At 40.8% G+C, this 55,556-nt stretch carries 47 protein-coding genes; 36 read left to right on the plus strand and 11 right to left on the minus strand.

Annotation, left to right across the window (positions count from 1 at the left end; all coding sequences use genetic code 11):
- Positions 1-268 precede the first annotated feature (268 nt).
- Both nrdE and AC4HAL_RS04830 read right to left on the minus strand, forming a co-directional pair.
- Positions 269-2,428 (minus strand): class 1b ribonucleoside-diphosphate reductase subunit alpha, encoded by a 2,160-nt coding sequence (gene nrdE, locus AC4HAL_RS04825; protein WP_491093226.1) that lies wholly within the window; start codon positions 2,426-2,428, stop codon positions 269-271.
- Between the two features lie 102 nt (positions 2,429-2,530).
- Complete coding sequence (locus AC4HAL_RS04830; RefSeq protein WP_491093227.1) at positions 2,531-2,755, minus strand: redoxin NrdH; 225 nt, start codon at positions 2,753-2,755, stop codon at positions 2,531-2,533.
- 705 nt (positions 2,756-3,460) lie between these two features.
- On the opposite strand from AC4HAL_RS04830, the gene icd reads away from it, so the two are divergent.
- The 4 genes from icd (at position 3,461) to AC4HAL_RS04850 (ending at position 8,507) form a co-directional block, all read left to right on the plus strand.
- Positions 3,461-4,645 (plus strand): NADP-dependent isocitrate dehydrogenase, encoded by a 1,185-nt coding sequence (gene icd / locus AC4HAL_RS04835; RefSeq protein WP_491093228.1) that lies wholly within the window; start codon positions 3,461-3,463, stop codon positions 4,643-4,645.
- Positions 4,646-4,818: 173 nt separating this feature from the next.
- Entirely contained in the window at positions 4,819-5,082 is a 264-nt protein-coding gene (locus tag AC4HAL_RS04840; protein WP_447451988.1) for a phosphocarrier protein HPr, read from the plus strand.
- A gap of 4 nt (positions 5,083-5,086) precedes the next feature.
- On the plus strand, positions 5,087-6,820 hold the full coding sequence (gene ptsP, locus AC4HAL_RS04845; protein ID WP_491093229.1) for a phosphoenolpyruvate--protein phosphotransferase: 1,734 nt from the start codon (positions 5,087-5,089) through the stop codon (positions 6,818-6,820).
- 256 nt (positions 6,821-7,076) lie between these two features.
- Positions 7,077-8,507 (plus strand): NADP-dependent glyceraldehyde-3-phosphate dehydrogenase, encoded by a 1,431-nt coding sequence (locus AC4HAL_RS04850; protein ID WP_491093230.1) that lies wholly within the window; start codon positions 7,077-7,079, stop codon positions 8,505-8,507.
- Between the two features lie 268 nt (positions 8,508-8,775).
- On the opposite strand, the gene AC4HAL_RS04855 is transcribed toward AC4HAL_RS04850, so the two are convergent.
- Positions 8,776-9,528, minus strand: coding sequence for a glucosaminidase domain-containing protein (locus tag AC4HAL_RS04855; RefSeq protein ID WP_491093231.1), 753 nt, complete (start codon positions 9,526-9,528; stop codon positions 8,776-8,778).
- 361 nt (positions 9,529-9,889) lie between these two features.
- Between AC4HAL_RS04855 and AC4HAL_RS04860 the strand changes: the two genes are divergently transcribed.
- Complete coding sequence (locus AC4HAL_RS04860) at positions 9,890-10,624, plus strand: PHP domain-containing protein (protein ID WP_491093232.1); 735 nt, start codon at positions 9,890-9,892, stop codon at positions 10,622-10,624.
- 111 nt (positions 10,625-10,735) lie between these two features.
- Entirely contained in the window at positions 10,736-11,494 is a 759-nt protein-coding gene (tpiA, locus tag AC4HAL_RS04865; protein ID WP_491093233.1) for a triose-phosphate isomerase, read from the plus strand.
- A gap of 70 nt (positions 11,495-11,564) precedes the next feature.
- Here the strand turns inward: tpiA and AC4HAL_RS04870 are convergent, their stop codons facing one another.
- From AC4HAL_RS04870 to AC4HAL_RS04885, 4 genes are all read right to left on the minus strand, one after another.
- The gene (locus tag AC4HAL_RS04870; protein WP_447451995.1) at positions 11,565-12,797 is read right to left on the minus strand and encodes an aminoacyltransferase; all 1,233 of its coding nucleotides are present in this window, start codon (positions 12,795-12,797) and stop codon (positions 11,565-11,567) included.
- Positions 12,797-14,008 (minus strand): aminoacyltransferase, encoded by a 1,212-nt coding sequence (locus AC4HAL_RS04875; RefSeq protein ID WP_447451996.1) that lies wholly within the window; start codon positions 14,006-14,008, stop codon positions 12,797-12,799. The genes AC4HAL_RS04870 and AC4HAL_RS04875 overlap by 1 nt, the downstream gene beginning before the upstream one ends.
- Positions 14,008-14,817, minus strand: a complete 810-nt coding sequence (gene yidA, locus AC4HAL_RS04880) for a sugar-phosphatase (RefSeq protein WP_447451997.1) — start codon at positions 14,815-14,817, stop codon at positions 14,008-14,010. Before yidA ends, AC4HAL_RS04875 begins: the two co-directional genes overlap by 1 nt.
- A 277-nt stretch (positions 14,818-15,094) precedes the next feature.
- Complete coding sequence (locus tag AC4HAL_RS04885) at positions 15,095-16,387, minus strand: HD domain-containing protein (protein WP_491093234.1); 1,293 nt, start codon at positions 16,385-16,387, stop codon at positions 15,095-15,097.
- Between the two features lie 76 nt (positions 16,388-16,463).
- On the opposite strand from AC4HAL_RS04885, the gene AC4HAL_RS04890 reads away from it, so the two are divergent.
- From AC4HAL_RS04890 to AC4HAL_RS04900, 3 genes are all read left to right on the plus strand, one after another.
- Complete coding sequence (locus AC4HAL_RS04890) at positions 16,464-16,859, plus strand: YwiB family protein (RefSeq protein WP_491093235.1); 396 nt, start codon at positions 16,464-16,466, stop codon at positions 16,857-16,859.
- Between the two features lie 99 nt (positions 16,860-16,958).
- Positions 16,959-17,243: a PTS transporter subunit EIIB gene (locus AC4HAL_RS04895; RefSeq protein WP_491093236.1), complete on the plus strand. Its 285-nt coding sequence runs from the start codon at positions 16,959-16,961 to the stop codon at positions 17,241-17,243.
- Positions 17,244-17,574: 331 nt separating this feature from the next.
- Positions 17,575-18,852: an SLC13 family permease gene (locus AC4HAL_RS04900; RefSeq protein WP_491093237.1), complete on the plus strand. Its 1,278-nt coding sequence runs from the start codon at positions 17,575-17,577 to the stop codon at positions 18,850-18,852.
- A 587-nt stretch (positions 18,853-19,439) separates the two neighbouring features.
- Here AC4HAL_RS04900 and AC4HAL_RS04905 read toward each other — a convergent pair.
- Positions 19,440-21,215 carry a PrpR N-terminal domain-containing protein gene (locus AC4HAL_RS04905; RefSeq protein ID WP_491093238.1) on the minus strand — a complete coding sequence of 592 codons (1,776 nt, stop codon included), beginning with the start codon at positions 21,213-21,215 and terminating at the stop codon, positions 19,440-19,442.
- 338 nt (positions 21,216-21,553) lie between these two features.
- Between AC4HAL_RS04905 and AC4HAL_RS04910 the strand changes: the two genes are divergently transcribed.
- The 8 genes from AC4HAL_RS04910 to AC4HAL_RS04945 all read left to right on the plus strand — a co-directional run bounded on the left by AC4HAL_RS04910 (position 21,554) and on the right by AC4HAL_RS04945 (position 31,199).
- Complete coding sequence (locus AC4HAL_RS04910; protein ID WP_491093239.1) at positions 21,554-22,834, plus strand: four-carbon acid sugar kinase family protein; 1,281 nt, start codon at positions 21,554-21,556, stop codon at positions 22,832-22,834.
- On the plus strand, positions 22,818-23,975 hold the full coding sequence (locus AC4HAL_RS04915; protein WP_491093240.1) for an iron-containing alcohol dehydrogenase: 1,158 nt from the start codon (positions 22,818-22,820) through the stop codon (positions 23,973-23,975). The genes AC4HAL_RS04910 and AC4HAL_RS04915 overlap by 17 nt, the downstream gene beginning before the upstream one ends.
- A gap of 100 nt (positions 23,976-24,075) precedes the next feature.
- Complete coding sequence (gene dapA, locus AC4HAL_RS04920) at positions 24,076-24,972, plus strand: 4-hydroxy-tetrahydrodipicolinate synthase (protein WP_491093241.1); 897 nt, start codon at positions 24,076-24,078, stop codon at positions 24,970-24,972.
- 280 nt (positions 24,973-25,252) lie between these two features.
- Positions 25,253-26,281 carry a 4-hydroxythreonine-4-phosphate dehydrogenase PdxA gene (gene pdxA, locus AC4HAL_RS04925; protein ID WP_491093242.1) on the plus strand — a complete coding sequence of 343 codons (1,029 nt, stop codon included), beginning with the start codon at positions 25,253-25,255 and terminating at the stop codon, positions 26,279-26,281.
- A 15-nt stretch (positions 26,282-26,296) separates the two neighbouring features.
- Entirely contained in the window at positions 26,297-26,752 is a 456-nt protein-coding gene (locus AC4HAL_RS04930; RefSeq protein ID WP_491093243.1) for a NanQ anomerase/TabA/YiaL family protein, read from the plus strand.
- A gap of 16 nt (positions 26,753-26,768) precedes the next feature.
- Positions 26,769-27,941 (plus strand): sialidase family protein, encoded by a 1,173-nt coding sequence (locus tag AC4HAL_RS04935; protein ID WP_491093244.1) that lies wholly within the window; start codon positions 26,769-26,771, stop codon positions 27,939-27,941.
- 201 nt (positions 27,942-28,142) lie between these two features.
- Complete coding sequence (locus tag AC4HAL_RS04940; protein ID WP_491093245.1) at positions 28,143-30,827, plus strand: cation-translocating P-type ATPase; 2,685 nt, start codon at positions 28,143-28,145, stop codon at positions 30,825-30,827.
- 243 nt (positions 30,828-31,070) lie between these two features.
- Complete coding sequence (locus AC4HAL_RS04945) at positions 31,071-31,199, plus strand: hypothetical protein (RefSeq protein ID WP_491093263.1); 129 nt, start codon at positions 31,071-31,073, stop codon at positions 31,197-31,199.
- A 141-nt stretch (positions 31,200-31,340) separates the two neighbouring features.
- Here AC4HAL_RS04945 and AC4HAL_RS04950 read toward each other — a convergent pair whose 3' ends face one another.
- Entirely contained in the window at positions 31,341-31,979 is a 639-nt protein-coding gene (locus tag AC4HAL_RS04950) for an MBL fold metallo-hydrolase (protein WP_491093246.1), read from the minus strand.
- A 409-nt stretch (positions 31,980-32,388) separates the two neighbouring features.
- Here AC4HAL_RS04950 and AC4HAL_RS04955 point away from each other — a divergent pair, with 409 nt between their 5' ends.
- Positions 32,389-33,570 (plus strand): ATP-grasp domain-containing protein, encoded by a 1,182-nt coding sequence (locus AC4HAL_RS04955; RefSeq protein WP_491093247.1) that lies wholly within the window; start codon positions 32,389-32,391, stop codon positions 33,568-33,570.
- A gap of 213 nt (positions 33,571-33,783) precedes the next feature.
- Positions 33,784-34,536 (plus strand): esterase family protein, encoded by a 753-nt coding sequence (locus tag AC4HAL_RS04960; protein WP_491093248.1) that lies wholly within the window; start codon positions 33,784-33,786, stop codon positions 34,534-34,536.
- 131 nt (positions 34,537-34,667) lie between these two features.
- On the opposite strand, the gene AC4HAL_RS04965 is transcribed toward AC4HAL_RS04960, so the two are convergent.
- Positions 34,668-35,498, minus strand: a complete 831-nt coding sequence (locus tag AC4HAL_RS04965; RefSeq protein ID WP_447452009.1) for an alpha/beta hydrolase — start codon at positions 35,496-35,498, stop codon at positions 34,668-34,670.
- 178 nt (positions 35,499-35,676) lie between these two features.
- Here AC4HAL_RS04965 and AC4HAL_RS04970 point away from each other — a divergent pair, with 178 nt between their 5' ends.
- From AC4HAL_RS04970 to asnS, 6 genes are all read left to right on the plus strand, one after another.
- Entirely contained in the window at positions 35,677-36,441 is a 765-nt protein-coding gene (locus tag AC4HAL_RS04970; RefSeq protein ID WP_447452010.1) for a (S)-acetoin forming diacetyl reductase, read from the plus strand.
- A gap of 617 nt (positions 36,442-37,058) precedes the next feature.
- Positions 37,059-37,346, plus strand: a complete 288-nt coding sequence (locus tag AC4HAL_RS04975) for a rhodanese-like domain-containing protein (RefSeq protein WP_491093249.1) — start codon at positions 37,059-37,061, stop codon at positions 37,344-37,346.
- Between the two features lie 208 nt (positions 37,347-37,554).
- The gene (locus AC4HAL_RS04980; RefSeq protein ID WP_491093250.1) at positions 37,555-40,026 is read left to right on the plus strand and encodes a bifunctional DnaQ family exonuclease/ATP-dependent helicase; all 2,472 of its coding nucleotides are present in this window, start codon (positions 37,555-37,557) and stop codon (positions 40,024-40,026) included.
- A 38-nt stretch (positions 40,027-40,064) separates the two neighbouring features.
- Positions 40,065-40,544, plus strand: coding sequence for a cell wall elongation regulator TseB-like domain-containing protein (locus AC4HAL_RS04985; protein ID WP_491093251.1), 480 nt, complete (start codon positions 40,065-40,067; stop codon positions 40,542-40,544).
- Positions 40,541-41,722 (plus strand): pyridoxal phosphate-dependent aminotransferase, encoded by a 1,182-nt coding sequence (locus AC4HAL_RS04990; RefSeq protein WP_491093252.1) that lies wholly within the window; start codon positions 40,541-40,543, stop codon positions 41,720-41,722. Before AC4HAL_RS04985 ends, AC4HAL_RS04990 begins: the two co-directional genes overlap by 4 nt.
- 170 nt (positions 41,723-41,892) lie before the next feature.
- Positions 41,893-43,239, plus strand: a complete 1,347-nt coding sequence (gene asnS / locus AC4HAL_RS04995; RefSeq protein ID WP_447452014.1) for an asparagine--tRNA ligase — start codon at positions 41,893-41,895, stop codon at positions 43,237-43,239.
- A gap of 384 nt (positions 43,240-43,623) precedes the next feature.
- Here the strand turns inward: asnS and AC4HAL_RS05000 are convergent, their stop codons facing one another.
- A complete protein-coding gene (locus AC4HAL_RS05000) occupies positions 43,624-44,163 on the minus strand; it encodes a TetR/AcrR family transcriptional regulator (protein ID WP_491093253.1) in 540 nt (179 codons plus the stop codon).
- Between the two features lie 178 nt (positions 44,164-44,341).
- Here AC4HAL_RS05000 and AC4HAL_RS05005 point away from each other — a divergent pair, with 178 nt between their 5' ends.
- The 11 genes from AC4HAL_RS05005 to AC4HAL_RS05055 all read left to right on the plus strand — a co-directional run bounded on the left by AC4HAL_RS05005 (position 44,342) and on the right by AC4HAL_RS05055 (position 55,409).
- Positions 44,342-46,117: a DHA2 family efflux MFS transporter permease subunit gene (locus tag AC4HAL_RS05005; protein WP_491093254.1), complete on the plus strand. Its 1,776-nt coding sequence runs from the start codon at positions 44,342-44,344 to the stop codon at positions 46,115-46,117.
- 277 nt (positions 46,118-46,394) lie between these two features.
- Entirely contained in the window at positions 46,395-47,495 is a 1,101-nt protein-coding gene (locus tag AC4HAL_RS05010; protein ID WP_491093255.1) for an iron-containing alcohol dehydrogenase family protein, read from the plus strand.
- A gap of 131 nt (positions 47,496-47,626) precedes the next feature.
- Positions 47,627-48,004 (plus strand): RidA family protein, encoded by a 378-nt coding sequence (locus AC4HAL_RS05015; protein ID WP_447452026.1) that lies wholly within the window; start codon positions 47,627-47,629, stop codon positions 48,002-48,004.
- A 359-nt stretch (positions 48,005-48,363) separates the two neighbouring features.
- Complete coding sequence (locus tag AC4HAL_RS05020; protein WP_491093256.1) at positions 48,364-49,134, plus strand: DUF1003 domain-containing protein; 771 nt, start codon at positions 48,364-48,366, stop codon at positions 49,132-49,134.
- Complete coding sequence (gene rapZ, locus AC4HAL_RS05025) at positions 49,118-50,005, plus strand: RNase adapter RapZ (RefSeq protein WP_491093262.1); 888 nt, start codon at positions 49,118-49,120, stop codon at positions 50,003-50,005. The genes AC4HAL_RS05020 and rapZ overlap by 17 nt, the downstream gene beginning before the upstream one ends.
- Positions 50,002-50,979 carry a YvcK family protein gene (locus AC4HAL_RS05030; RefSeq protein WP_491093257.1) on the plus strand — a complete coding sequence of 326 codons (978 nt, stop codon included), beginning with the start codon at positions 50,002-50,004 and terminating at the stop codon, positions 50,977-50,979. The genes rapZ and AC4HAL_RS05030 overlap by 4 nt, the downstream gene beginning before the upstream one ends.
- Positions 50,976-51,887 carry a DNA-binding protein WhiA gene (whiA, locus tag AC4HAL_RS05035; RefSeq protein ID WP_491093258.1) on the plus strand — a complete coding sequence of 304 codons (912 nt, stop codon included), beginning with the start codon at positions 50,976-50,978 and terminating at the stop codon, positions 51,885-51,887. Before AC4HAL_RS05030 ends, whiA begins: the two co-directional genes overlap by 4 nt.
- A gap of 218 nt (positions 51,888-52,105) precedes the next feature.
- Positions 52,106-53,632 (plus strand): zinc ABC transporter substrate-binding protein AdcA, encoded by a 1,527-nt coding sequence (locus AC4HAL_RS05040; protein WP_491093259.1) that lies wholly within the window; start codon positions 52,106-52,108, stop codon positions 53,630-53,632.
- A gap of 732 nt (positions 53,633-54,364) precedes the next feature.
- On the plus strand, positions 54,365-54,667 hold the full coding sequence (locus tag AC4HAL_RS05045) for a type II toxin-antitoxin system RelB/DinJ family antitoxin (RefSeq protein ID WP_491093264.1): 303 nt from the start codon (positions 54,365-54,367) through the stop codon (positions 54,665-54,667).
- A complete protein-coding gene (locus AC4HAL_RS05050; protein WP_491093260.1) occupies positions 54,660-54,998 on the plus strand; it encodes a hypothetical protein in 339 nt (112 codons plus the stop codon). The genes AC4HAL_RS05045 and AC4HAL_RS05050 overlap by 8 nt, the downstream gene beginning before the upstream one ends.
- A gap of 12 nt (positions 54,999-55,010) precedes the next feature.
- On the plus strand, positions 55,011-55,409 hold the full coding sequence (locus AC4HAL_RS05055; RefSeq protein WP_491093261.1) for a hypothetical protein: 399 nt from the start codon (positions 55,011-55,013) through the stop codon (positions 55,407-55,409).
- Positions 55,410-55,556: the final 147 nt, after the last annotated feature.

The following is a 55,556-nucleotide window of genomic DNA, read 5'->3' on the forward strand; positions in this document are numbered from 1 at the left end:
TGTCTAAAGAGTTACGACACGTAGTAGAAGGTGTCGATAATACACCTTCTACGAAGTTAGTAAGTGAACTAGCCAAACCGCCGATAGCGGTTGGCGTGTCAAACATAGGAGCTTTAGCTCCAAGTTTGCCATGTCTAAAGAGTTACGACACGTAGTAGAAGGTGTCGATAATACACCTTCTACGAAGTTAGTAAGTGAACTAGCCAAACCGCCGATAGCGGTTGGCGTGTCAAACATAGGAGCTTTAGCTCCAAGTTTGACTGTTCAGTTAGATCACACAGCTTTCACACTGATTAGCGCCGACTTCATCTCCATCATCTGTGAAGGTGCGGACATAGTAGATTGACTTAACACCTTTATTGAAGGCATAGTTACGAAGAATGGATAGGTCGCGAGTGGTCTGCTTGCTTTCTTTTTTCCATTCGTACAGCCCTTCAGGAATTTCACTGCGCATAAAGAGTGTTAGTGACAAACCTTGATCAACATGCTCGGTAGCAGCTGCGTAAATATCAATGACTTTACGCATATCCATATCATAAGCAGATGTGTAGTAAGGAATGGTATCTGTCGACAAACCGCTGGCTGGATAGTAGATCTTACCAATTTTCTTTTCTTGCCGCTCTTCAATCCGTTGGGTGATAGGGTGAATTGAGGCAGAGACATCGTTGATATAAGAGATAGATCCATTTGGTGCGACAGCTAGACGATTCTGGTGATAGAGACCATCTTTCATAACGGCCTGACGGAGAGCTTCCCAGTCCTCAGCTTGCGGGATAAAGTGTCCTTCAAAGAGTTTCTTAACACGCTCAGATTTAGGCACAAACTCACCGGTCACGTATTTGTCAAAGTAAGTGCCATCAGCGTATTTAGATTTTTCAAAACCGACGAAAGACTCACTGCGTTCACGGGCAATATTGTTGGATTCAACCAAGGTCCAGTAGTTCATCAGCATGAAATAGATGTCAGTGAACTCAATCGATTCAGGACTGCCGTACTCAATGTGGTTACGAGCGAGGAAGGAGTGGAGCCCCATTGCCCCCAAGCCAAAGGTATGAGCTTGCTCATTACCGGCCTTGATCGTTGGGACCGCTTCAATATTTGAGGAATCTGTCACAAAAGTAAGTGCACGGGTCATAGCCTTAATAGAACGGCCAAAATCTGGAGATGCCATCATATTCACTACATTGGTAGAACCAAGGTTACATGAAATATCGGTTCCCATCTGTACAAATTCTTGTGCATCATTAATCAAGCTAGGCTTTTGAACTTGCAGAACCTCTGAACACAAGTTAGACATAATGATGCGACCATCTATAGGATTTGATCGATTGGCTGCATCGACATTGATGATATAGGGATAGCCTGATTCTTGCTGCAACTTAGAAATTTCGGTTTCTAACTCACGAGCAGAGATTTTTGTTTTGGCAATCTTAGGATTAGCCACTAACTCATCATACTTTTCGGTAATATTAATATAGTTGAACGGGACACCGTACTCTTTTTCTACAGAGTACGGACTAAAGAGGTACATCTCCTCATTTTTGCGGGCCAATTCATAGAATTTATCAGGAACAGTAATCCCCAATGACAGGGTCTTAACCCGAACCTTTTCATCCGCATTTTCCTTTTTAGTTGATAAGAAAGAAAGGATATCAGGGTGGAAGACATCCAGATAAACTGCCCCGGCTCCCTGACGTTGTCCCAGCTGGTTAGAATAAGAGAAACTGTCTTCAAAGAGCTTCATCACGGGCACAACACCAGAAGCTGCCCCTGCGTAGCCTTTGATTGGGGCTCCAGCTTCGCGCAAGTTGCTGAGCGAAATCCCAACACCGCCTCCGATACGTGATAGCTGAAGAGCTGAGTTGATGGAACGACCGATAGCATTCATATCGTCGGTTACTTGAATTAAGAAACATGAGACTAATTCCCCCCGACGGCTGCGTCCAGCATTTAGAAAGGATGGTGTTGCTGGTTGATAGCGCTGATGAATCATCTCCCTTGCCAAATCGCTGGCCAACTGTTCATCTCCATTTGCAAAGTAGAGAGCGTTAAAGAGAACGCGGTCCTCAATGCTTTCGAGATAATACTCGCCATCATTAGTCTTTAAAGCATACTGCTGGTAGAACTTATAAGCGGCCATGAAAGATTGAAAATGAAAGTCTGCTGCTTGCAGCTCCTGTGCTAGCCCTTCGATAAAATCAGCTGAGTACTTCCTGATAAAATCAGCTTCGATGTAATCATTAGCCATTAAGTAATTTATTTTGTCCGTAATAGAATCAAAGGCCATAGAATTAGGCACAACATTCTCCCTGAAGAAAGCCTGCAGGGCTTCTTTATCCTTATTAAGAGGAATTTGACCATTGACAGGACGGTTAATTTCATTGTTGAGGCGGAAGTAGGAAACTTCGCCTAAATCTTTAAGACTCATAGGTATTTCCTTTTATCTATAATAATTATAATGTAGGGTTGTTAAATTTAAACTGCCAAGCAGTTTTGAACTGCTTGGTCAGCCTTGTCCTTATATGTGAAACTAAATAATTTCTTTTAGTTTAGCAGGTTGAAAACCTGAGAAAGCTACATCACCAGCCTCGATAACTGGAGCGGCCGTAAAACCTAAACTCTTAACATAATCAATTTTCTCTGGCTGCTCATCGATGTTAATCTCTTCAAAATCAGCACCATTTTGCTCCAAGAACTTCTTGGTCATCTTGCATTGCATGCAGTTGTTTTTAGAAAACAAAGTAATCTGTGACATCGTATCTCTCCTATAAATTAGTACCTAATAAGGATACCCAAATTAGAAAGAAAAAGCAAGCAATTTTGCTCAAAAACCACAATATTTTGTGCCAGTCAAAAAAACCACCCCCAACATCTTGTGGTAAACTTTTCTTCTTAAAATATGCCGAGAAATCCAGTGATAGCAAGGATTCATTAGAAAACTACCAAGAAAATCGGAACCACTATCTACTATATATTAGATAACCGACGGTATTCTGGATTGAAAAATGAATGGGACAGACGCATCTACTGCCAATGGATAAAATCTTCTTGGCGGTTCGATATCCAATTTACTTGAAGTATTAAAATACAGGAGATTCAGCCGACTTACTTTCATGGTGTTTTGATGCTGTGCCAATAAATCTTTTATAGTTCTTTGGAGGCATGCTGAAATAATAAATTTTTTCGATACTTGGTGTGTAAACTAAATATTTTGTGCACTAAAACTAATCTAGTAACATATACCATAGATTTAATACAAATTAGGAACCCATGTACAAATCAAGAGCTATGATTTGTACTGTGGATTTTTCTTCTTCGACAATTTATCCTATTCTAAGGACAGGTAATAGTTGTGTTATACTCATGTCCGAGAGCAGTAACCTGGAAAAACTACCTTCAATGTATCTAGACTATCTAAAACGAATTCGTTAGAAATAAGCTCAGCTAAAGAGGTGATAATATGGCAGATAAAATTACGTTGAAAAATAACAAACTGCAGGTTACAGACAATCCTACCATCGTTTATATTGAGGGTGATGGCATAGGTCGGGATATCTGGTACGGCGCTCAGACTATTTTTGATACAGCGATTGCTAAGGCATATAAGGGACGAAGAAAGCTCGAATGGCAGGAAGCTCTAGCTGGTAAAAAAGCTTTTAAAAAAACAGGACATTGGTTACCAATGGAAACTTTACAAATGATTAAGGAAAATTTGATCGCCATCAAAGGTCCTTTAGAGACACCAATTGGCCAAGGAATACAGTCTTTGAATGTTTCCCTTCGTCAGGAATTGGATCTTTACGCCTGCGTTCGGCCCATTCGTCATTTCAAAGGAATTGAAAGTCCACTGAAACATCCTGAAAAAGTTGCTATGACTATCTTTCGCGAAAATACAGAAGATCTTTATGCTGGGATTGAATGGGAAGCTGGCAGCAGCCAGGTCAAAAAGGTTTTGGATTTCCTTCAATTTGAGATGGCGGTTGATCAAATTCGTTTTCCTGAAACAACCAGCATCGGTGTTAAACCAATTTCTATTCAGGGGAGTGAACGTTTAATTCGTTCGGCTATTACATATGCCTTGGCTAATAACTTACTGCGAGTCACCCTAGTGCATAAGGGCAATATCCAAAAATATACAGAGGGTGGCTTCAGAAAATGGGGCTATGGACTAGCCCAGCGTGAATTTTCAGCTGAATTAGCCAGTGGACAATTAGTTATTGACGATATTATTGCTGATAATTTTTTTCAGCAGATTCTCCTTAATCCTGAGCGTTTTGAAGTCGTTGCCTTGACTAATCTCAATGGAGACTACGCTAGTGATGCTTTAGCTGCCCAAGTCGGTGGTATAGGCATATCGCCGGGTGCTAATATCAATTACCAGACAGGACACGCTGTTTTTGAAGCAACACACGGAACCGCTCCTGATATTGCGGGGTGTGGTCTCGCCAATCCCTGTTCAATTTTGCTGTCGGGAGCAATGATGTTGGCATATATCGGCTGGAGTGAAGCCGCTGCTTTAATTGAAAATGCTATTGAGGCAGCATTTTCAAAAGGCTGTTTTACGAGAGATCTGGCAGGCAATCGGCCTAGTCTAACGACGGCCCAATTTATTGCTGCCTTATTAGAAGAACTGCAGAAAGAATAGCAATATTTGCTGGTTGAAAATTAGAAAATATATCTAAGAAAAGGGTTTCAAAAAATTTTCGTAAATAACTTTATACCTTGAAAATAAGCAAACGGTATGATATAATCCTATTTTGTAAGGGTTATCATGTGATAATCCAAAAAATATTTACATTAGAAAAAAGGAGAATCCTTATGGCTTCTAAAGATTTCCACATTGTTGCAGAAACAGGTATTCACGCACGTCCAGCCACTTTGCTTGTGCAAACAGCTAGTAAATTTGCCTCAGATATCACTTTGGACTACAAAGGTAAATCAGTAAACCTTAAATCAATTATGGGTGTTATGAGCCTTGGTGTTGGTCAAGGTGCTGATGTAACAATCACAGCAGAAGGTTCAGATGCAGATGATGCTATCGTAGCTATCGATGAAACAATGACAAAAGAAGGATTGGCTTAAAACTATGACAGAAATGCTTAAAGGAATTGCAGCATCAGATGGTGTTGCTGTTGCTAAGGCATATCTACTAGTTCAACCGGACTTATCATTTGAGACTGTATCCGTTACAGATACAAATGCAGAGGAGGCTCGTCTAGACGCAGCTCTAGCAGCGGCGCAAGACGAGCTTTCTCTTATCCGTGAGAAAGCAGTAGATAGCCTAGGAGAGGAAGCCGCAGCCGTATTTGATGCGCACTTGATGGTTCTTGCTGACCCAGAAATGGTTGGGCAAATTAAAGAGACGATTCGCGCTAAAGAGGTGAATGCCGAAGCTGCCTTGACAGAAGTGACAGATATGTTCATCACTATCTTTGAAGGTATGGAGGATAACCCTTACATGCAGGAGCGTGCAGCGGATATTCGCGACGTAACCAAGCGTGTACTAGCAAATCTCCTTGGTAAAAAATTGCCCGACCCAGCGTCGATTAACGAGGAATCAATCGTCATTGCTCACGATTTGACTCCGTCAGACACAGCACAACTGGATAAGAAGTTTGTTAAAGCCTTTGTGACTAATATTGGTGGACGTACCAGCCACTCTGCCATTATGGCACGTACGCTGGAAATTGCAGCTGTACTTGGTACCAATAATGTGACGGACACCGTTAAAAATGGTGACCTCATAGCAGTTAATGGTATCACTGGTCAAGTAATTATTAATCCTACTGACGAACAAGTGGCTGAGTTTAAGGCGGCTGGTGAAGCTTACGCCAAGCAAAAGGCTGAATGGGCTCTCCTGAAAGATGCTGAGACAGTGACTGCTGATGGCAAGCATTTTGAATTAGCAGCCAATATCGGTACACCTAAAGATGTTGAAGGTGTCAACGATAATGGTGCTGAAGCTGTTGGTCTCTACCGTACAGAATTCTTGTATATGGATTCTCAAGACTTCCCAACTGAAGATGAACAATATGAAGCTTACAAGGCTGTACTCGAAGGTATGAATGGTAAGCCAGTTGTGGTTCGTACTATGGATATCGGTGGCGATAAAGAACTGCCTTACTTCGATCTTCCAAAAGAAATGAACCCTTTCCTTGGTTTCCGTGCTTTGCGTATCTCGATTTCTGAGACTGGCGATGCCATGTTCCGTACACAAATTCGTGCCCTTCTTCGTGCCTCAGTTCATGGTCAATTGCGGATTATGTTCCCAATGGTTGCCCTTCTTAAAGAATTCCGTGCTGCTAAGGCCGTTTTTGAAGAGGAAAAAGCTAACCTCAAGGCTGAAGGTATTGCCGTAGCCGACAATATTCAGGTGGGGATCATGATTGAAATCCCTGCAGCAGCAATGTTGGCTGACCAATTTGCTAAAGAAGTGGACTTCTTCTCAATTGGTACCAACGACCTTATCCAATACACTATGGCTGCAGACCGTATGAACGAACAAGTATCATACCTCTACCAACCCTATAACCCATCAATCCTTCGCTTGATTAATAATGTTATCAAGGCGGCTCACGCAGAAGGTAAATGGGCTGGTATGTGTGGTGAAATGGCCGGCGACCAGACAGCAGTTCCATTGCTGGTCGGTATGGGGCTTGATGAATTCTCTATGTCCGCAACATCAGTTCTTCGTACACGTAGCCTGATGAAGAAATTGGATACCACTAAGATGGCAGAGTACGCTAACCGTGCTTTGACAGAATGTGCTACTATGGAAGAAGTTCTTGAACTTGAAAAAGAATATATCAACTTTGACTAATAGACTGTTGAAGTTAGATGAGTCTGTGACAGAAGTCCAGACTCTTTTATTGTTCTAGATTTACTAGATTAACGCAGTGGTTGAAGATTCTATCTTGGGGGAGCCCCACTCTCTCTTTAGCCAATTCAACTAGACACTAAGAGTCTAATCAACATTTAATTTAGTTCAAAATATTCTGATTATTCTTGGTAGCAGATATTGGAAAAATAGCTAAAAAGTGATAGAATAGGTCTATCAACGCTAAAAGGAGAACTAGATGACGACACAATACAAAAACTACGTCAACGGTGAGTGGGTCTTATCTGACCAAGAGATTAAAATCTATGAACCGGCAACTGGTGAAGAACTGGGCTCTGTTCCAGCTATGAGTCAAGCAGAAGTAGATCACGTTTACGAGGTAGCCAAGGCGGCTCTGCCAGCATGGCGTGCCCTTTCCTATGTAGAGCGTGCAGCTTACCTGCACAAGGCAGCTGATATCTTGGAGCGTGATGCTGAAAAGCTAGGTGCAGTTCTTTCAAAAGAGATTGCTAAAGGCCTGAAATCTGCTATTGGAGAAGTAACACGCACAGCTGAAATTGTTCACTATGCTGCTGAAGAAGGTATTCGAGCAGAAGGTGAAGTCTTGGAAGGTGGTAGTTTTGATGCTGCCAGCAAGAAGAAAGTTGCTATGGTTCGCCGCGAACCTGTCGGTCTTGTTTTGGCTATTTCGCCATTTAACTACCCTGTAAATCTAGCAGGTTCCAAAATTGCACCGGCCTTGATTTCAGGAAATGTAGTAGCCTTTAAACCACCGACGCAAGGCTCTATCTCTGGCTTACTTTTGGCAGAAGCCTTTGCTGAGGCTGGCATTCCTGCAGGTGTCTTCAATACAATTACTGGTCGCGGTTCCGTTATTGGTGATTATATTGTTGAACATGAAGCAGTTGATTTCATCAACTTTACTGGTTCAACACCAGTTGGAGAAAATATCGGGAAGTTAGCTGGTATGCGACCAATTATGTTGGAACTTGGCGGTAAAGATGCAGCTATCGTACTGGAAGATGCTGACCTTGAATTAACAGCTAAGAATATTGTTGACGGTGCTTTCGGTTATTCCGGACAACGCTGTACAGCTGTCAAGCGTGTGCTCGTCATGGATAGTGTAGCAGATCAATTAGTTCAACTGGTTACTGAGAAAGTTGAAAAACTGTCTGTCGGTATGCCAGAAGACAACGCTGATATTACGCCATTAATTGACACAAAATCAGCTGATTATGTTGAAGGCCTGATCCAAGAAGCTGCTGACAAGGGAGCACATGCGGCAACTCCTATCAAGCGAGATGGCAATATCATTTATCCAACCGTCTTTGATAAGGTGACAACAGACATGCGTCTGGCTTGGGAAGAGCCATTTGGACCTGTTTTGCCAATTATCCGTGTTAATTCTGTTGATGAAGCACTTGAAATTGCCAACAAGTCTGAGTACGGTTTACAAAGTTCAGTCTTTACTAAAGACTTCCCATTAGCTGTTAAGATTGCTGAGCAGCTGGAAGTTGGTACAGTCCATATCAATAATAAGACTCAGCGCGGTACAGATAATTTCCCATTCTTGGGAGCTAAAAAGTCAGGTGCTGGTGTTCAAGGTGTTAAATACTCTATTGAAGCTATGACCAACGTTAAATCAATTGTGTTTGACATTGCTGATTAAAAAATAGAAGAAGAGGAGCGTAAGGGTTCAATTTCCTAGCTCCTTTTTCCATACCCAAAAAGGCTCTGTAATAACTTATGGAGACTTTATCTTCCCCACTACAGGAATCAAGGGTCATTTGCTTATAACCTATAATATGGAGAAAAGTTTAGCTTCGTTGATACTTTCACTTGAAAAAAGCAACCGTTATCCTCCGACGATTGCTCCTTTGATAATAGGCATATACGAAAAATTATTATTGAAAGTAACGAAACTTCCCTGACTAACTTTATCCTTCAAGTTGAGCTTTAGCCCAGCTGTTATCCTGCCGTAAGGTCCCAGCACTTGTATAACTCTGTCGGTAAACATTGTAAGTTAGTCCAGGCTTATAAAAATTGACAGGCTGATCGTAATCTGTTAAGTGGTAAAGAGTAATGATATGATTGAGTTTGGTATTATAGCTAGTATCAGTCGCATAAAGACCAGTCAAGGTCTGGGTAGCCTCCTGATAGTCTCGAGTATTCGATTTATGAGTATCAGCGTAGAGATTTTGGCTGAGCAGATCAGCATAATCTTCTAAGGATTGAGTATAAGAGGGATATTTTCTGAACTGGGCATCGATCTTATAAGCGTTGCCCTTGCCATCATCCTCCCAGGTCTGAAAAGTCGCAGAGTCGCCTTTATAATCTCCCTTGATACCAAAGAGGTTATAATTGGGCTCAGAACCAAGTTTAGAAGTTCCATGGTTGCTTTCTAAGACGGCTTGGGCAATCATAACAGAAGCGTAGAGATCGTGGTCTTGGGCAATATTTCTGGCATCTTCGCCAATCTGATTGACAAAATATAGCACAGCAAGATCCTGGCTATCGCTCGGTTTGGGAGGCTGGCTGGTATTTTGACTGAAGCGGGTCAGCAGGATGTAGGAGCCAAACAAGACGATAGCTGCTGTCAATAGCATTGTCAAGATGAAGGATTTGCGATTCTGTTTCTTGATGGAAAAGAATTTTCGCCAGCCATACTTTTTGCTTTTACGTTTTGCCATGGTTCACCTCCTTTGCTGAGAATTCCGTACTGATTAGTATAGCATAGATAAAGGGATTTCTGTTGGAAAAACCAAAATATGGTAGAATAATAGAAAACCTAGCATTGCATTAAAAGCTTAGGAATAACTGATTTTCTGGTATTAGCTTCACCCGAATTAGAGATAGAGCTAGCCTACTGGCTTTTGATGGGGCATTTTGTCTGCAGATAAACGGTACTGGCTTTCAAAACCTTAGTCTTTCTAGCTATCTTGTAAATTGAGTCTGCCTTGGTGCCTAGCAACCTAGAAAAGATCCTGCCTAGCACTAAAAAGTGACAATAGCAACGAAAGTTTACCCTTATTCAGTATTAAGGAGCAGTTTATGCGCGATAATCATTTACATACTTATTTTTCTTACGATTCCGATGCCCGATTTGAAGATTACCTGAGTCAATTTAAGGGGGAGATTGTAACAACTGAGCACTACGATCTCTCAAATCCCTATACTAGGCAGGATGATATTCCAGATTATAAAGCTTACACAAAAGAAATTGCAGATTTGAACAAAAAATTTGGCAACCGTATAAAAAGGGGCGTTGAAATTGGTTATTACCAGCCGCGTGAAGCAGACATTTTAGAATTTTTGTCTGATAAGAACTACGATTTAAAGCTGCTTTCAGTTCACCACAATGGCCGCAATGATTATTTAGATGATGAGATAGCAGATAGAGATAAATATGAAGTGACCCAAGAATACCTAGATAGACTGGAATATGCTATCGGTCGAATTGATGCCGATGTATTGGCTCATTTTGACTATGGTTTTCGCTTATTTGGGATGTCAGTAGCAGAGCTTCAGCTGTATCAAGAGCAGCTGCTTCGAATCTTTCAAAAAATGATAGATAACCATCTAGCTTTTGAGTTGAACAGCAAATCTATGTATCTCTATCATCATGAACATCTTTACCGCTATGCTCTCTCTCTAGTCAAATCATTGGGCTGTCAGCGCTACTCCCTTGGCTCAGATGCCCATAAATTGGATCATTTCCGTTTGAATTTCGATAAAATGCAAGTACTTATGAAAGAGTTTGGTATTGATGAAACCCAGCTTATTTGAGCCTACAATCACCGCTTGGATTTTCGAGAAAATTCTGGCAAAATCTTTCAATGACTTGGGAATTATGTTAGAATGAAGTGGTAAATAATTTTAATAGAAGAGGTATGTGAAATGTCACGTAAACCAATTATCGCCGGAAACTGGAAGATGAATAAGACTGCTGCAGAAGCTCGTGAATTTATTGATGCTGTGAAAAACAATATTCCTTCAAACCAACTCGTTGATACTGTTGTGGGCTCTCCTGCCCTCTTTCTTGAAGGCATGAAAAAAGGCGCTAAAAATACTGAATTGCAAGTAGCTGCCCAAAACTGCTACTGGGAAGACTTTGGTGCTTTCACTGGTGAAACAAGCCCAGCAGCGCTTGCAGCTCTCGGTGTTGAATATGTTATCATTGGTCACTCAGAACGCCGCGATTACTTCCATGAAACAGACGAAGAAATCAACAAAAAAGCTCATGCTATTTTCGACCACAACATGACTCCTATCCTTTGCTGTGGTGAGTCTCTCGAAACTTATGAAGCAGGAAAAACGGCTGAATGGATTGAAGGACAAATTACTGCAGATCTTAAAGGTTTGAGTGCTGAGCAAGTGTCTAACTTGGTTATCGCTTACGAGCCAATCTGGGCTATTGGTACTGGTAAATCAGCTGATGCCAACATTGCTGATGAAATCTGTGGTGTTGTTCGTTCAACAGTTGAAAAACTCTACGGTACAGAAGTGGCACAAGCCGTTCGTATCCAGTACGGTGGTTCTGTAAAACCTGAAAATATTGCGGAATATATGGCTAAAGAAAATGTTGACGGTGCCCTTGTTGGTGGTGCTTCACTGCAAACCGATAGTTTCCTTGCCCTTCTTGACTTCGTAAAATAGGTGTCTGTAATAAAACACTATAAAAAGCAACTCTACCCAGAGTCGCTTTTTTTGTTGCTTCGCTTTATTATCATCGTCCTAAAATTTTTTTAATAGTATTTAGAACTTTATATTTTAATGGATTTGGATAGTAGCGAAAGGTTCCCGTTTTACGGACGATATAGCCGTTGAAATTCTGTTTAAACTTCAAGACACCATCGCTATTATCGAAAATCCCCTGAATACCTAAGAAATTGTAGGTTGGAATGCCACGTTTTAAGGCTTCTAACATGACATATTCCTGCAGGAGGGCAGGTGCGTAGAATTTGTTAAATTCTGTATAAGAACCGCTAAAAAGATAGATAGCTTCTTGTTTCGTATAGACAAAAAGGCTGCCTGCCAAGATGACGTCATCCTGGCCATATTGTTCAATCAGCTGTCTAGCTTCGCTTTTACGAACCTCAAAGGTTTCATACTGACTGGAGAATTCCCGAAGCTGATTTTGTTTTTTTTCTGAGTTTGGATTTTTTTCTAAGTCGGCTTGCAATTTAGAAATCTTTTGTCCCAGTTTATCTTGATCGTCCTGCAAGTGTCCTAGGTAGTCTTGGAAGTTGATACTAGCCACCATAAATTCAGCCTTGTCCCCCCAGCTATCATAGAAATCCTGATAGTAGTCTAGGGGTTTGTCGGTATAATCACGACGATCTGATGTTGTGGACGTAATCTCTTTGAAGATTGATAATTCCTCGCGCTGGAGCTTACGCAATTTGGTCCCAAAAGTCTTAGACTTTTTAACTAGCGGACGTCCCTTCTTGCTGAAGGATTTTAGCAGATTATCTGCAGTAAGAGCAGTCATATCCTTGACATAATGCCAGTCAGGTTCACCGCCCGGATAGCCAGTCTGAAGGCCATCGTGCTGAAAGCCTAAATCGGTTAAAGTTTTAATCAGCTCAGGGCGCTCTTGATCACTGGGCTTACCATCACTGTCAAAAGTTTGGTAGGTATCATAGGGTTTCACAATAAGCTCTAGAACCCCCTGGTTCTTAGCATAGTCCTGCAAAGCTTGATAAAAATCACTGAGATACCTAGTATCTGTTGAAAAGGGGCCGGAATTAATTTCCATGTGGAGGCCACCAGTCATAGGGATAGTGAAAAGCAGGGCAGCCACTTGCAGCTTCCCATCAGCTTTAAGCCCTACATAGCTGATACTATAACCGCGTCTGCGAAAGAGGTCTGCCATTTCAACGGATTGCATGAAGGATTTGTAGGAAACTTCTTGGCTGAATTGTTCAAAAACTTCTTGACTCAAAATTTCAAACGTCATTAGTGGTTGCTCCTTGCTTGTTTCCGTTTATTGTAAGCAAACATGGCCGGTTTATAGAGAAGGCTGACAGGAATATTAAACTCACCGATAAATTCTTCGATGGTTGGATTAAAATTAGATTTGAATTTAGTCAAACCGTCATCCAATGTTCCTTCGACACCGCCCATATTGGCCCAGGTGATACCATCAGTATAGGCATCTTCAAAAACTTTAGGATAAAGTGAGTACTGTGGATAAAATTTCTTGAATTCGTCGTTCATTCCGGCGTAGAGCATTTCCATAACATTACCGAAACGAACAGATAAAATTCCAGCGATAATAAGGTCATCATCGTATTTATTGACAAAGTCTTCAAATTCCGCAATATATTTTTTTACTGAGTTTTGTTGCTGAGTCAATTTGGTCAGTCGCTTCTTTTGATGGTCAGCCGTTTCTGATAAATCTTTTTCAATCTGCTCCAGCTGCTCTTTGTACTCAGCTAAACGCTTGGACAGATTAACCTTAGCCAAGTGCAGATAGGCATCATCACCATAGATGGACATCATCTTTTTAAAATAATCATAGTTCCGTAGGGCAACTCCCTTGCGATTTTCTGTCAGTGCAACAACATCAGCAAAGGCTTGAACATCATCAATACTGCCGCGACTTGTTACAACCCCACGATTATTGGCATCTTTCATTAACCGTTTAGTATGTTTGGGGAAGGTTGCTGCCATATCTTCTTGAGTGTAAACGTTGGCTTGAAAACGAGGCTGAATGCTCTCTGCGATTTCACTTGTTCGTCCAGTCCACTGTGCCCCAGCTTTTTGAAGTTTATCTAAGATAGCCAGAGTATCAGGGTTTTCTTCAATCTCTTCCCCGATCTTATATGCTTTTAACAGCAAGGCTGGATCAAACTTAATAAAAAGGGCACGTTTTGATTTCCCATACTTTTTCAAAGATTGGATAACAAAATTAACAAGGTCTTGATCCGTATAATCCATGATTGGTCCGCGCGGAATATAGAGCATGGTAAAACCTAGAGGCAGGCGCTTAATCAGGATAGAAGCAGATGCAATTTGGACCTCATCTTTGTAAAAACCAATGCGCTCATTGCTCCAATTATCCTTGACCTGTGCCCAAGCACTGCTTTGGAGTAGGTTGGTCTGATTGCTTGCTTTAGCAAAATCATCGTGTTCTTGTGCTGAGATACCAACTTTATAGGTAAACATTAATTTAAGACCCACTTTCTAAGGGCGTAAGCAACGCCGGATTCATCATTTGATTTGGTAATATGTTTGGCAATTTTTTTCAATTCAGGATTGCCGTTGGCCATCACAACGGGGTGCCCGACAACTTCCAGCATAGCTCGGTCATTTTCCTCATCACCGATGGCCATGGTCTCATCTAGACTATACCCCAGATGCTGCGCTAGGTGTTTAACAGCTTCCCCCTTGCTGGCAGTCTTATTGAGAATTTCCAGATAGAAAGGTCGGGACTTCACGATTGTGAAACGCTGATAAAAATCTTCAGGAATCTTGGCGATAGCAGCATCCAATAGTTCAGGTTCATCAATATACATAGCTTTAACGAAGTCTTTATCAGTGACTTCTTCAGGTGTACGGTAGAAAATAGGCATGCTGACTAGGGTAGATTCATGGACAGTATATTTTCCAATATCACGATTGCTGGTATAGATACCATCTTTAGTGATAGCATGCGAGTGGATCCCCAATTTATTCGCTAAGACCTCAATATCCAGATAGTCCTCATAGGCTAAACTATCTGAAAGCAAATCCTGACCGGTTGCTGTATCTTGAACCAGTCCGCCATTGAAGGTAATGACATAGTTGTCAGGTTCATTTAAATGGAGTTCGTTTAAAAGACTTTGGACACCAATGATAGGACGGCCAGTTGTAATAACCACTTTGACCCCAGCAGCCTTGGCCTCTTGGATAGCATCAAAGACATCAGCAGTAATCTGACGTTCGCTGTTAACCAAGGTGCCATCAATATCAACAGCCACGAGTTTAATTGCCATAGCATCTCCTTAATTATCAATTATAAAAGTATAACTAATACTCTCTGAAAATTAACAGGATCTCGGTAATTCTCTTTGAGCATAAAATAACAGCCTTTCTAAAAAAGGCAGAACACCTCTACTATATTACTAAAAATCCTGCCATTTGTCATGACAGGCAGTAATAGCATGAGACGCTAAAAGTTTTGAAAATAGATAACAGAACTCTATAGGTAAGCACTTAGCACGAATTTTCTAGTGGTCTAACATCATTATAGGGGTGCTTCGGCTGAGTGTTCTACAGCAGATAATCATTTTTGGAATAGCTGAGAAATTGTTTTTTTTCTTCTTGAAAGAGATCATCTGTCTCCAGCATTTCAGCAGGAAAATAGAAGCGGTAATCACCGTGGATAGTCCCTGTCAATGACTTGACAAGGGCTGATTCTTGGCTGAGTTCCTTGAGGTTGTCATCCTTTTGCAGCAGTTCAATCTGTGTTCGAGGGCTTTCTTTCTCAGGTCGATAAATGTCGTAAGGAAGATCAAAATTTTTGTGCTCTGCCGTATAATACTCTGGATCATAGCCTATAGCGGCCACTAATTTTTTTAAATCTCGCAAGTCTGTTTGGCTATCTTCAGTTAAAATCAAGGATTTAAAGAGCTGGCGGTTAATAAAACGATTGGCCAAGTCGGCCAGAATAGCATCGTCTGCCTGTATCCAGGTTTGAAAGTAGGTATTCATCACACCGTCATCTAAGTGCAGATAATCCAGCAAGTTGTAATTGTTTTCAAAAAAAGGAATCAAGCAAGGAGAGGTCTGAATGAAGTAGGAGCGTTGCTGAGGATAAAGTTCCTTAGCGCGTTTCAGCAGATTTTGAAGTAAGACCTCCATTGCCCGACTGGCAGGGTGAAAGTAGACCTGCATATACATTTGGTAACGGCTAACTAAATAGTCCTCAATGGCATGTGTCCCGTTGATTGTGAAGGCAATCCCTTTACCAAAAGGACGGATAACGCTGAGAATGCGGGTGAGGTCGAATTGACCGTAGCTCGCTCCGGTATAATAAGCATCGCGCAGCAGGTAATCCATACGATCGCAATCAAGTTGGCTGGAAATGAGCTGTTCCACCTGTTTATTAGGATAGGTATGGTTGATTACGCTAGCAACCTTATCAGGAAAATCGGGAGATATTCGGCGCAAGGCAGCATTGACCTGAGTAGCAGGATTGGTGATAATATTTTGGGTGATAGCCTCGTGGTCTGTACCAAAGAGGCGCTCAAAAGTATGAGAATAGGCACCGTGCCCCAAATCATGGAGGAGGGCTGCAACCATGGTCAACTGACTGTCTTCTTTGTTCCAGTCCTCAGGATAGCGCTGCTCAAAATAACTCACAAGGCGGTTTGCGATATGATAAACGCCCAAGCAATGTGAGAAACGGCTGTGCTCAGCACCGTGAAAGGTATAACTGGTTGTAGCTAGCTGCTTAATACGGCGTAGACGTTGAAATTCACTAGTATTAATAAGATCGTAAACAAGAGGATCTGTAACAGATATATAATTGTGAACAGGATCACGAAAAATTTTTTCTTTCATAAGTTTTAGTATAGCAAAAATTGCGAAATTAGGCTGAAATTGATAGAATATTAGAGCAAAAGACAGGAGAAAAACTATGCAAATCTACATTCATAACACCATCAGCATGGAGGAGGAAACAGAAATTATCAACGAGAGCCACAACTGTGAGTGGAAACAAAAAGGGAATTATGATTACCTGATTTATCACAATAGTGACGGTGAAAAAGTTGTCATCAAATTTAATGATGATGAATTAACCATGACCCGTTTTTCAGCTCCTAAGACAGTTATGCGTTTTGCACGTTCTCTACCCTCAACCGCCGTTTTTCCTACCCCTGTTGGAATGCAGTATTTTCAAATAGAGACTGGTAAGTTCATAGTCGATAGAGAGCAGCAAACTATTCAGATTAATTACCTACTAAAGTCCCCTGCCCCAGAGACTATGGCTATCCTTGCAAGCTATCACTTAAAAATTTTTTGGCGGCAATAGGATATTACTATTACACTGAAATAATATTTTAAGGATTAAGAGCTTTCAAATTTCAGTAATGGTGATACAATAGAGTAAAATAGTAAGGAGTTGATAATTTTGAATAACAGCCAGCTAGCAGGCGATATTATAAAAAATGTTGGTGGTAAAGACAATATTAAAGATGTACGATACTGTACAACACGTTTACGGTTACGTTTAAAAAGAGTTAATAAAGCTAATGCCGACATGCTTAAGCAACTAGATGGGGTTGCTATGGCCCTTTATACGAACGGTCAGTATCAGCTTGTTATGTCTAATGTTAAAGAAGTCTATGATAGTATTGTTTCCACTGGTATCAAGGGTGTCGGACAGGTAGATACACAGGATGCTTGGAATAATTAGAATCAAGTTACCTGCAAACTCTATCAGAAAACAGATAAAAGGCTAAGGAATAATCTTGGCCTTTTTAGTTACCTTAATTTTTAAAATTCAAGAGCAGTATTCAATTATTTGCTGAGTCATTAATTTTTTATAAGCTCTTTTTTGTAGAATACAGTCCAACTCTAGGCTTGTTAAAATTTGGAACAAGCTGTAGGTTGTGCCAGACGAGATAATTTAAATTTGTTTCAAAAGAAAACATTTAAACTTTTTCTCTGCTTAACGAAAATTAAAAAAGGTATTACCATAGAACTTGTAAAACGCTTACACAAAACGTATTATCGGGGGTGTAAAAATGACAATACAAATGATTCTTGCTCTGGGCATTTTAGCCTTGATGATCATCATGATCATGTCTGACAAATTCGCTTTTGGAGCTCCTCCAGTTTTTGCCTGTTTACTTTTAGTTTTAACAGGTTTATCTACGGTTCAGGAGGCTTTTGCTGGTTTTATTAACTCAACTGTCATCATGATTGCTGGTTTCATGGTTGTGATGGCCGGTTTAATGAAAACCAATTTAATCGGACGTGTCCAATCGACAATTCTTAGCTTAGTTAGTAAGGGTGGCTACAAGAGCTATATCCTGCTACTTATAGTTGTCATGCTAGGAGCTAGTTTAATGGGAACAGGAGCAACTGGTTATTATGTTTTGATTCTTTCGCTAGTTTCAACAATTCCTTATAATAAGAAATTACCAACTTCTAAATTAATGATGCCTTTGGGATTTGCTACAAATCATCCCTTGCTTCCATTTAACGTGGCCTTGACATATGGTGTTACAGTAAGTGTTCTACAAGCTGCGGGGTACAATGAAACTTTATCAATGGGACGATTCGCACTTGCCAATTTCTTTCTCTCTATTGGCTTTTTAATATGGTCTGTGTTTGGTTATCGTTTCCTACCAGATCATTCTGTAACAGATACTGCTGAAAATGCCGTTGAGAGTAAGGAGCAGCAGCAAACAGAGCTGCCAACGTGGAAAGAGCGGGCCACTATTATTGCCTTCATTATTAGTGTTGTCGGCATGATGATGTTAAATTATTTGGGCGAAGCTGCCTATATTATTCCTGGTTTAGCAGGTGCCTTTCTCTTATTTATTGATGTACTGGATTTTAAAGAAGTGCGTGATAACATGGCCGGACCAATCGTTTTAATGACAGCTGGTGTTATTGGTGTTGCGGATGCACTGGCTAACTCAGGCTTCACAGCTATGATAGGTGATGTAGTTGCTGATGCTGTTGGAAAAAATATTAATCCTTTCTTGTTTATCCTTATTTTTGCTCTGTTGACAAGTACCTCAGCAACCTTTACAGGCTCAAATATGGGATCTGTCTACATCTTTGCTCCAATTGCTATCGCTTCAAGCATTAAGCTAGGAATTAATCCTGCGGCTGCGGCAACGGCGGTTGTTGTATCTGGTTGGAATGGTGGGTATATGCCAATTGATGGTATGCCTGCCATGATTCTTGGAATGGGTAAATATAAGTTACCGGAGTTCTGGAAATTCTCCGTTCCTATGTATTTTGTCCGAATTGTTGCCCTATGCATCGGTGCTATGGTTATGTTTCCATAATGAGAGTGGGCCAGAAATCAGTAAATCGTGGTAAAATCACGATTTTGATTTTCCTCGCTCTCTTATTTTAAGACTCAAGCCTCTGCCACTCTCCTATTTTTAAGTGGCAGGCTTTGGCAGTCTATCCTCAGACTGCCAAGCTCCACTGGAGCATTTTGCCCCTTGTTTTACAAGCTTTATTTCTCAATTAATAACCCACCTCCGCACAGCTCCAAAGGTCCGGGGGACCTTTGGAGGTTGGAGATAAGATGAACCGTGTTCATCACATAAGGTCCGGGGGACCTTTGGAGGTTGGAGATAAGATGAACCGTGTTCATCACATAAGGTCCGGGGGACCTTTGGAGGTTAGAGATAAGATGAGCAAAGTTCATGGTATTAGATAACCTCCAATAGTTTTCCAAAAACCGTTGGAGCTATTACTTGCGTGGTTGTTAAACAGACTAGTGGACTGTTTAACGACCACGCCTGAAAATGGGGCTGTGCCCCAAGATAAGGATATCCAACACTGCGTCAATTTGGTAAATCTAGAACAATGCTAATGAATCTAGACTTTTATCCCAGGCTCTCTTACAGTTGTGACTGACCGATTAGTCAGTCTTGAGGTATCTCCAAAGGGTTGTTCGGCTAATTCCCAGCTGCGAAGCTGTCTTAGACTGATTATTATTATTCTTTTCCAAAAAATAATGGATAATTTCTTTATTGTAATCAAAAAGAGTTTTGTTTTCTGTTGGATTTATCAAACCAGTAATTGTTTCGTCAATACTTTGAACTCGCCTCTTTTCTTGATTCAGTAAATCATTAGTCAGATGTTCAGAAATATAATAACCTTCTGTACTGATCATCAGCTTTTTTATAACTTGTTCCAACTGTTTAAAATTTCTAGGCCAGTCATAATTTAATAATGCTTCCATTGCCCTAGGTTCAAAACCAATAACGTCCAGATGATATTCAATATTAATCTTATTAAGAAGTTGAGTGATAATAGCAGAAAGTTCGTGTTTTCTTTCTTTTATAGAAGGGGAGTAAATACTGCTACAGTCCAGCTGTGTCATAATACGGTCAAAAATTTTCTCCTGAGCATCAGCACTCTTAGTGTTATAGGTAAAGAGAAGATTATTTCGCTGGAGTAACTTAGTATATTCGATAAGAGTGAGTAATTTTTCTAAATTCGCAGAATCTATTTGTTCGATATCTTTAAATAAAATCGTATTATTTTTTTCTACCAGAGGGCCGTTGGTAGAATTAACTAAGTACTTCCAAGTTTTATCGTTTAATAATTTTGAATTGATAATAATTAAATTATGGTTACTGCTATGCCTGTTGAGGAAGGCCGTGTAAGCTAGGCTATCTTTAATAGTTCCTTTTTCACCAAAAATCATCATACTTTTATAATAGGAGGACAGCTGGTCAATCAGCTGGTAGGACTTCTCTTGTATAAAAGAGGTTGACAGTAGCTGTTCAGAAACAATCTGTTCAACATCGGCCTTATTAAGATAACTAATACCAAAACTATTTTTGAAAACTGGCGGTGTACTTCTTTTTATTTCACAGAAGATGATGCTTTCTCCCCTAATAGGAATTGAGCGTGTTCTTAGACTGTAAACATTATTTTGAAAGGTATGATAGAAGAGCTTGCCGTCGACCAAATCAGTTTTCCCACTTAAAAAATGTCGGATAGAAGATGCCAGATCGAAATCAATATTTGAAAATTCTACTTCCAAATTGTTATTTAAAATCAAAGCTTGAATAGTCTGGTTTTTGAAAAAAGTCTCTAATAAATGATTTTGTCTTTTTAAGTGGTAAGTCCCTTCCACTGTAGAAATAGCTTCCTGAAAGGCTTTCTTAATGCTCTCTGTTCCAGAAGTAACTAAAAGGGTGTTAAGAGATTTAGCGATGGCTGTTTTATTTGTAACGGCATCGCAGAGTACCATTTCGCAACCTTCCTTCTTTAACTGTTGCAGGACTTGTTCTGCTTGGGAAGCTTGCGTAATCGTAATGATTTTGATGTGGTATTGTAAGAGATTACAAATCAGGTGAGCTGTTTCGGTAATGCTGGAATATCCTACGATGGCCAAATGGTCGGTATAGTTTGAGGCTAACTTGATAGCACCCAAAATGTCGTAAAGGGAGATAGAAACATCAATAACCGGAACAGATACCGTCTGGTGAATCAAGTCAGCCGTTCCCCCACGGGAGATGATGGCATCGTAGTCATTGTAGGATAACTCTTGAACAACCTCTTGCCCTTTTTCCAAATCCGCAATGAAAACATCGATGGAGACCTCATCAAATTGTTCGCTTACAGATATCATAGCATTTTGTAATTCTTCATAAGGTGCAATTCCCAATAGTTTGAAAACCATAAGTATCCTCCTTTTTATGAGATATAAAGACATTGCTGCAGTTCGGTGGAATATGGCAATCAGCTCATAAAACTTGTTTAGCAAGTATTCATATTTTAGGATGAACCTCCCTTCTTAAAAAATCTAAAGATCCACCACTTATATCTCTTTTTCCTAGTTTTTTAGTTTAAGTTCAATTCCCTTGATTAGTTTCATATATAAACGATTTTATCTTACTTTGTTGAAAAAATCTTTTGAAACCCTAAAGGTGTTTCAAATTACAACATTAAAGGGTGAGTATTCACTTATATCAGATATCAAAGAGCGTTAGAATAAGACCAGATTGAGGAGGTGAGCAGATGCTCCAGTTATTGATTCTGGCTGATGATTTTACTGGTGCTTTAGATACAGCAGTTCAATTTTCAAATAAAGGTATTAATACCCTAGTGACAACTGCCCAAAAGGTTGATTATTCAGCCTTGGATGAGTCCTTGGAGGTATTAGTTATTGATACTGAAAGTCGTTACCTATCATTTGATGCTTCTTACCAAGTTCTGACAAAATTACTTACAGCGGCCAAAGGATGTGACAACCTCGCTATTTATAAAAAAGTTGATTCGGCTCTACGAGGTAATATCAGTAGTGAGATTAAGGCTTTGGTTGATACTTTTCCGCAAATGAAAATCCCCTTTATTCCAGCCTTTCCAGAAGTTGGACGAACAGTAAGAGAAGGCAAACTATACATTGATGGCCAGCCTGTAGCCGAGAGTATATTCGCAGCAGACCCTTACGAACCTGTGACAGAAAGTGATATTATCAAGCGACTGAGCAAGGAAGCAGGCTTAAGGGCTCAACTCGTAAGGAATGATAACCTTGATGAGATTCAGACTTCTCTCCTTTTATTTGACAGCGAAAGTGATACTGAACTGCAGCGGATTGCTGATTTACTGCAGGATAGTGGTCTTTTAAATATAACAGTCGGCTGCGCAGGTTTTGCTAAATTTCTAGCGTCTGCCCTTTTTCCTGAAAAAAGGAGCAATCCCAAAACTCCTATCCAGTATCCTTTGACTATCATCTGTGGCTCTGTTAATCCTATTAGCAAGGCTCAGATAGATTATGCAGAAGTAGAAGGATTTTATCGGGTCCCGTTAACACCACAGGAACTATTAGAAGAAGATTACTGGAAACAGCCGGCAGGTCAAGAGGCTCTAAAGGTACATTTGACTATGCAAGATAAAAATACTGACAAGCCAATTATTTTTGAAACTTTAAATAAGGAATCCCGCCACAATATTACCATTTACAGCCGAATACACCTGATTCCCCAAAAGGACATTCGCTTTAGAATTGGCCGATCGCTGGGCAATCTGACTAAACAGCTGCTTAGCCAAGATGTCAAACAAACCCTCTTGTTTGTTGGTGGGGACACCCTTTATCAATCTATGCAAGTTTTGCATGTTGAGGAAATAAAGCCTATCTGTGAGATTGATACAGGAGTCGTACTAGCCGAGATTATTTGGCAGGGAAATCCTATTCAGGTTATCACAAAATCGGGCGGGTTTGGAAAACCTGACTTGTTCGTTGCTGTTAATAGGTTAATTTCAAATAAGGAGGAAGCGCAAAATGTTAGTGGATTATAGTTTAAAAATGCCCAAAAATGTTTATGGAGGTGAGCATGCATTAGAGCAGATAGAAACTATTCTCTCAGACGACATTAAGAAGGTTGTCGTTTTTACTGATAAGGGTATTGTTGATGCTGGATTGTTAGATATTCCTAAAGCTGTTTTGGAGAAGGAAGGGATTTCTTACAGTCTTATTGTTGATATTCCGGCAGAACCTAATTATCATCAAGTACAAGAATTAGTTGATCGCTTTAAGCAGGAGCAAGCTGATTTCATTATAGCAGTTGGTGGCGGTTCGGTCATGGACGTAGCAAAACTAGCTTCTTTACTGGCAACAGATGATTACACAGTCAAGGATTTATTAGAGGATCCCTTGCTTGCGACGAAACAGGTCACCTCACTTTTGATACCGACAACAGCGGGGACGGGATCTGAGGCTACCCCGAACAGTATTGTTGGTGTACCCGAGCAAAATCTTAAAGTAGGAATTGTTAATCCTGATATGATTCCTGATTACGTCATTTTAGATGGACGCCTTATTAGGAATCTCCCTAAGCAGGTAGCCTCTGCTTCGGCCGTTGATGCTCTCTGCCATGCACTTGAATGTTTCACCTCTAAAAAAGCTAATCCTATCAGTGATAGCTTTGCCTTAGAAGCACTGGATTTAATTTATAACAATATCGTAGAAGCTTGTACTGATCCGGAAGCGATGGAAGCTAAGAATAAGCTGTTTTTAGGGGCTTTTTATGCTGGTGTAGCGATTACGTCTTCTGGGACAACAGGTATCCACGCGCTCTCTTACCCTTTGGGAGGAAAATACCATATTGCGCATGGAGTCTCAAATGCGATTTTACTGGTACCGGTCATGCGTTTTAATGAGCCAGAAGTAAAAGAGTATTTTGCTGCTGCCTATGATCGAATTGTGCACGATGGCGATCGCAGTCTATCTGTAACAGAAAAATCAACTTATATTTTGTCAGAATTGGAGCGTATTGTTAAGGTCCTTGAAATTCCAACTAGTCTTAAAGATTTTGGTGTTCCTGAGAGTGACTTGGAAGATCTTGTAAAAGCTAGTATGAAGGTTACTCGCCTTTTGGTTAATAACATTCGCGAAATCACTGCCGACGATGCTCGTGATATTTATAAACAAGTTCTATAGGAATAGCTAAATGGCTCTATTTCACCTAAGCTTTATAAAAAGCAGGCTATCTTAATTATTGATAATACATTAATAACTTTTAAAATAAAGGAGGACAGATATGGTTGCTATTAAAGGAGTTATTTCACCGATTACGACACCGATGAATGCTGATGAAAGTATCAATTTTGAAGAACTTCGTATTCAAATTGATCGCTTGATTGATAATGGAATTCACGGTATTTTCGTTTTTGGAACTAACGGTGAAGGCTACATCTTATCAGAAGATGAAAAAATTGAAGTGATGAAAGTAGCGGTTGACCAAGTGGCTGGCCGAGTTCCTGTATACGCAGGAACGGGGGTGATTAGCACCAGAGATACTATTCGCCTATCCCAAAAGGCACAAGAAATAGGGGTTGATGCCCTGTCAATTATTACACCGTCTTTTGCTGCAGCCTCACAGGATGAACTTTATACCCATTACAAATCGGTGTCAGAAAGTGTTGATCTGCCAATCATTCTTTATAACATTCCTGCTCGTACGGGCAATGCGCTTGCGCCTGCAACGGTAGGTAAATTAAGCAAGCTTGCTAATATTGTCGGTGCTAAAGATTCTAGTGGTAATTTTGATAATATTCTGCAGTACATTGAACAGACTCGAGACAGTGATGATTTTGCTGTCCTATCTGGCAATGATTCTCTAATTCTTTGGACACTGATGGCTGGAGGTAGAGGAGGAATTGCTGGCTGTTCAAACGTTTATCCTTATACCATGGCACAGATTTATGAGCAGTTTGTTGCAGGTCATCTTGAAGAGGCCCGGCGCTATCAAGATTCTATCCGTTCTTTCCGCAATTGTTTTAAATTTGGCAACCCCAATACTATCGTTAAATACGCGGTTGCAGAACTAGGCTACCCTGTCGGGAAGTGCCGTGCCCCCTTCAATCAGCTGTCGGAGTCAGGTCTTTTAGCCCTTCGTCAGGTCCTTGCTGATAATCAAGAAAAAGGGATGAGGTAACTGAACATTCTAAGAAATTGAATTTATTTCACGCGGCTTATCTAGACAGTGAACATCATGGTTGCTGTCGCTTTTTATGGGCTGTGTCCCTTAATAACTAAACACGCCTGCGCTCCTATGGGGTTCAGCAGTCAGGAAGAAGCTACTGAAATTTGGTGCTTAATCCTTGGTCAGGTTCCCTAAATTTCTTTTAGCCCTCCATAGCTTCCTTAGTGAATCGTCATTCTGTTTTTTAAATTTCCTTGGAGCGCTTACTTAGTAGTTTATGTATAGGAGAAATATGATGAAAAAAATCATTGGTATTACGATGGGAGATCCTGCAGGCATTGGTTCTGAGATCTCTATTAAGGCTTTTAACAAATCTGAACTATATGAGCGCTGTCATCCCTTGCTTATCGGGGATCGCTCGCTTGTTGACTATTACCTAGAAAAACATCCAGAAGTGACTTTGACAATCAATAGTATTAAGCATCCAGCAGATGGCCGATATGAGTATGGTACCCTTGATATGATTGATTTAGGCCTTATTGATATAACTACATTTAAGATTGGGCAAGTTTCGACTGCTGGAGGAGATGCTGCTTTTCAATATGTAAAAAAGGTCATTGAGTTAGCCTTGGCCAAAGAAATTGATGCAACTGTTACCAATCCGCTCAATAAGGAAGCGATGAATGCAGCTGGACATCATTATGCTGGTCATACCGAAATCTATGCCGATTTAACAGGAACGGACAAGTATACCATGATGCTAGCAGATGGCAACCTTCGTGTCGTTCATGTATCAACACATGTGTCGCTGCGCGAAGCTTGTGACCGTGCAACCAAAGAACGTGTCTTAGATGTTATCCGAATTGCCGATCAGGCATGTAGAAATCTCGGCCTACAAAATCCTAGAGTAGCAGTAGCTGGACTGAATCCTCACTGTGGAGAAAATGGACTTTTTGGTCGTGAAGAAATAGAGCAGATTAATCCGGCTGTCGAAGCAGCTAAAGCTGAAGGGATTAATGTAGAAGGCAGTCTACCTGCCGATACTCTTTTCTCCAAAGCTAATGGCGGTATGTACGATATTGTTGTTGCCATGTATCATGATCAAGGACATATTCCTTTGAAACTTCTTGGTTTTGTTTACGATCAAGAAAAAAGCAACTGGCGGGCTGTTCAAGGGGTAAATATCACGCTTGGTTTGCCTATTATTCGTGCTTCTGTAGATCATGGAACGGCTTTTGACCAAGCAGGTAGTTGGAGTGCCAGTGAGATCAGCCTAGAAAATGCAATTGATTACGCTATCCGTCTAGCAGAAAATTCATAGAAAAAGGAGGCTGTCATGATTATCGATCGTATGGAGCGTTTGGAAAAATATGCTGCTGTTTTGCCTCACCTAACCCCAGCTCTAAAAGCGATGGAGACCTATAAAGATAGCTGGGAAACTGGTGTTCGTTATCCCTTTGATGGTGGGGTTATTTTCTTTCAAAAGGGGAGTACAAAGCCCTTAGTGCAGGCACAGTTTGAATCTCATAAAAAATACATTGATGTTCAAATTATATTAGCTGGTGCTGAATATGCGGCTCTAGAAGACTTATCAAATTTGTCTGTTGCCATTCCCTATAATGATGAAAAAGATGTTGCTAAATATAGTGGTGAGACGCAGCACTACATGAAAATAAGTTCAGGTATGGCTTATGTTTGCTTCCCATGGGATGGGCATAAGGCTGTTTTTCATATGGAGGAGCCGTTAACATTCACAAAAGCTGTCATTAAGCTAGAAATAGATACGAATTAAGATTGGAGGCAACGGTATGGAGCTAACATTACCAAGTGTACGAGTTTCTGAACCCAACGGTGTAGTTTATCGAGATGAATTTCTAAATGTTGACTTTGGTTTAATCCCAAGAGGTGGCAAGGCAACAGCACACGCTCCAGCTTTAATTGAGACGCGCGATGGGGGGCTATTATGTGCTTGGTTTGCAGGTTCGTTTGAAGGCAGCGGTGACATTTCCATTGCTGTTTCCAAACTCGATCCAGAAAAGCAGGTTTGGTCTGTTCCTAAAATTGTTTCCAAGGGTAAAGACCGAAGCGAGCAAAACCCTGCCTTTTTCCGTGCTCCAGATGGTCAAATTTGGCTAATCTACACGTCTCAGCTCAGCCGCCAGGAAGGTAAAGATAACATGCAGTTTACCTCTGTGATCATGGTTCAAAAATCAAGCGACGAAGGTCAGACATGGGAAGAGCCAGAGGTTCTTTTCCCAGAAGAAGGAACCTTCTCGCGTCAAGCCATTCAGATTTTGAGCAATGGCCGTTGGATTTTTGCAACCTGGCTGTGTGAAGATTCAGCTGAAGGCTTGACCAATGACCCTACAGAATTTCGAGTGTCTGATGATGCTGGTCAAACTTGGACGCGGGTGCGGATGCCGGAAAGCAATGGCCGGGTGCACGCTAATATCATTGAAGCAGAGCCAGGATATTTGCTGGTCTTCATGCGCAGCCGTTTTGCAGATAATATTTATATCAGTGAGTCTTACGATTTTGGTGATACATGGAGCGTACCACAAAGGACTGTTCTGCCTAACAATAATGCTAGTATCAGCGCTATTAAGCTGCAGTCGGGTGAGATTGCTCTGGCTTACAATGTTAATGCTACCCGTCATCCGGAATTTGGTAAGGTTGCTTGGCCGGGCCTTCGCAATCCAGTAGCAGTTTCCGTCTCAGAAGACCTTGGTAAAACTTGGCCTATCGGCCGTGTCTTTGAAGCAGCCGAAGGGTTCATTGGAGAGGAAAATAAAACTAATAACGCCCAATATGAATACCCTACTCTTTACCAAACTAGGGATGGCCTGCTTCATTTGGTCTACGCCTACAAAAATAGGCTTTGTATCAAATATGTGCGGTTTTCAGTTGCCGATCTATTTGGAGAAAAAAGAGAAACAGATGGTATCTATAATCCGACTTCGGGTCAAGGTATTGAGAAGTAGTTAAAGTTTTGCTATAATGATTAACATATCAAGGGAGTAGCAGACGATTCTAAGGAACAGGTTGGTTGGTTAGAATCGTGTCAGTGTCGTCATTACGAAAGAAATTTCCGGCACAGACTTAAACGGCGAGACTTGTTTTAAAAAACAGGTCTCTTTTATATTATTGATTATTATGAGAGAGACCAAAAGGAGTGAAAAAAATTGGCAAAAGAACAATTAAAAGCCCCCTACCATGTCCAGACAAGCGATGATGTTTTAAAAGAACTAGACAGTTCCAAAGAGGGACTGTCTAATAGTCAGGCGCAGCAGCGCTTGTCTGAGTATGGTCGTAATGAACTTGACGAAGGTGAAAAACGAGGCCTTTTGGCTAAATTCCTTGATCAGTTCAAGGATTTAATGATTATTATCCTCTTGATTGCAGCAGCTCTGTCTGTTATTACTGAAGGTATGCACGGCTTGACTGACGCCTTGATCATTTTAGCTGTTGTTATCCTCAACGCTGCTTTTGGTGTTTATCAAGAAGGTCAAGCGGAAGCCGCTATTGAAGCCCTCAAAGATATGTCCAGTCCTTTGGCGCGTGTCCATCGTGATGGCCATATCGTTGAAATTGATTCTAAGGAACTGGTTCCAGGGGATATTGTGCTTTTAGAAGCGGGTGACGTTGTCCCTGCGGATATGCGTCTTCTGGAAGCAGCCTCACTAAAAATTGAGGAGGCGGCCTTGACAGGGGAATCTGTCCCTGTTGATAAAGACTTAGAAGCAGATGTTGCAGAGGATGCTGGTATTGGTGATCGTCTCAATATGGCCTATCAGAACTCTAATGTAACCTATGGCCGCGGTTTGGGTGTTGTCACAAATACTGGTATGTATACGGAAGTTGGGAAAATCGCCGATATGCTGGCAAATGCTGATGAAACAGAGACACCGCTCAAGCAAAGTCTCACACAGCTGTCCAAAGCCCTTACCTATCTTATTGTCGTCATTGCTATTATCACTTTTATCGTTGATGTCTTCTTTAGAAAAGAACCGCCGCTCAATAGCTTGATGACAGCAGTAGCCTTAGCAGTAGCAGCAATTCCAGAAGGACTGCCAGCTATCGTTACCATTGTTTTGTCCCTAGGGACAACAACTCTGGCTAAACGCAACTCAATTGTGCGTAAGCTGCCAGCCGTTGAAACATTGGGTTCCACTGAGATTATTGCCTCAGATAAAACGGGTACTCTGACCATGAATCAGATGACCGTTGAAAAGCTTTACACTAACGGCCAGCTTCAAAGTTCAGCAGCAGATATTGCAGCAGACAACAATACTTTGCGTATTATGAACTTTGCTAATGATACCAAGATTGATCCGGCAGGCAAACTTATTGGCGATCCGACAGAAACCGCCCTTGTGCAGTTTGGTTTTGATCACAATTTTGATGTTCGCGACGTCTTAAATGCAGAGCCGCGTGTCGCAGAATTACCATTTGACTCAGAGCGCAAGCTCATGTCAACTATTCATAAGCAGGAAGATGGCCGTTATTTTGTGGCCGTTAAGGGGGCACCAGACCAGTTGCTCAAGCGTGTCACGCAAATTGAAGAAAACGGTACTGTTCGCCCAATTACCGATGCAGATAAGGAGGCTATCTTAACAACTAATAAAGAACTTGCAAAGCAAGCTCTGCGTGTTCTTATGATGGCCTACAAGTATGTATCTGAAGTGCCAACACTTGAGACAGAGATAGTAGAGGCTGACCTTGTTTTCTCAGGCTTGGTCGGCATGATTGACCCTGAGCGTCCAGAAGCAGCACAAGCAGTAGCAGTCGCCAAAGAAGCTGGTATCCGTCCAATTATGATTACGGGTGATCATCAGGATACGGCTGAAGCCATTGCCAAACGACTCGGAATTATCAATGAAAATGACCACGAGGACCATGTCTTTACTGGCGCTGAGTTGGATGAATTGTCTGATGAAGAATTCCAAAAAGTCTTCAAACAGTATTCTGTCTATGCACGTGTATCGCCAGAGCATAAAGTGCGCATTGTCAAAGCTTGGCAAAACGAAGGTAAGGTCGTTGCGATGACGGGTGACGGTGTTAATGATGCTCCTTCTCTCAAAACAGCAGATATCGGTATCGGTATGGGAATTACAGGTACAGAAGTGTCCAAAGGAGCATCAGATATGGTGCTGGCCGATGACAACTTCGCAACTATTATCGTTGCAGTTGAAGAAGGACGTAAGGTCTTCTCCAATATTCAGAAGTCTATCCAATATCTGCTCTCTGCCAACATGGCTGAAGTCTTTACGATCTTCTTTGCCACCCTCTTTGGCTGGGATGTATTGCAGCCGGTTCATCTTCTCTGGATTAACTTGGTAACAGATACTCTACCAGCTATCGCTCTTGGTGTTGAGCCTGCTGAGCCTGGTGTCATGACCCATAAACCGCGCGGCCGACAATCAAACTTCTTTGATGGTGGTGTGATGGGAGCCATTCTCTATCAGGGTGTCCTACAAACCCTCCTCGTTCTCGGTGTTTATGCCTGGGCCCTTATTTTCCCAGAGCATACAAGCAATCATGATATTCATGCAGATGCGCTTACTATGGCATTTGCTACTCTTGGCTTAATCCAGCTTGTCCATGCCTTTAACGTTAAGTCTGTCTACCAATCTCTCTTTACAGTTGGACCATTTAGGAATAAGACGTTCAACTGGGCTATCCCAGTAGCCTTCTTATTGCTGATGGTAACCATCGTTGTACCAGGATTCAATAAACTTTTCCACGTTTCCCACCTCAGCTTAACTCAGTGGTTGGCTGTAGTGACTGGCAGTCTGTTAATGATTGTTATCGTTGAAATTGTTAAAGCAGTTCAACGTATGACAGGGCAAGATAAGAAAGCTATATAATGTTTAGAAACACACCCATGACTAAGGCAGCTTCTTGGAGCTAAAGTTTGGGGGTGTTTTTTAATGCCCCAACTGAAATTTTTAATATCTAGCAAAGAAAATCAAGTCAGGTCGACATCTTAATAGGCTGAACCGTCCTGAGAAAACCCAACTTTAGGGCGCCACCTAGAAATTGGAGAGGCAGCATACTCCCTTAACGAACGGTAGTCCTAAGGATGATAAGGCAGCCTGCAAGCAGTTGCCATGGCAGAAAGCAAGAAATTAATTGACCACGCTTTAGAGTATTTTAATGGAATTTATTTGATTACACCCTTTTTACGCTATGATTTGCCCTTGGATTTGATTGACTATATTCAAGAAAGGAAATCCTAATGTACCAAGGACAGTGAGACTAGGAGAAATTAAAAACGAATGAGCCTGAAAGCCAGTAGACCATCGGATTCATTCGTTTTTGTCAGGGTTAAACTTCAATTTTGTAAGATTACCTTAAACCACTTTGTTTTATCTAATATTTTAGTCCTTAAAAAATGGATTGAAGGTTTTTTCATGGCCAATAGTGGTATCAAAGCCGTGGCCGGGATAAACTTGGTAGTGGTTAGGCAGCGTAAAGAGTTCTTTGCGGATGGAGTCAAGGAGCTGCTGGCGATTGCCAGTCGGAAGATCAGTCCGACCAATGCTTTCGCAGAAAAGGGCGTCGCCCGAAAAAACAACCTCATCAGTCTTGAAGATTAGTGAGACGCTGCCCCAAGAGTGGCCGGGTGTCGGGACAACCGAGAAGTTAAAACCATCTAAATCGTAGGAATGGTCGAATTGAAAGAATCGATCAGCTGGTCTGGCTGTAACATCTTCCATATCACCGTGTCGTGGCAGACCCGAGAGATTGTCTATAGGACTATCTAGCCAGTCGGCCTCCTCCTCAGAAATATAGACTGGTGGCTCCTGAAAGTGGTCGCGTACGATATCTACGCTCATAATATGGTCGTAATGGGCATGGGTCAGGAGAATAGCACTCACCGGTTTAGCGATACTGGCCAATTTTGTGATAATCGCCTGGCTGTTACTACCGGGGTCAATTACTAGAACCGCCTGTTCATTTTCCAGAATATAGGTATTTTCAAGCGCAACATCATTAAGTACTTTATAAATTTCCATACCCTTAGTTTAACAAATTGCTCCTCTTTTTAAAATTAAAAGGCAAAACCCCTGATAAATTAAGTCTCAATCTAAAGAAAAGGCAAGCTCTAAAAATAAGGTTAGCTGCCTGAACGTGGAAAAGAGAAGGGGCAGTTATTAGTCATAGCTCCAAATAGCCTCACTACTCTAAAGCTTAGAACTCTAATAAGTAGCTGTTTACGTCTGGTTTTAAGCCCAAATTCATTATTTCCCACTGTGCCCCAAGGCATGAGGATACTGCAAACTCTAGTAAATAAAATTACTTAAGACTGTTTTCGTTACTAGGGTTGAGAGGGCGAGTGAATAATCAGAAAATTTTGTCATCTCCATAGAATTATACCCAGAAATGTGATAGACTAGAGGGGTAAAAATAAAAAGAGGATTAGCTATGGATAGAAAAATGAATTTTGTAATGATCTCTCCTCATTTTCCTACAAATTTTGAACCCTTTGCCCATCGTTTGCAGGCTAATGGATTCAATACTTTAGGGATTGCGGATACCCCCTATGATGACTTGTCCGATGGCTTGAAAGCCTCTCTGACGGAATATTACCGTGTGGATAATATGGAAGACTATGATCAGGTTTACCGTGCAGTAGCCTATTTTGCCCATAAATACGGACGGATTGACCGCATTGAATCTCACAACGAATATTGGTTGGAGTTAGATGCCAAGCTGCGGACGGATTTTAATGTTTTCGGCTATAAAACTGAGGATATGCTGGCCATTAAAACCAAACGCCAAATGAAAGAAATTTTCCGTAAGTCTAGTATTAAGGTGGCTCAGGGCGATGTCTTCCATACCGATGATCAGGCACGTCAGCTCGCCCAAAAATTAGGCTTTCCTGTCATTATTAAACCCAACTCTGGTGTCGGTGCCTCTGACACTTATAAGATCAAGTCCGATCAGGAATTAGAAGGGTTCTTTGGGTATAAGACAGCTGGTGTCGAGTATATTATGGAAGAATTTATCGATGGTGACATTATCACTTTTGATGGCTTAACCGACCACGATGGCAATATCGTCTTCTATTCTGGTCTAGAATATAAGGAAGCCGTTCTTGAGACCTTGGATCACGATAGTGATATGTTCTACTATGTTCCCAGAGAATTTTCACCTGAATTAATTGAGCTTGGTAAAAAATGCGTTCAAGCCTTCAATGTCAAGGAGCGTTTTTTCCACTTTGAGTTTTTCCGTGTTAAAAAAACCAAAGAACTCATGGCTTTGGAAATTAACTGCCGTCCGCCAGGCGGTTTGACAATCGATATGTGGAACTACGCTGATGATTTTGATATCTTTGATCAGTATGCCAAGGTCGTTAGAGACAATCAGTTTACAGCTGATATTCAGCATCGTTATAATGTTGTCTACATTTCACGCAAGGCCAATCGCCATTATGTCCATAGTTTAGAAGATATTCATCAGCACTTTGGTGAACAGATTATCCTGACCCAGTCTGTTCCTGGTATCTTCGCCCAGATTATGGGGGAAGTCGGTATTCTAGCTAGGACTGAGACGATGGACGAGTTACGCGATTTGGTCTCCTATGCCCAAGCCAAAGAATCTTAAGTGAGTTGAAAAATCAGTATAGAAAGCGCAAGTCATAACAGACAGCAGCAGTGAATAAGCCTGTCCTTGCTGTATACTTGTTGTCATTATTATTTGAAAGGAAGATTTCGTCCTGTGAGGCTGGCAATTAGATGGGAATAGTAGTTGTAAACTAGACGATTTTCCAAGTTTAATTGCCTAAAGCTTTTGTGGTCGTATTTGGTAACTTAATATATGCAGTTTGAAAGAAGAAGTCAGTGGTCGGGGGAGCTCGGCCGCGAGATGTATTTTAATGTTTATGGCCATGCCGGTAAGCCTGTGGTGGTTTTTCCGTCATCTGGTGGTAGTCAGAATGAGTATGCTGATTTTGGCATGATTGAGGCTTGCAAAGATTTTATCGATCGCGGTTTGGTAAAATTTTATACCCCAGATTCCTTGGACAAGGAATCTTGGTTAGCCCCAGGAAAATCAGGTCATGATATGGCCTTGGCTCATGAGGCCTACGACCGTTATATTGTCAATGAGTTGGTTCCCCTGATCCGCTATGAGTCTGACTGGCAAGGGGGCATGATAGCAACCGGCTGTTCTATGGGAGCCTTTCATACCATCAATTTTGCCCTGCGTCATCCGGATCTGTTTGATGTCGCCATTGCTCAATCAGGTGTTTATGATGCCCGTTTCTTCACAGGTGAATATCATGGTGATCCGACGGTTTACTACAATTCGCCTATCGATTACCTTTGGAATCAGGAAGATAGCTGGTTCTTGGATCGCTATCGGCAAAATGCTTTTGTAGTCGCTGTCGGTCAGGGAGCCTGGGAAGGTCCTCATATTGCGGATACTAGACGCTTGGAAGAAGCTTTTGCGGCCAAATCAATCCCAGCTTGGTTTGATTACTGGGGCAATGATGTCGCCCATGATTGGGAGTGGTGGCGTCAGCAGATTCCTTATTTCTTGGCTCGTCTAGAGGCCGAAGGACGGATTTAAGTCAACATTACTAGAAAACATAAAAAGCAAGCAGAACTGGTACCCGAAAGAGGAAAATCTGCTTGCTTTTATGATGGATAAATAAAAAATTGGGACTAAATAATGATGTCTCAATTTTTAGATATCTCAATTTACTCTTTCAGGGTAAACTGTAAAAATTCAAGGAAATGGTCTGCCCAGTATTTCTCGTGGTGGATTTCATTGGCCATAACTCTTAGCTGAATCTGCTCCATAGGCGTTCCTGATTTAAGCAGAGACTGATAGTAGTGGAGGCTGCAGTCGATATAGGCTTGATTCATATTTGGAGCAAACTGTTCATCAACCTCATCGCCTTCCTTGGTGCCCACCTGAATATAGACCTTGGTATCCTTTTTCAGTGGGTGACTATTGCAGTAACGCAAAAAATCACGTTCGCTGAACCAAGAAGCCAGTGAGAAGACTCCCAAACCACCAAAAACGTTCGGATAGGCTGCTCCCATATAAGCAGTAATAATACCGCCCATGGATGAGCCAGCTAACAAAGTATGCTCAGGGTCTGATTTGGTACGATAGGTTTTATCGATAAAAGGTTTAACAGTGTTGACTAGCCAGTCTCCGTAAGCCATTCCATCCCCGCCGACACTGGCGGTTTCAGGCGTGGTACCGACATCTGTCATCCATGGTGCGTATTCGTTCAGACGGTTGCCCTCAGCATTGTCAATTCCCACAACAATGACCTTGGGTAATTCCTTGTGATTTTTGATGGTGGGGATGATTTTCCAGGAGTAACCGGAGAAGGATTCCTTGCTGTAAAAAATATTTTGGCCGTCATGCATGTAGAGTACGGGGTAGCTGGCCCAGTCTTCCTTGGCATAATCTTTGGGAAGAAGCACTCGAATACGGCGCTCTTCATCATAGTAAGGGACATGCAGGTAATGTTCTTCCATTTCCAGATAGTAATTGTTGAGTTTCGTTCGCTTCATTGTTTTCCTCTGTCTCATAATTGTTCTTATTATAGCATAAAACAGCATCATCTAAAAAAGATTAAAATTTTTTAAATTATAAATAAAATGTTAAAAATTCTTAAAATTGTAAGCCTTTTCTTGTCAATAAAGATGGAAAAAGATATAATAAACCCATAAAATTTTTGGAGGTTGTTTTATGTCTAAAGTTGCTATTGTTACCGGAGCTGGTCAAGGTATTGGTTTTGCCATCGCTAAGCGCTTGCACCAAGATGGATTTAAAATTGCTATCCTTGACTATAATGAAGAAACTGCTCAAGCGGCTGTTGAGCAATTGTCACCTGACACGGCACTTGCTGTTGTCGCAGATGTATCTAAGCAGGATCAAGTGGCAGCAGCTTTTGATAAGGTTGTTGAGCATTTTGGTGATCTGAATGTCGTTGTCAACAATGCGGGTGTTGCTCCGACAACGCCTCTGGATACTATCACACCAGAGCAATTCGAGCGGACCTTCGCAATCAACGTTGGAGGTGTTATCTGGGGCAGTCAAGCAGCTCAAAAAGTCTTTAAAACACTTGGTCACGGTGGTAAAATTATTAATGCGACCTCACAAGCAGGTGTTGTTGGTAACCCTAACCTAACGATTTATGGCGGAACAAAGTTTGCGGTACGTGGGATTACCCAAACTTTGGCGCGTGACTTGGCTGATGATGGTATTACAGTCAATGCTTATGCACCAGGCATCGTAAAAACACCGATGATGTACGATATTGCCCATGAAGTTGGTAAAAATGCTGGTAAAGATGACGAGTGGGGGATGCAGACCTTTGCCAAGGATATTACTCTCAAGCGTCTATCTGAACCAGAAGATGTAGCTAATGCTGTAGCCTTTCTCGCAGGTCCAGATTCTGACTATGTTACAGGTCAGACCATTATTGTTGATGGCGGTATGCAGTTCCACTAATTGATTAGTTCAAGAGAGTGGGATAAAAATCAGTAAACCGTGAGAAAAATCACGGTTTTGATTTTCCTTGCTCTCTTATTTTAAGGCTCAGGTCTCTGCCGCTTTCCTGTTTTTAGGTGGCAGGCTTTGGCAGTCTATCCCCAGACTGCCAAACTCCAGTAGAGCATTTTGACACTTGCTTTACAAGCTTTATTTCTCAATTAAAAAGGTCTACTAGACCTTTTTAACCCACCTCCGCATAGCTCAAAAGGTCTGGGAGACCTTTTGAGGTTGGAGATAAGATGAATCGTGTTCATCACATTAGATAACATCCAACAGTTCCCCAAACTGTTGGAGCTATCACTTAGGTGGGAATTAAACAGTCCAGTGGACTGTTTAAAGGGTCGCCTAAAGATAGGGAAGCGCCCCAAGATAAGGATCGCCAATCGGCAGTGGTTCATTGGTGCTAAAGCACCTAATGAACTGTGCAGGAGTAAGACTTCTTGGCATAGCCAACAAGTCTTACTCCCAACCGCTGCGTCGATCTGGTAAATCTAGGATAATGCTAACGGGTCTGGACTTTTGTCCCAGACTCTTTTTATATAATAGGGAAAAAGAGTTAGAAGTGAGGAATTACTTTGAATATTTTTGAAAAGTTAGCCCAAGGTGCTCTTCTGGTTGATGTGAGAAACGCAGAAGAGTACGAGCACAGTCATATTGCTGGAAGTCAGCTACGACCAGTGGACAGATTAAGCCGGTATGATTTTGGTGAGAGCGGCCAGACAATCTTGCTGTATTGTGGATCTGGTGCAAGAGCTGAACGAGCTAAGAATTACCTTGAAGGTCAAGGGTATACGCAGGTTATAAACTTAGGTAGTTTGGAACATTTGGCCAATTTAGGTATGGAGGTCATTGTTAAGGATTAAAGTCCAAGGTAGTGAAGTTGTCGTCACTGACCAGCCTTTCAGTTCGATTGGCATTTTGAAAGCCCAGTTTGTCATATCTAAACGGTCTGGGCCTTTTTATTTGGGCACTAGTTTTTAACTGATAGTTCCTTATCTAAGGGGCAGCACCTTTCACTGTTTTAAACTATGACTTTTGTCTCCAGTTTATTCGTGCTATAATGAAAGGGTTATGACACAAACGAATAAGGGACGAAAATATGCAGTTGTTGATTTGGAAGCGACTAGCGCTTCCGCAGCTGCCCAGATTATTCAGGTTGGTATTGTCATTATTGATCAGGGCCAAATTGTCCAGACCTATGAAACGGATGTCAATCCGCACGAACCTTTGAATGAGCATATTGTAGAGTTAACGGGAATTACTGACCAGCAGTTGTCTCAGGCACCAGATTTTTCGCAAGTGGCAGGGGATATTTACGAGCTAATTCAGGACTGTATCTTTGTCGCCCACAATGTTAAATTCGATGCCAACTTGTTGGCAGAGCAGCTTTTTTTAGAAGGCTATGAATTACGAACTCCGCGGGTGGACACAGTCGAGTTGACTCAAGTTTTTTATCCTACCCTAGAGCGCTATCGTTTGACGGACTTGGCCGATCATTTGAATCTAACTCTGGAACATGCTCATACTGCTCTGGCAGATGCCTATGCAACAGCACAGTTGTTTTTAGCCACCCAAGAGAAAATTGCTGGTTTACCGCGTTTAACTGTTGAGCGTATCTTAGATTTCGCTGATCACTTACTTTTTGAAACACGTTTAGCCATTGATGATGTTTTCTCAAGAATGTCTACCCATTTGTCAAGGGACTTTGTTGAAGTTCAAAATTTAGTCATACGTAGGGAGTCTCCCTTTCTGAAGGAAAGGCGTCTTTCTGCTGACTTTGCGACCAACTTGGCGTTGTTAGATTTAGAAGAGAGAAAAGAGCAGCTCGCCTTTGCTGATAAGATTAGTCAGCATTTTGAACAAGAAGGTCCTTTATTTATTCAAGCTCAGGCAGGTATCGGAAAGACTTATGGCTATTTGCTGCCCCTCTTAGCTAAAGGCACTGAGGAAAAACTGATTGTGACTGTACCGACAAAAATTTTACAGGATCAAATCATGTCGCAGGAAGGTAGGCAGCTGGCGCACGTCTTTCATATCAATATTCATAGCTTGAAAAGTCCGCAAAATTACATTAAGCTAGACAATTTTGATCGGAGTCTAGCCGAGGCAGACAGCAATCGGCTAGTTAACCGCTATAAAATGCAGCTTTTGGTTTGGTTGACGCAGACCCATACTGGGGATTTGGATGAAATCAAGCAGAAGCAGCGTTTTAAAGCCTATTTTGATCGCATTCAGCACGATGGTAAACTTAGTAAAAAATCCCCTTTTTGGAATGTTGATTTTTGGCTGCGTTCGTATAAGAGGGCTCAGACCTCACATGTTATTATTACAAACCATGCTTATTTTCTAACTCGTGTTGAAGATGACAAGGATTTTGTTAAAGATAAGATTTTAGTGATCGACGAAGCGCAAAAACTATTCTTGAATTTGGAGCAGTTTTCCCGTAGGCAAATCAATCTCAATACTGTGATGAAAAAATTGCATACCCTTCTGGAGCATCCTCATCCTCATGTCCAGCAGCGGCTTTTAGAAAGTTTGCAGTTTGAGCTGTCTAATTTAAATATTCAATTTTATCAAAATCACCGTACAGCTGTTGCCAAGCATCAGGTTGAAAAAATTAGACAGGATCTAGCGGAAATCGAAGCAGCTGAGCTAGCAGAACTCAAAAGTGCTTTCGCATCGGATTTTTCGGATTTCTGGCTCAGCCAAGATTGGTCGCAAGAGCACCGTCAGACCCTGCTTAATAGTGCTCGTCTTGATTTTGTGAACTTCAGGGATCTTTTGCCTCAGACCCTAAAAACCTATTTTGTATCGGCTACATTGGATATTAGTCGGCGGGTTTCTCTACCTAATTTGCTGGGATATGAAAAGTTTGACTTTGCTCGCATTTCCTATAAGCAGGAGGACAATCAAGCTATCTGGCTAGACACGACCATGCCCGATATTCCCAGCCTGTCTGCCCAAGATTATGCTCAGCTATTGGCTGATAGAATCACCGACCTAAAACAGCTTGGACAGCCCATATTAGTACTTTTCAATGCTAAAAAAGCCATGTTTGATGTATCAGAAATTCTTGATAATAAACATCTTCCCCATCTCTGCCAATATAAGAATGGCTTAGCTGCTAATATTAAGCGCCGTTTCGATAAGGGGGAGAGTAACGTTTTGCTGGGCACAGGCTCTTTCTGGGAAGGAGTTGATTTTGCCAATCAAGATAAACTGATTGAGGTCATTACCCGCTTACCTTTTGATAATCCACAAGACCCCTTTACAAAAAAACTTAATCGCCAGTTGACCTTAAACGGTCGTCATCCTTTTTATGATTACAGCCTACCGGTGACTATCTTGCGGCTCAAGCAGGCTATCGGCCGCAGTAAGCGCAGGCAGTCTCAGCGTTCAGCTGTCCTCATTTTAGATAGTCGAATTAAAACGAAGCACTATGGTTCTCTTATTGCTGATGCTTTGATGCAGCAGTTACCTTTAAAAGAGCAAAATTTTCAGGAAATATTGGCAGAAATGGCGCAATTTTTCAGAAATATTTGATATAATAAAGACTATCAATGTATAAAAGGGATGGTGGCATGAAAAGGCTGAAAATTAAGCATTTTTGGCGTTATTTGTTTGGTGTTTTAGGATTGCTGGTTTTAGTAGCGGTCGGTATCTTCTTTTTCTTTAAGGCAGCTCTAAAGCCCAATCAAGATGCTAGAAGTCAGGCGATTCAAACGGCTAAAGAATATGCGGACTTCGCTTCGGTTTCAGATTTTAACCAGTACAATGGCAGAGAAGTTTTTTACACTGTTTTTGGTAAGAACCAAGGTGGTGAGACCATTATGGTAACCATCAATAAGAAGCATCAGGGGCAGGTCTATGTCTACAGGGCCAATCAAGGCATTAAGGCTGAGCAAGCCCAAGACACTGCTAAAAAAGAAGGTGCCCGTAAGATCCAGAAAACCACTTTTGGTATGGCAGAAGGGGTTCCTATCTGGGAAGTTCGAGCCGACGGTGCTTACTATTTAGTAAATTTTGAAACAGGTGATCTGGTCAAGAAGGAGGGACTATGACCTATTTATCAAAGCGAGTATTAGAGATGAAAGAAAGCGTGACCCAAGCAGCTGGCGCTAAGGCTAAAGAACTGCAGGCGCAAGGAAAAAACATCCTGAGCCTGACCTTGGGAGAACCTGATTTCACTACACCAAAAAACATTCAGAATGCTGCTATTGAGGCAATTAAAAGCGGCCGAGCTTCCTTTTATACGCTGGCATCTGGTCTTCCGGAGTTAAAAGATGCCATCAACAGCTATATGAAACGTTTTTATGGCTATTCTGTTGAGCGCAATCAGATTGTCGCAGGAACTGGAGCTAAATATGTTCTATATGCTTTCTTTATGGCAGTTATCAATCCTGGGGATGAGGTCATTATTCCAGCACCTTACTGGGTGTCTTATGCCGATCAAATCGAAGCAGCGCAAGGACTTCCCGTCTTCGTACAAACGAAGGAAGAAAACAACTTTAAGGTAACTGTTGAACAGCTAGAGGCTGCTAGAACTGATAAAACCAAGGTTTTCCTGCTGAATTCTCCATCGAATCCTACAGGAATGATTTACACCGCAGAAGAATTGCGGACAATTGGTGATTGGGCTGTAGCGCATGATATTCTAATTCTATCGGATGATATTTATGGCCGCTTGGTCTATAATGGTGCAGAATTCACACCGATTTCAACCTTATCAGATACTATCCGTCAGCAAACCATCGTTATTAATGGAGTTGCTAAATCTTATGCTATGACGGGATGGCGTGTTGGATTTGCGGTTGGACAGGCTGATATTATTGCAGCTATGAGCAAGATTATTGGCCAAACCACTTCTAATTTAACAACAGTAGCCCAGTATGCTGCTATTGAAGCTTTCGCTGGCGATCAAACCAGCGTTGAAATCATGCGTCAGGCCTTTGAAGAGAGGTTAAATACGATCTATCCTCTTCTAGAAGAAATCCCAGGCTTTAAGACGGTAAAACCACAAGGTGCTTTCTACTTCTTTCCAAATGTTAAGGAAGCCATGAAGCTCAAGGGCTTTACGGATGTGACCGAGTTCACCACAGCAATTCTTGAAGATACAGGCGTTGCTTTAGTAACAGGAGCCGGATTTGGAGCCCCCGAAAATGTTCGACTCAGCTACGCTACCGATTTGGATACCCTCAAAGAGGCCGTTCAACGTATCAAGGCATTTATGGAGAAATAATTGGTAGCAGTCAGCAGGTAAGCTTGAAAGTGAGAGTTTAGAATATGGGGTTCTAGTATCTGTAAGTGCTACTATCCGGACCGCAAAGTAGCCTTTTTAATAATCCTGACGGATATAATTTAGGCTGTTTGCTAGAAAAACGAATAAATTAGAAAAGGGAAAAGAATTACATGTCAACAAAACGTGTTACGATCAGTCAAGTAAAAGACTATGTGGGTGAAGAAGTTACCATCGGCAGCTGGGTTGCCAATAAGTCTGGAAAGGGGAAAATTGCCTTCCTTCAATTGCGCGATGGCTCTGCCTTCTTCCAAGGGGTTGCCTTCAAACCTAACTTCATCGAAAAATATGGTGAAGAAGAAGGAACAGAAAAATTTAACACCATTCGTCATCTTAATCAGGAAACGTCTGTTTATGTGACCGGTATCGTTAAAGAAGATGAACGTTCAAAATTTGGCTATGAACTGGATATCACCGATGTTGAGATTATCGGTGAATCAAATGATTATCCAATCACACCAAAGGAACATGGGACAGACTTTTTGATGGATAACCGCCATCTTTGGCTGCGCTCGCGTAAACAAATGGCGATTATGCAAATTCGTAATGCCATCCTGATGGCCTCAACAGAATTCTTTGATAAGAATGGCTTTATCAAATTTGACAGCCCTATTCTTTCAGGAAATGCTGCCGAAAATACTACTGAACTTTTTGAGACGGATTACTTTGGTTCCCCTGCTTTCTTGAGCCAGTCAGGTCAGCTCTATCTTGAAGCGGGTGCTATGGCGCTTGGCCGTGTGTATGATTTTGGTCCTGTTTTCCGTGCTGAAAAGTCTAAAACGCGTCGCCATTTAACGGAATTCTGGATGATGGATGCAGAATATCCCTTCTTGAGTCATGATGAATCACTTGATTTGCAGGAAGCTTATGTCAAAGCTTTGATCCAGGGCGTCTTGGAGCGCGCACCACAAGCGCTTGAAATCTTGGATCGTGATGTTGAAGCTCTTAAACGCTATGTCACTGAGCCATTCAAACGCGTGTCTTACGATGATGCTATTGATTTACTTCAGGCTCATGAAAATGATGAAGGAGTGGATTACGACCATCTTGAGCATGGTGATGACTTTGGTTCTCCGCATGAAACATGGATTTCAAATTACTTTGGAGTCCCGACCTTTGTTGTCAATTATCCAGCAAGTTTCAAAGCTTTCTACATGAAGCCAGTTCCTGACAACCCAGAGCGTGTGCTCTGTGCGGACCTCCTAGCACCAGAAGGTTATGGTGAAATCATTGGCGGGTCCGAGCGTGAAACAGATTACGATAAACTTATGGCCAAGATTGAAGAAGAAGGACTTAATCCAGAAGATTACGACTTCTATCTTGACCTTCGTAAATACGGGTCAGTCCCTCACTGTGGGTTTGGACTTGGCTTAGAACGCATGGTAACTTTCGTCGCAGGTACTAAGCACATTCGTGAAGCCATCCCCTTCCCACGTATGTTGCACCGTATTAAACCTTAAGGTTATTATACTTACTGCTATCAATTATTCTCCCTCTAAAGTTAGAGTTCTAAACTCTGATTTTAGAGGGTTTTTATTTGGACTAAATGTTATAAAATTATGAAGCATTATGAAATTAGGGCTCTTTGTCAACTGTAGTGGGCGACTTATAGCTAAGCACGAGAGGAGACAAAGTTTGTCTTCTTTTTTAATATACGATGTTACTCATTCCATAGACTTCTAATAGAGCCTTGCTAAAACAGATATTTCTCCAATTTTATTTCGATGTCTAGTGTTTAAGGTATCCACGACTTAACGAGGCACCTCTGCTTTAGCACAAAGAAAAAGTAATGAAGATCTCTCTCCGTCGGAGATTTCTTCATTACTAATCTTAATATGTTTTTATCACCAAAATAATCTTTCAATTTTCATGATAGTGTCAGCAACGTCCGAAGGTTTTTCTTTTAAATCATTTTTTATCCAAGATGAGATTACGGTCTTAAAAGAAGAACAAAACACCTGAATAATAATATCATCAGAAACTTTTGTATGAGCTTTTATATTGTTTTTTAAAGTAGGGTTATTGCTTATGAGGTTTCTTATTAGCTCTTGAACTTTTTGGGAAAATTCCATGTGAGAGGCTTGAGAGATAGCTTTAAAGTGTTTAAAATCCAATTGAATCTCTTCTAGGGTTTCCACTATTTTTTCTCTTTTGGACAAATTACCTTTGGAAAGGATATTCCAGAATCTTTCCAATGTTTCTTCACCAATAGTATAGGCTAAATCATCTTTATCTAAAAAATGTTGATAAAAGGTGCCTCGACTGACATTTGCCCGTTTTGCAATTTCACCAATCGAAATTTTGAAGTAATCTTTCTCTAATAGTAAATCGATTAAGGCGTTTTTGAGATGTTTTACACTTTGTGTCTGTCTTATTTGACTCATTTTTCTTAATTTAACAACTTGTTCAATTTTGTCATGGCTATTTTTTACGTACTATTATATTCTTTTTTTATAAATTATCAATAAATTTCGGCATCCTTCTTGGAAATGCTTGTCTAGTATTTTATTGCGTAGTTTATTATTTTACATTTATTCTTTATTCAGAAAGGAGACATATTAAATGTCGAATATAAGAAAAATTATCGGTTTTATCGGTCTTATTCTGGCAATGTTTATGGGAGCTTTAGATGCTACGATTGTCAACATTGCCCTTCCTGATATCATGGACAATTTACACACAGGGCTGACTGACACCAGCTGGGTTGCTACAATTTATGTTTTAGCTATGTCAGCTTTTATTATTACAGCATCTAAACTGGCGGATATTTACGGTCGAAAGTTAGTCATGCTCATTGGAGTGATTGTATTTGGAGGCTTTTCATTTGCTTGTATGACCGCAAGCTCACTTTTCCCTCTTATTATTTATCGCTTTTTTCAAGGACTTGGAGGAGCGATTCTTACTCCTATTGTTTTGCCTATGGGGATTGAACTGTTTGGAAAAGAGAAAACAAGTCGCATTACTGCAGTTATAGGGGCTTTTGGAGCTATTGCAGCGGCAGGAGGACCTGTCATAGGAGGGATAATTATAAATTGGACCAGTTATCACTGGATTTTTGGTATTAATGTTCCGATAGCTGTTTTAGCCTTACTTTTTATTTTAATTGGAACACAGGAATCATACGACTCAAGTATAACTAAGAGTATTGATTGGCTAGGCGTGATTTTTCTAACGCTTGCACTAGGAGGATTGATTTTTGGTCTGTTAGAAGGCCGAGAATACGGTTGGACTTCTCAGGTAATCGTATCAAGTTTCATGCTGAGCTTGGTAGGATTAGTTCTTTTTATTCTTACTGAGAGAAAAGTCAAATCACCAATTATAGAGCTTTCCTTATTTCGAGAAAAAACATTTACGGCTTCCAGTATTGTCTATATGGTCTTTGGATTTGCCATTATCGTGCCTTCATTTGTAGTGAATTATTTTTTGCAAAATGTCCGCAACTACTCAGCATTGCACTCAGCTTATTTAATCGTTCCGGCTTCTCTGGCTATAGCAATAGGTATGCCCTTGGCAACAAAGATGTATCAAAAACTCAGTGCTAAGCTGTTAATTGGTATTGGAATAGCAGTTACGGCTGGCGGCTTATTCATGTTGGGATTTGTTGAACAGAACACTTCAAAAGGCATTATCGTTTGCTGTAATATTATTATTGGCCTTGGACTTGGTTTTATGGCGATGGCGCTTACTTCCTCAGTAAAATATCTGCCAGTTACCAAAACAGGGATCGGCTCAGGTATTGTCAACGCTTCAAGGTATATTGGACAGGCTTTAGGTATAGCTTTGCTTGTTACTATTTTAAACGGAAATATTAATACAGCAAAAGCTAATATTAAAGAAGAAGCTTATCATCAAATTGATCATCGTGTTCTATCAACAAAAGTAAAGAAAGTCGCACGTGAAGAAATAAGAAATACTTTTAAAACATCTAAAAATAGTACTAATACATCAAAGAAACAAAACACAATGGTTAAAAGAATCAAGCAAGCAGCGCAGGATAAAAGTAAATTGCCTAAGCCTAAAAAGGGTAGTGATTATCGTAAGCTTTATGATGCTAATGAGCTGATGGTTGCTGGTTCTGAAAAAATTGCTGGTGCTGTTCCACTTCCACAGTTGAAATCAAGCTTGTCCAGCCTGTCAATGGGGCAAAAGAAGATGAGTACGGCTATCCAACTATTGGCACAAAAGAAAGAGTTAACGGACTCCCTGAAAAATATTGTAAAATCTAAAAATGATGAATTGAGTCAAGCATTCGACCAAGTGTTCAATATTGGTGGTCTCATCGTTCTAGTATGCCTACCCCTTGTCTATATGACAGATAGAAAAGATAAACAATGTTGAACATGGCTCAACTTTATTATATCTGTTCTAGAAATAATGGTATTTATAAATTTGACTTTGGGGCTACTGACACTACGGGAATGTTAAGCTGATTGTCAGTTTGCAGTTCCTTTTAGGGTTTTTATTTGGACTTTCGTTTCAATTTTCTGAAAACTTTGCTATAATAAATGGTACAGCGATAAAGTGGTGTCTGGTCAGTCAGGCTAGCCTCTCTTTATGTTCATATTGTCACCGCCCAAAAATAGACGATGACCACCTAATTTTAGGAGGAAGCGTAATGACAACAAATGTAATGGCTAATTACAGCTATGGTGAAGACTGCTATAAGGAGATTCCTGAGGTACTAAAACCTTACGGTGTCAAAAGTGTGGTCCTCATTGGAGGAAAAAGAGCTTTGGGAGCCACAGAGTCAGAGGTTCGTGCCATTTTGGAAGCAGCTGATGTCGAGGTAAAGGGCAGTTTTGTTTACGGCAAGGATTCAACGCAAACTAATATTGATAAGTTAGTGGCGACTCCGGATGTCCAAAAGGCTGATGCTATCTTTGGTTTTGGTGGTGGTAAGGCACTCGATACAGCCAAGATGGTAGCAAAAGAGTTGGATAAACCGACCTTTACCTTTCCGACTATTTGTTCTAACTGTTCTGCTGGAACTGCTATTGCCGTAGTTTATAAGGATGATCACTCACTTTTGCGCTATGGCTATCCTGATTCCCCCTTGCATATCTTTATTAATACCAGAGTGATTGCTAATGCGCCTGAAAAATATTTCTGGGCTGGTATCGGTGATGGTATTTCAAAAGCACCTGAAGTCGAGCATGCTGTAGCAGAAGCTAAGAACAGGGGCCTAGTAGATCTTCCCCATACAGCTAGCTTGGGCCAAGCTGTGGCTCTGTCCTCTAAAGATGCTTTTTACCGCTACGGCGAGGCTGGTATGGAAGATGTCAAGCATAACCGACCTTCTAAAGCAATCGAAGAAATTGCACTAGATATTGTTGTTTCAACTGGTTATGCCTCCAACTTAGTTAATCAGCCAGATTTCTATTATAATTCTTGCCATGCCCATGCCTTTTATAATGGGACTACGGCAATCAAACGTTCAGGAGAATACCTACATGGAGTAGTCGTATCCTATGGTGTTTTGGTTCTGCATGCTTACTATCAAGAGCAAGAAGAGCTAGAACGTGTCGCTAGATTTAACAGGAGCTTGGGCTTGCCGATAACCTTGAAAGAATTGGGATTAACTGAGGATGATATTCCGAAAATTGTAGAAGTGGCAGTTACCACCAATGAATATAAAAATACACCATTTGATTCAGAACAATTTGCCCAAGCTATTCGTGAGGTAAATCAGCTAGGGCAGCACTTATCCAATAACTGATAATGTCTCTGTGCTCTTGGCGGATGATGCAAAAAAATAGCTTCTTTCTAGACACAAACGCCTTGGTCGAAGCTCCTATTTTGCTTGATCCGCGAACCCTTTCTGTATCTTAATATAAGGAGAAAACAACCATGAAAACTTTCCATACTGATAAAGCACCAGCAGCTATCGGCCCCTATGTACAGGCTAAGCAAGCAGGGGAGTTCCTGTTTGCTTCTGGTCAAGTACCCTTGTCACCAGAGACAGGAGAAGTTTTAGGGACGACCATTCGGGAACAGACCCAGCAGGTACTTAATAATATTAAAGCCATCTTGGCTGAGGCAGGTACTGATTTTGACCATGTAGTTAAGACCACTTGCTTCCTAAGTGACATGAATGATTTTGTGCCTTTTAACGAAGTTTATGCAACGGCCTTCAAAGAAGAATTCCCTGCGCGTTCAGCCGTCGAGGTTGCTCGTCTGCCTAAAGATGTCAAGGTTGAAATTGAAGTAATTGCTTACTTAAAGTAGGCGTAGATAACAAGAGATTGAGATGTCAAAAAGTGAGATCTCTTTTTCTTTTTTGGTTTGAATAATATTTTAACCTCGTTTCCGTCGTTAAGTTCGGGGGCTTTATAAGTGAGGGCTTTGAAGTACAAGTATAACTCAATCTGTCCTTCCAGACTTGGGCCCCTTTGTTAACTGTTTATTTTAACTTTGTTCAGAGCTTTTTGCCATTTTAAAAAGAGGCTGGACAAGAGTAGTATAGTATAAGTATGACTACTGCTATTTGGGGGCATTTTAAGCGTCTTACTGCTTATAAGAGCCCTCCTCTATTTTGGCTGCTTGGTTATTTATGCTATAATATGGAATAGAAAGAAGGTCTCTATATGCCAGAAGATGAGCTTATCTTTGACGCTCTAAATCATCAACCCTATCGCCTTACCGAAGGGGTCTTTTTATCGGAAATTGATCACCGCTTAAAAAATTTATTGAAACGTGACCATCCACATTTAGAGGATACGGCTTTTATCAGTAATAAAGATTTGCTGCATTATCGGCTCCTCTTTCTCAACCAGACTATCGAGCGGGCACAGGTTAAGAATGATTACATTCGTGAGACAGTCTACGATGTGACTAAAAATAAAGATTATGAAACCTTGGATGTTCAGGAAGTGTTGGATCGTAAGGTTACATTCGGTCAGAGAATAGCTGACGATGTCGCACGTTTTGGCGGTTCCTGGACCTTTATTATCAGTTTTATTCTCTTTATGGGGATTTGGATGGCTCTGAACATTTACAAGCCCTTAGGTATTCAATTTGATGCCTACCCCTTTATTTTATTAAATCTGGCCTTATCTACTTTGGCAGCTATTCAGGCTCCTTTGATTATGATGAGTCAGAATCGAGCATCTGACTATGACCGCCTGCAAGCCAAGAACGACTTTAATGTTAATAAGAAATCAGAAGAGGGGATCCGTCTTTTACACACTAAGCTGGATCACCTTGTCCAGCAGGACCAATCTGATTTGCTAGAGGTGCAAAAACTGCAGACAGAGATGCTAGCTTCCATAACTCAGCAGCTAGATGATTTACAAGCAACCAGCTATGAGCTGAAAGACCAGCTGGAGAGGAGTAAAAATGATGACGAATCCTATTAATCTTGTTATAGTAACCGGCATGAGCGGTGCAGGAAAGACCGTTGCTATCCAATCGTTTGAAGATATGGGCTACTTTACGATTGACAATATGCCTCCGGCTTTAGTACCTAAATTTATGGAGCTTGTAAGCCAAAGTGAAGAAAATGACAAGGTAGCTCTTGTTGTTGACATGCGCAGCCGCTTGTTTTTTAAGGAACTTAATTCAATTTTAGATGACTTGGATAAAAATCAGAATATCCAGTTTAAAATTCTTTTTTTGGACGCTACAGATGGCGAGCTGGTTGCTCGCTACAAAGAAACCCGCCGCAGCCATCCCCTTGCAGCCGCTGGTCGGGTAATGGATGGGATTAAGCTGGAAAGGGAACTCTTGGCTCCTTTAAAAAGCATGAGTCAAAATGTCGTGGACACGACAGAGTTGACACCGCGTCAGCTACGTAGAACAATTGCTGAGCAGTTCTCCTCAGAGAATGATGCGGCTCCTTTTCGAATTGAGGTCATGAGTTTTGGTTTTAAATATGGTTTACCTCTTGATGCTGACCTAGTCTTTGATGTTCGTTTCTTACCGAATCCTTATTATATTCCTGAACTGCGCAATCATACTGGTTTAGATCAGGAAGTGGTTTCTTATGTGATGAGCCATGATGAATCTGAGAACTTCTACCGTCACTTGTTGGCCCTTATCAATCCGATTTTACCGGGCTATCAGAAAGAGGGAAAATCTGTTTTGACGATTGCCATCGGTTGTACAGGCGGTCAACATCGCAGTGTGGCTTTTTCCCATCGACTAGCTGAAGAGTTGAAGAAAGGTTGGACAGTTAATGAAAGTCATCGTGATAAGGATCGGCGCAAGGAAACGGTGAATCGCTCATGAGAAAACCCAAGATAACCGTTATTGGCGGTGGGACCGGGATTCCTGTTCTGCTCAAAAGTCTTAGACATGAAAATGTTGATATTACCGCTATTGTAACAGTGGCAGATGATGGCGGTTCCTCAGGTGAATTACGTTCTGCTATGCAACTAACACCACCGGGGGATCTGCGCAATGTCCTAGTCGCTATGAGTGACATGCCTAAATTTTATGAGAAAATTTTCCAGTATCGTTTTAATGACGATGATGGTGCGCTTTCCGGTCACCCTTTGGGCAATTTAATCATTGCAGGTATTTCTGAAATGCAGGGTTCAACTTACCATGCTATGCAAATTCTCAGTAAATTCTTCCATACGACAGGGAAAATCTACCCAGCCAGTGAGGATGCTTTAACCCTTCATGCTGTCTTTCAAGATGGCCATGAAGTTGTAGGAGAGTCCAGCATTGCGGACTATGATGGTATGATAGATCATGTTTTTGTGACTAATACTTACAATGCTAAGCAACCCAGGGCCAGCCGTAAGGTGGTTGAAACCATTTTGGACAGTGACATGATTGTCCTAGGACCGGGGTCGCTTTTTACCTCAATCTTGCCCAACCTTGTTATCCCTGAGATTAGGGAGGCGCTTCTTGAAACTCCGGCTGAAGTTGCTTATGTCTGCAATATCATGACCCAGTACGGAGAAACTGAACGCTTTACAGATGCGGATCATGTAGCTGTACTCAATCGACATCTAGGTGCTGATGTTATTGATACTGTTCTTGTCAATGTTGAGCTGGTGCCAAAAGATTATATGGATACCAATAAATTTGATGAGTATTTGGTACAGGTAGAACATGATTTTGTTGGTTTGCAAAAATTAGTTAAGCGGGTCATTTCTTCTAACTTCCTGCGATTAGAAAATGGCGGAGCCTTCCACCATGGTGAGTTAGTCGTGGAGGAACTGATGCGCTTGACAAAAAGGAGAAAACGATGAGTTTTACGACTCAAGTTAAAGAAGAAGTGCTAGCCTTAAGAGATACTGATCGCAGTCAGTTATCTGCAATCATTAAGATGTCAGGAAGTTTGGGACTGACAGGCAAGGGACTGACGCTGTCAATTCTAACAGAGAATGCAAAGATTGCCCGTCATATTTACTCCTTATTGGAAAGTCTCTACGCCAGTCAACCCGATATTCGCTACCATCAAAAGACTAATCTAAAGAAAAACCGGGTTTATACCGTTTTTGTAGATCAAGATGTCGAAACAATTCTCTCCGACCTTCAGCTAGCAGATTCTTTTTTTGGGATTGAAACTGGTATTGAGCAGCGTGTGCTGGAAAACGATGAGGCAGGGCGAATCTATCTTCGCGGTGCTTTCCTAGCTAGTGGCTCTATTCGTGATCCGGAGTCGGGAAAGTATCAGCTGGAAATTTTTTCTGTTTATCAGGATCATGCTGAAGATTTAGCTCAATTGATGCGCAAATTTATGTTAGATGCTAAGGTGATTGATCATAAAAACGGTTCGGTGACCTACCTACAAAAAGCCGAGGATATCATGGATTTCTTACTTGTCATCGGTGCAGTGGCTGCTAAGGCTACTTTCGAAGAAGTAAAAGTCATGCGTGAAGCACGCAATGATCTCAACCGCACGACTAATGCAGAAACAGCTAATATCACCCGAACGGTCACAGCTAGCATGAAAACCATCAATAATATTATCAAAATTATGGATACTGCTGGCTTAGATATCCTACCAGCAGAATTACAACAAGTTGCCCAAATTCGTGTCGATCACCCAGAGTATTCTATCCAACAAATTGCTGATAATTTAGAGTTCCCCCTAACTAAAAGTGGCGTCAATCACCGTTTGCGAAAAATTAATAAAATCGCGGATGAACTTTAGTGCATAAGCTTAAGTAAGGCTCAATATAGATTCGCTCTTTTTCCATTACTTGCTAAGTATATCAAGGAAAGCAAATAAAAATATTTTCTACATCGGTAGTCAAAAAAGGCTATCGGTTTATTTTTAATTTTTTAATAAAATGCCTTGCACTTACAGGAAAATATGATATACTTAACCAGTAAACAATTTAATTAACTGGTTAAGGAAAGGAAACCAAAATGAAAAAAAAGCAAACCATCATTTTTGGAAGTTTGTTTGTGCTTATTTGTGCCATCATTGGAGGGATTTGGTTCAATAAGTCCCAAGAACGAACCAATGGGAAGATCAAAGTTGTAGCCACCTTTTATCCTATGTATGAATTTACCAAGGAAGTAGTGGGAGATCAAGGTGAAGTCAAGCTCTTGATAAAGGCTGGAACGGAGCCACATGATTTTGAGCCCTCAACCAAGGATGTGGCCGCCATGCAGGAAGCAGATGCTCTGGTTTATGACAACGAAAATATGGAAACCTGGGTTCCTAAAATTAAAAAGTCAATTGGCAAGGATAAGACAACCTTTATTAAGGCAACAGGCGATATGCTTTTACTAGCTGGAGACGAAGGCGAGCATGATCATGAAGGATCTGAGGCGGGTCATCATCATGAGTATGACCCTCATGTCTGGTTATCTCCTCACCGTAGTATTAAACTAGTAGAGAATATCCGCGACAGTTTATCTAAAAAATTTCCAAATAAGGCTAATACCTTTAAAAAAAATGCTGCCACTTATATTAAGAAGTTAGAAAAACTGGATAAAGAGTATAGTAATGCGCTCTCTTCAGCTCGACAAACTAGTTTTGTTACCCAGCATGCCGCTTTTAATTATCTAGCCTTAGATTATGGGCTTAACCAGATCCATATCAATGGATTCTCAGCTGAAAGCGATCCTTCAGCCCAGCATTTAGCTGAACTGAGTCAGCAAGTAAAAGATTACGGTATCAAGTATGTCTATTTTGAAGAAAATGCATCATCAGCTGTTTCTGACACTTTGGCCAAAGAAGCTGGTGTTCAGACCCTTGTTTTAAACCCTGTTGAAAGTCTGACGCAAAAAGAACTAGATAAGGGCGAAAATTATATTTCAATCATGCGCAGGAACCTTACTAATCTCCGTAAAACAACAGATAGTCAGGGACAGGAGGTGCCGGCTAAGGAACCTGAAAAAACTGTACAAAAAGGCTATTTTAAGGATGCTGATGTGACCAATCGTAAATTGTCCGACTGGTCGGGCAACTGGCAGTCTGTCTATCCTTATCTCACAGATGGAACCTTGGATCAAGTCTGGGACTACAAGGCTAAGCTTAATAAGGATATGACCGCTAAGGAATATAAGGATTATTATAGCAAGGGATATAAGACAGATGTTACAGCGATCCTTATAAAAGGGGATAAAAATCAGGTAAGCTTTACGAAAAATGGCAAAAAGTATACGTATACCTATAAGTATGCAGGCTATAAAATATTGACCTATGAAAAGGGGAACCGTGGTGTCCGCTATCTCTTTGAAGCAACCGATAGTAAAGCTGGAGAATTTAAATACATTCAGTTTAGCGATCATAATATATCAAAGATTAAGAGCAGTCATTTCCATCTATTTTGGGGAGCTAGTAGCCAAGAAGCCATTCTTAAAGAAATGGATAATTGGCCAACCTACTATCCTAAAGACATGACAGGACATGAAATTGCACAAGATCTTGTTGTTCACACCTAAGCTATACATAAAAAACTGAGCTGGAAATATTTTCAGCTCAGTTTTTTTCTAGACAGAGAAAAACAGCTCATTGGAGCTGTTTTTCAATCTTATTTGAGGCCGTATTTCGTATTGAGAGGATTGAATTGTTGTATACTGTTTTGAAGATATCGGTGCTTAAAAGGATATTTGCTGAAATTTTTAAGATATAATTGTAAGTAATTTGTTCTAATGTGTGAAGATTTGGGGGGATTTTTTAGGCTGTAGTTATGAATATAATTTAAAGAATATCAGGTGAGCTTGGTATTCTTTTTTTGTATTTATTTTAATATCTGTTATTTTATATGCTATAATGTTTTTGTCATCTTTCAACTTTCGTTGGGAAACGAAAGGGGGTGATGAAAATGCGACAACTTTTTGACGTCTTACTTACGATCGTAGTAAATGTGGTTAGTCATCTCATTTACAAATGGCTAGATCGTGAGGACAACAGAGATGATTAGTCTAACTAACCCTGTTAATCCGAAAGGAACATAAAAAAAACACCTCATCTACGGCCATAGATGGGGTGTTTGGGTGTCAATGCGACAACTTTTTGTACCTAAAGTATATATTTTTATTTTGTATTTGTCAATTTTTGTCTATAAAGTAATAAAAAAAGTAGACTTATTTTATAAACCATTACCCAAGTATTGACAATGCCATACTAAAATCATACAATAATAGTGTAATAAGATATAAAGAGGTATGGATATGGCTACTACTAAGTTGTTTCAGAAGCGAGTTGATAAAAAATTGTATGATGATGTTGCCGCACTGTATAATGATTTGGGCACGAGTGTTGGAGAGGCCTTTATCATGTTTTTGAAAAAATCACAAAGTGTAGGTGGACTGCCATTTGAATTAAAAAAGGAATCAAATAGTATGACAGATCAGGAATTAGAAGATTTAATCTTGACAAAACTTGATAAAAGAAAGATTGATTTTACTAATCCTGATGATGTTGCGGAATTTTTTGATGAAGAATTTCCGGAATATGAGGTGAGCAATGGTTGATGATGTGCAGCGTTATGATATTTTGATTGCTCGGATACCTTTTGATGATGGGACAGGCTCAAAAGTTCGTCCAGGAATGCTTGTCAAATTTAATGATGAAACCTTAAAGGTTTTAAAGGTGACGTCTCAATTTGATAGGAAGTCAGCTGATATTCAAGATAAATATTTTGAAATTATTGATTGGTTTAAAGCTGGTTTGAAAAGACCATCTTGGATTGATACGGTCAGGTATTATGAAATTGGTAATGGTCATAATTTTACTATTTTGGGACACTTAACTGATAGAGATATTGAACGCTTTAAGGCTTTTATATTGGAAAGATTGGGCTAAGGAGGCATTTATATGAAAAAAATATTTGGATTAGTGATGTTAGCAGTGGCAGCGGTAGTCTTGGTAGCCTGTTCACAAAAGGATAGTTTGGATGGAGATTATTATTGGATATATCCTGAAGCTGGGGGTAGGAATGAAAAGGTTGTAACAATTAAAGGTGATAGTGGAAAAATTGAGATTGATGGTAGTGAGTACTCTATTACGTCCATTGATCGAGAGAAAAAACAAATGACTGTTTCTATGAGTGGTAAAGAGTTTGTTTTTCCCTATACTTTGAGTGAATCAGGAGAATTAAAGATTAGCATTAAAGCTTATGGTCCTGAACATAAAGAGACTTATTATAAAAAAGGGAGTAAATCATATAATAAGGTGGTGAAAAAACAAAAAGCAGCAAATCAGAAAGAAAAATAAACGGCTAGATAATTTCTAGTCGTTTCAGACCGAAGACAAACTTCTTTTTGGGAGTTTGTCTTTTTTTAAAAATTCTCTAGAAAAATATGGCCTGAGGTGACAATAACTAAGGTATTTACTTGAATTTGGTCAAAATAAAAAGGCCTT

The organism is Streptococcus sp. ELY_125 (genome assembly GCF_058314535.1).

Bases quoted from the DNA above. Each gene is read 5' to 3' on its own strand.
- nrdE (WP_491093226.1), bottom strand. From the start codon at position 2,428: ATGAGTCTTAAAGATTTAGGCGAAGTTTCCTACTTCCGCCTCAACAAT.
- AC4HAL_RS04830 (WP_491093227.1), bottom strand. From the start codon at position 2,755: ATGTCACAGATTACTTTGTTTTCTAAAAACAACTGCATGCAATGCAAG.
- icd (WP_491093228.1), top strand. From the start codon at position 3,461: ATGGCAGATAAAATTACGTTGAAAAATAACAAACTGCAGGTTACAGAC.
- AC4HAL_RS04840 (WP_447451988.1), top strand. From the start codon at position 4,819: ATGGCTTCTAAAGATTTCCACATTGTTGCAGAAACAGGTATTCACGCA.
- ptsP (WP_491093229.1), top strand. From the start codon at position 5,087: ATGACAGAAATGCTTAAAGGAATTGCAGCATCAGATGGTGTTGCTGTT.
- AC4HAL_RS04850 (WP_491093230.1), top strand. From the start codon at position 7,077: ATGACGACACAATACAAAAACTACGTCAACGGTGAGTGGGTCTTATCT.
- AC4HAL_RS04855 (WP_491093231.1), bottom strand. From the start codon at position 9,528: ATGGCAAAACGTAAAAGCAAAAAGTATGGCTGGCGAAAATTCTTTTCC.
- AC4HAL_RS04860 (WP_491093232.1), top strand. From the start codon at position 9,890: ATGCGCGATAATCATTTACATACTTATTTTTCTTACGATTCCGATGCC.
- tpiA (WP_491093233.1), top strand. From the start codon at position 10,736: ATGTCACGTAAACCAATTATCGCCGGAAACTGGAAGATGAATAAGACT.
- AC4HAL_RS04870 (WP_447451995.1), bottom strand. From the start codon at position 12,797: ATGACGTTTGAAATTTTGAGTCAAGAAGTTTTTGAACAATTCAGCCAA.
- AC4HAL_RS04875 (WP_447451996.1), bottom strand. From the start codon at position 14,008: ATGTTTACCTATAAAGTTGGTATCTCAGCACAAGAACACGATGATTTT.
- yidA (WP_447451997.1), bottom strand. From the start codon at position 14,817: ATGGCAATTAAACTCGTGGCTGTTGATATTGATGGCACCTTGGTTAAC.
- AC4HAL_RS04885 (WP_491093234.1), bottom strand. From the start codon at position 16,387: ATGAAAGAAAAAATTTTTCGTGATCCTGTTCACAATTATATATCTGTT.
- AC4HAL_RS04890 (WP_491093235.1), top strand. From the start codon at position 16,464: ATGCAAATCTACATTCATAACACCATCAGCATGGAGGAGGAAACAGAA.
- AC4HAL_RS04900 (WP_491093237.1), top strand. From the start codon at position 17,575: ATGACAATACAAATGATTCTTGCTCTGGGCATTTTAGCCTTGATGATC.
- AC4HAL_RS04905 (WP_491093238.1), bottom strand. From the start codon at position 21,215: ATGGTTTTCAAACTATTGGGAATTGCACCTTATGAAGAATTACAAAAT.
- AC4HAL_RS04910 (WP_491093239.1), top strand. From the start codon at position 21,554: ATGCTCCAGTTATTGATTCTGGCTGATGATTTTACTGGTGCTTTAGAT.
- AC4HAL_RS04915 (WP_491093240.1), top strand. From the start codon at position 22,818: ATGTTAGTGGATTATAGTTTAAAAATGCCCAAAAATGTTTATGGAGGT.
- dapA (WP_491093241.1), top strand. From the start codon at position 24,076: ATGGTTGCTATTAAAGGAGTTATTTCACCGATTACGACACCGATGAAT.
- pdxA (WP_491093242.1), top strand. From the start codon at position 25,253: ATGATGAAAAAAATCATTGGTATTACGATGGGAGATCCTGCAGGCATT.
- AC4HAL_RS04930 (WP_491093243.1), top strand. From the start codon at position 26,297: ATGATTATCGATCGTATGGAGCGTTTGGAAAAATATGCTGCTGTTTTG.
- AC4HAL_RS04935 (WP_491093244.1), top strand. From the start codon at position 26,769: ATGGAGCTAACATTACCAAGTGTACGAGTTTCTGAACCCAACGGTGTA.
- AC4HAL_RS04945 (WP_491093263.1), top strand. From the start codon at position 31,071: ATGGCAGAAAGCAAGAAATTAATTGACCACGCTTTAGAGTATTTTAAT.
- AC4HAL_RS04950 (WP_491093246.1), bottom strand. From the start codon at position 31,979: ATGGAAATTTATAAAGTACTTAATGATGTTGCGCTTGAAAATACCTAT.
- AC4HAL_RS04955 (WP_491093247.1), top strand. From the start codon at position 32,389: ATGGATAGAAAAATGAATTTTGTAATGATCTCTCCTCATTTTCCTACA.
- AC4HAL_RS04960 (WP_491093248.1), top strand. From the start codon at position 33,784: ATGCAGTTTGAAAGAAGAAGTCAGTGGTCGGGGGAGCTCGGCCGCGAG.
- AC4HAL_RS04965 (WP_447452009.1), bottom strand. From the start codon at position 35,498: ATGAAGCGAACGAAACTCAACAATTACTATCTGGAAATGGAAGAACAT.
- AC4HAL_RS04970 (WP_447452010.1), top strand. From the start codon at position 35,677: ATGTCTAAAGTTGCTATTGTTACCGGAGCTGGTCAAGGTATTGGTTTT.
- AC4HAL_RS04980 (WP_491093250.1), top strand. From the start codon at position 37,555: ATGACACAAACGAATAAGGGACGAAAATATGCAGTTGTTGATTTGGAA.
- AC4HAL_RS04985 (WP_491093251.1), top strand. From the start codon at position 40,065: ATGAAAAGGCTGAAAATTAAGCATTTTTGGCGTTATTTGTTTGGTGTT.
- AC4HAL_RS04990 (WP_491093252.1), top strand. From the start codon at position 40,541: ATGACCTATTTATCAAAGCGAGTATTAGAGATGAAAGAAAGCGTGACC.
- asnS (WP_447452014.1), top strand. From the start codon at position 41,893: ATGTCAACAAAACGTGTTACGATCAGTCAAGTAAAAGACTATGTGGGT.
- AC4HAL_RS05000 (WP_491093253.1), bottom strand. From the start codon at position 44,163: ATGAGTCAAATAAGACAGACACAAAGTGTAAAACATCTCAAAAACGCC.
- AC4HAL_RS05005 (WP_491093254.1), top strand. From the start codon at position 44,342: ATGTCGAATATAAGAAAAATTATCGGTTTTATCGGTCTTATTCTGGCA.
- AC4HAL_RS05010 (WP_491093255.1), top strand. From the start codon at position 46,395: ATGACAACAAATGTAATGGCTAATTACAGCTATGGTGAAGACTGCTAT.
- AC4HAL_RS05015 (WP_447452026.1), top strand. From the start codon at position 47,627: ATGAAAACTTTCCATACTGATAAAGCACCAGCAGCTATCGGCCCCTAT.
- AC4HAL_RS05020 (WP_491093256.1), top strand. From the start codon at position 48,364: ATGCCAGAAGATGAGCTTATCTTTGACGCTCTAAATCATCAACCCTAT.
- rapZ (WP_491093262.1), top strand. From the start codon at position 49,118: ATGACGAATCCTATTAATCTTGTTATAGTAACCGGCATGAGCGGTGCA.
- AC4HAL_RS05030 (WP_491093257.1), top strand. From the start codon at position 50,002: ATGAGAAAACCCAAGATAACCGTTATTGGCGGTGGGACCGGGATTCCT.
- whiA (WP_491093258.1), top strand. From the start codon at position 50,976: ATGAGTTTTACGACTCAAGTTAAAGAAGAAGTGCTAGCCTTAAGAGAT.
- AC4HAL_RS05040 (WP_491093259.1), top strand. From the start codon at position 52,106: ATGAAAAAAAAGCAAACCATCATTTTTGGAAGTTTGTTTGTGCTTATT.
- AC4HAL_RS05045 (WP_491093264.1), top strand. From the start codon at position 54,365: ATGGCTACTACTAAGTTGTTTCAGAAGCGAGTTGATAAAAAATTGTAT.
- AC4HAL_RS05050 (WP_491093260.1), top strand. From the start codon at position 54,660: ATGGTTGATGATGTGCAGCGTTATGATATTTTGATTGCTCGGATACCT.
- AC4HAL_RS05055 (WP_491093261.1), top strand. From the start codon at position 55,011: ATGAAAAAAATATTTGGATTAGTGATGTTAGCAGTGGCAGCGGTAGTC.